Origin of the sequence: Sphingomonas rubra (assembly GCF_900115745.1) — a bacterium.
Classification (GTDB): domain Bacteria; phylum Pseudomonadota; class Alphaproteobacteria; order Sphingomonadales; family Sphingomonadaceae; genus Sphingomonas; species Sphingomonas rubra.
Window position 1 is genome coordinate 112,119 of record NZ_FOXP01000010.1, and the last position, 55,421, is coordinate 167,539.

At 70.2% G+C, this 55,421-nt stretch carries 57 protein-coding genes (1 of these 57 only partly in view); 23 read left to right on the forward strand and 34 right to left on the reverse strand.

From position 1 onward, the window contains the following. Window positions 1-17: 17 nt before the first annotated feature. Complete coding sequence (locus BM145_RS12965; RefSeq protein ID WP_093334075.1) at window positions 18-212, reverse strand: DUF1192 domain-containing protein; 195 nt, start codon at window positions 210-212, stop codon at window positions 18-20. Between the two features lie 74 nt (window positions 213-286). Between BM145_RS12965 and BM145_RS12970 the strand changes: the two genes are divergently transcribed. Next, entirely contained in the window at window positions 287-1,288 is a 1,002-nt protein-coding gene (locus tag BM145_RS12970; protein WP_093334076.1) for an NAD(P)H-quinone oxidoreductase, read from the forward strand. Window positions 1,289-1,449: 161 nt separating this feature from the next. Here the strand turns inward: BM145_RS12970 and BM145_RS12975 are convergent, their stop codons facing one another. After that, window positions 1,450-1,704: a hypothetical protein gene (locus tag BM145_RS12975; protein WP_093334077.1), complete on the reverse strand. Its 255-nt coding sequence runs from the start codon at window positions 1,702-1,704 to the stop codon at window positions 1,450-1,452. A 251-nt stretch (window positions 1,705-1,955) separates the two neighbouring features. Between BM145_RS12975 and BM145_RS12980 the strand changes: the two genes are divergently transcribed. From BM145_RS12980 to ctrA, 6 genes are all read left to right on the forward strand, one after another. After that, a complete protein-coding gene (locus tag BM145_RS12980) occupies window positions 1,956-2,642 on the forward strand; it encodes a DUF1013 domain-containing protein (RefSeq protein WP_093334078.1) in 687 nt (228 codons plus the stop codon). A gap of 148 nt (window positions 2,643-2,790) precedes the next feature. Next, window positions 2,791-3,660, forward strand: a complete 870-nt coding sequence (locus tag BM145_RS12985; protein WP_093334079.1) for a dienelactone hydrolase family protein — start codon at window positions 2,791-2,793, stop codon at window positions 3,658-3,660. Continuing rightward, window positions 3,657-4,274, forward strand: coding sequence for a glutathione S-transferase family protein (locus BM145_RS12990; RefSeq protein ID WP_093334080.1), 618 nt, complete (start codon window positions 3,657-3,659; stop codon window positions 4,272-4,274). The genes BM145_RS12985 and BM145_RS12990 overlap by 4 nt, the downstream gene beginning before the upstream one ends. 73 nt (window positions 4,275-4,347) lie before the next feature. After that, window positions 4,348-5,262 (forward strand): LysR family transcriptional regulator, encoded by a 915-nt coding sequence (locus BM145_RS12995; protein WP_093334081.1) that lies wholly within the window; start codon window positions 4,348-4,350, stop codon window positions 5,260-5,262. Then, a complete protein-coding gene (locus BM145_RS13000) occupies window positions 5,259-6,323 on the forward strand; it encodes an AI-2E family transporter (RefSeq protein ID WP_093334082.1) in 1,065 nt (354 codons plus the stop codon). The genes BM145_RS12995 and BM145_RS13000 overlap by 4 nt, the downstream gene beginning before the upstream one ends. Window positions 6,324-6,433: 110 nt before the next feature. Beyond that, window positions 6,434-7,135 (forward strand): response regulator transcription factor CtrA, encoded by a 702-nt coding sequence (ctrA, locus tag BM145_RS13005; RefSeq protein ID WP_093334083.1) that lies wholly within the window; start codon window positions 6,434-6,436, stop codon window positions 7,133-7,135. A gap of 159 nt (window positions 7,136-7,294) precedes the next feature. Here ctrA and BM145_RS13010 read toward each other — a convergent pair whose 3' ends face one another. The 3 genes from BM145_RS13010 to BM145_RS13020 are packed head-to-tail and all read right to left on the reverse strand — an operon-like array spanning window position 7,295 to window position 10,112. Then, complete coding sequence (locus tag BM145_RS13010; protein WP_093334084.1) at window positions 7,295-8,164, reverse strand: type 1 glutamine amidotransferase; 870 nt, start codon at window positions 8,162-8,164, stop codon at window positions 7,295-7,297. Then, window positions 8,161-8,349: a helix-hairpin-helix domain-containing protein gene (locus BM145_RS13015; RefSeq protein WP_093334085.1), complete on the reverse strand. Its 189-nt coding sequence runs from the start codon at window positions 8,347-8,349 to the stop codon at window positions 8,161-8,163. Before BM145_RS13015 ends, BM145_RS13010 begins: the two co-directional genes overlap by 4 nt. Window positions 8,350-8,405: 56 nt before the next feature. Beyond that, window positions 8,406-10,112: an amidohydrolase gene (locus tag BM145_RS13020; RefSeq protein ID WP_245739331.1), complete on the reverse strand. Its 1,707-nt coding sequence runs from the start codon at window positions 10,110-10,112 to the stop codon at window positions 8,406-8,408. Window positions 10,113-10,169: 57 nt separating this feature from the next. Between BM145_RS13020 and BM145_RS13025 the strand changes: the two genes are divergently transcribed. Continuing rightward, window positions 10,170-11,426, forward strand: a complete 1,257-nt coding sequence (locus BM145_RS13025) for a threonine ammonia-lyase (RefSeq protein ID WP_093334087.1) — start codon at window positions 10,170-10,172, stop codon at window positions 11,424-11,426. A 192-nt stretch (window positions 11,427-11,618) separates the two neighbouring features. Here the strand turns inward: BM145_RS13025 and BM145_RS13030 are convergent, their stop codons facing one another. Then, the gene (locus tag BM145_RS13030) at window positions 11,619-11,867 is read right to left on the reverse strand and encodes a hypothetical protein (RefSeq protein ID WP_342741815.1); all 249 of its coding nucleotides are present in this window, start codon (window positions 11,865-11,867) and stop codon (window positions 11,619-11,621) included. Window positions 11,868-12,027: 160 nt separating this feature from the next. Between BM145_RS13030 and BM145_RS13035 the strand changes: the two genes are divergently transcribed. Further along, window positions 12,028-12,807: an arginyltransferase gene (locus BM145_RS13035; protein ID WP_093334088.1), complete on the forward strand. Its 780-nt coding sequence runs from the start codon at window positions 12,028-12,030 to the stop codon at window positions 12,805-12,807. Window positions 12,808-12,810: 3 nt separating this feature from the next. Here the strand turns inward: BM145_RS13035 and BM145_RS13040 are convergent, their stop codons facing one another. The 4 genes from BM145_RS13040 to BM145_RS13055 are packed head-to-tail and all read right to left on the reverse strand — an operon-like array spanning window position 12,811 to window position 18,120. Further along, complete coding sequence (locus BM145_RS13040; protein ID WP_093334089.1) at window positions 12,811-13,602, reverse strand: transglutaminase family protein; 792 nt, start codon at window positions 13,600-13,602, stop codon at window positions 12,811-12,813. 27 nt (window positions 13,603-13,629) lie between these two features. Next, entirely contained in the window at window positions 13,630-14,565 is a 936-nt protein-coding gene (locus BM145_RS13045; RefSeq protein ID WP_093334090.1) for an alpha-E domain-containing protein, read from the reverse strand. Next, complete coding sequence (locus tag BM145_RS13050) at window positions 14,565-16,073, reverse strand: circularly permuted type 2 ATP-grasp protein (protein WP_425441099.1); 1,509 nt, start codon at window positions 16,071-16,073, stop codon at window positions 14,565-14,567. Before BM145_RS13050 ends, BM145_RS13045 begins: the two co-directional genes overlap by 1 nt. A 37-nt stretch (window positions 16,074-16,110) precedes the next feature. Beyond that, complete coding sequence (locus BM145_RS13055) at window positions 16,111-18,120, reverse strand: protein-disulfide reductase DsbD family protein (RefSeq protein WP_093334092.1); 2,010 nt, start codon at window positions 18,118-18,120, stop codon at window positions 16,111-16,113. A gap of 297 nt (window positions 18,121-18,417) precedes the next feature. On the opposite strand from BM145_RS13055, the gene BM145_RS13060 reads away from it, so the two are divergent. Then, window positions 18,418-20,058: an alkaline phosphatase family protein gene (locus BM145_RS13060; RefSeq protein WP_177200208.1), complete on the forward strand. Its 1,641-nt coding sequence runs from the start codon at window positions 18,418-18,420 to the stop codon at window positions 20,056-20,058. Between the two features lie 288 nt (window positions 20,059-20,346). After that, window positions 20,347-20,505, forward strand: coding sequence for a LysM peptidoglycan-binding domain-containing protein (locus BM145_RS16100; protein ID WP_177200209.1), 159 nt, complete (start codon window positions 20,347-20,349; stop codon window positions 20,503-20,505). Between the two features lie 53 nt (window positions 20,506-20,558). Here BM145_RS16100 and BM145_RS13065 read toward each other — a convergent pair whose 3' ends face one another. Beyond that, window positions 20,559-22,646 (reverse strand): TonB-dependent siderophore receptor, encoded by a 2,088-nt coding sequence (locus BM145_RS13065; RefSeq protein ID WP_245739332.1) that lies wholly within the window; start codon window positions 22,644-22,646, stop codon window positions 20,559-20,561. A gap of 134 nt (window positions 22,647-22,780) precedes the next feature. Between BM145_RS13065 and BM145_RS13070 the strand changes: the two genes are divergently transcribed. Beyond that, on the forward strand, window positions 22,781-23,887 hold the full coding sequence (locus BM145_RS13070; protein WP_342741816.1) for an acetyltransferase domain-containing protein: 1,107 nt from the start codon (window positions 22,781-22,783) through the stop codon (window positions 23,885-23,887). Between the two features lie 2 nt (window positions 23,888-23,889). Here BM145_RS13070 and metH read toward each other — a convergent pair whose 3' ends face one another. The 4 genes from metH to BM145_RS13090 form a co-directional block, all read right to left on the reverse strand. Next, window positions 23,890-26,562 carry a methionine synthase gene (metH, locus tag BM145_RS13075; protein ID WP_093334150.1) on the reverse strand — a complete coding sequence of 891 codons (2,673 nt, stop codon included), beginning with the start codon at window positions 26,560-26,562 and terminating at the stop codon, window positions 23,890-23,892. A 154-nt stretch (window positions 26,563-26,716) separates the two neighbouring features. Further along, a complete protein-coding gene (locus BM145_RS13080) occupies window positions 26,717-27,763 on the reverse strand; it encodes a homocysteine S-methyltransferase family protein (protein WP_093334094.1) in 1,047 nt (348 codons plus the stop codon). Window positions 27,764-27,908: 145 nt separating this feature from the next. Beyond that, entirely contained in the window at window positions 27,909-28,850 is a 942-nt protein-coding gene (metF, locus tag BM145_RS13085; RefSeq protein WP_093334095.1) for a methylenetetrahydrofolate reductase [NAD(P)H], read from the reverse strand. Next, the gene (locus BM145_RS13090; RefSeq protein WP_093334096.1) at window positions 28,847-29,800 is read right to left on the reverse strand and encodes an ArsR/SmtB family transcription factor; all 954 of its coding nucleotides are present in this window, start codon (window positions 29,798-29,800) and stop codon (window positions 28,847-28,849) included. Before BM145_RS13090 ends, metF begins: the two co-directional genes overlap by 4 nt. A 105-nt stretch (window positions 29,801-29,905) precedes the next feature. On the opposite strand from BM145_RS13090, the gene BM145_RS13095 reads away from it, so the two are divergent. Genes BM145_RS13095 through BM145_RS13110 form a run of 5 tightly spaced genes read left to right on the forward strand, consistent with a single transcriptional unit; the run spans window position 29,906 to window position 32,864 of the window. After that, window positions 29,906-30,220: a hypothetical protein gene (locus tag BM145_RS13095; RefSeq protein ID WP_093334097.1), complete on the forward strand. Its 315-nt coding sequence runs from the start codon at window positions 29,906-29,908 to the stop codon at window positions 30,218-30,220. Then, window positions 30,220-30,378: a hypothetical protein gene (locus tag BM145_RS16105; RefSeq protein ID WP_177200210.1), complete on the forward strand. Its 159-nt coding sequence runs from the start codon at window positions 30,220-30,222 to the stop codon at window positions 30,376-30,378. Before BM145_RS13095 ends, BM145_RS16105 begins: the two co-directional genes overlap by 1 nt. After that, on the forward strand, window positions 30,375-31,322 hold the full coding sequence (locus BM145_RS13100; RefSeq protein ID WP_093334098.1) for an aldo/keto reductase: 948 nt from the start codon (window positions 30,375-30,377) through the stop codon (window positions 31,320-31,322). The genes BM145_RS16105 and BM145_RS13100 overlap by 4 nt, the downstream gene beginning before the upstream one ends. Beyond that, entirely contained in the window at window positions 31,319-32,272 is a 954-nt protein-coding gene (locus BM145_RS13105; protein WP_093334099.1) for a cation diffusion facilitator family transporter, read from the forward strand. Before BM145_RS13100 ends, BM145_RS13105 begins: the two co-directional genes overlap by 4 nt. Before the next feature lie 22 nt (window positions 32,273-32,294). Continuing rightward, complete coding sequence (locus BM145_RS13110; protein WP_093334100.1) at window positions 32,295-32,864, forward strand: hypothetical protein; 570 nt, start codon at window positions 32,295-32,297, stop codon at window positions 32,862-32,864. Window positions 32,865-33,169: 305 nt separating this feature from the next. Here the strand turns inward: BM145_RS13110 and nudC are convergent, their stop codons facing one another. Genes nudC through BM145_RS13120 form a run of 3 tightly spaced genes read right to left on the reverse strand, consistent with a single transcriptional unit; the run spans window position 33,170 to window position 36,383 of the window. Then, window positions 33,170-34,057 carry an NAD(+) diphosphatase gene (nudC, locus tag BM145_RS16415; protein ID WP_245739334.1) on the reverse strand — a complete coding sequence of 296 codons (888 nt, stop codon included), beginning with the start codon at window positions 34,055-34,057 and terminating at the stop codon, window positions 33,170-33,172. Next, window positions 34,054-35,334 (reverse strand): serine hydrolase domain-containing protein, encoded by a 1,281-nt coding sequence (locus tag BM145_RS16420; protein ID WP_245739335.1) that lies wholly within the window; start codon window positions 35,332-35,334, stop codon window positions 34,054-34,056. Before BM145_RS16420 ends, nudC begins: the two co-directional genes overlap by 4 nt. Further along, entirely contained in the window at window positions 35,331-36,383 is a 1,053-nt protein-coding gene (locus BM145_RS13120) for an A/G-specific adenine glycosylase (protein ID WP_093334101.1), read from the reverse strand. Before BM145_RS13120 ends, BM145_RS16420 begins: the two co-directional genes overlap by 4 nt. A 26-nt stretch (window positions 36,384-36,409) precedes the next feature. Here BM145_RS13120 and BM145_RS13125 point away from each other — a divergent pair, with 26 nt between their 5' ends. Genes BM145_RS13125 through BM145_RS13135 form a run of 3 tightly spaced genes read left to right on the forward strand, consistent with a single transcriptional unit; the run spans window position 36,410 to window position 38,331 of the window. Further along, entirely contained in the window at window positions 36,410-36,928 is a 519-nt protein-coding gene (locus BM145_RS13125; protein WP_245739336.1) for a DUF721 domain-containing protein, read from the forward strand. After that, window positions 36,928-37,593: a DsbA family protein gene (locus tag BM145_RS13130; RefSeq protein WP_093334103.1), complete on the forward strand. Its 666-nt coding sequence runs from the start codon at window positions 36,928-36,930 to the stop codon at window positions 37,591-37,593. Before BM145_RS13125 ends, BM145_RS13130 begins: the two co-directional genes overlap by 1 nt. A gap of 12 nt (window positions 37,594-37,605) precedes the next feature. Further along, a complete protein-coding gene (locus BM145_RS13135; RefSeq protein WP_093334104.1) occupies window positions 37,606-38,331 on the forward strand; it encodes a DsbA family protein in 726 nt (241 codons plus the stop codon). 203 nt (window positions 38,332-38,534) lie between these two features. Here the strand turns inward: BM145_RS13135 and BM145_RS13140 are convergent, their stop codons facing one another. Then, window positions 38,535-39,263 (reverse strand): outer membrane beta-barrel protein, encoded by a 729-nt coding sequence (locus tag BM145_RS13140; RefSeq protein WP_093334105.1) that lies wholly within the window; start codon window positions 39,261-39,263, stop codon window positions 38,535-38,537. Window positions 39,264-39,358: 95 nt separating this feature from the next. Between BM145_RS13140 and BM145_RS13145 the strand changes: the two genes are divergently transcribed. Further along, window positions 39,359-40,606, forward strand: coding sequence for a putative DNA modification/repair radical SAM protein (locus BM145_RS13145; protein WP_093334152.1), 1,248 nt, complete (start codon window positions 39,359-39,361; stop codon window positions 40,604-40,606). Between the two features lie 37 nt (window positions 40,607-40,643). Continuing rightward, window positions 40,644-42,044 (forward strand): UdgX family uracil-DNA binding protein, encoded by a 1,401-nt coding sequence (locus BM145_RS13150; protein WP_093334106.1) that lies wholly within the window; start codon window positions 40,644-40,646, stop codon window positions 42,042-42,044. Window positions 42,045-42,182: 138 nt separating this feature from the next. Here BM145_RS13150 and BM145_RS13155 read toward each other — a convergent pair whose 3' ends face one another. Next, complete coding sequence (locus tag BM145_RS13155) at window positions 42,183-42,980, reverse strand: aldo/keto reductase (RefSeq protein ID WP_093334107.1); 798 nt, start codon at window positions 42,978-42,980, stop codon at window positions 42,183-42,185. A 73-nt stretch (window positions 42,981-43,053) separates the two neighbouring features. Between BM145_RS13155 and BM145_RS13160 the strand changes: the two genes are divergently transcribed. After that, the gene (locus BM145_RS13160) at window positions 43,054-43,689 is read left to right on the forward strand and encodes a DedA family protein (protein WP_093334108.1); all 636 of its coding nucleotides are present in this window, start codon (window positions 43,054-43,056) and stop codon (window positions 43,687-43,689) included. 9 nt (window positions 43,690-43,698) lie between these two features. Here the strand turns inward: BM145_RS13160 and BM145_RS13165 are convergent, their stop codons facing one another. The 14 genes from BM145_RS13165 to ftsH form a co-directional block, all read right to left on the reverse strand. Next, window positions 43,699-45,108, reverse strand: coding sequence for a hypothetical protein (locus BM145_RS13165; protein WP_093334109.1), 1,410 nt, complete (start codon window positions 45,106-45,108; stop codon window positions 43,699-43,701). A gap of 378 nt (window positions 45,109-45,486) precedes the next feature. Further along, window positions 45,487-45,990 carry a hypothetical protein gene (locus BM145_RS13170; RefSeq protein ID WP_143090189.1) on the reverse strand — a complete coding sequence of 168 codons (504 nt, stop codon included), beginning with the start codon at window positions 45,988-45,990 and terminating at the stop codon, window positions 45,487-45,489. 24 nt (window positions 45,991-46,014) lie between these two features. After that, entirely contained in the window at window positions 46,015-46,548 is a 534-nt protein-coding gene (locus BM145_RS13175; RefSeq protein WP_093334111.1) for a demethoxyubiquinone hydroxylase family protein, read from the reverse strand. Then, complete coding sequence (locus BM145_RS13180) at window positions 46,545-47,018, reverse strand: disulfide bond formation protein B (RefSeq protein WP_093334112.1); 474 nt, start codon at window positions 47,016-47,018, stop codon at window positions 46,545-46,547. The genes BM145_RS13175 and BM145_RS13180 overlap by 4 nt, the downstream gene beginning before the upstream one ends. Next, on the reverse strand, window positions 47,015-48,361 hold the full coding sequence (locus BM145_RS13185) for a S41 family peptidase (RefSeq protein ID WP_093334113.1): 1,347 nt from the start codon (window positions 48,359-48,361) through the stop codon (window positions 47,015-47,017). Before BM145_RS13185 ends, BM145_RS13180 begins: the two co-directional genes overlap by 4 nt. A 117-nt stretch (window positions 48,362-48,478) precedes the next feature. Further along, window positions 48,479-49,651, reverse strand: coding sequence for a murein hydrolase activator EnvC family protein (locus BM145_RS13190; RefSeq protein WP_093334114.1), 1,173 nt, complete (start codon window positions 49,649-49,651; stop codon window positions 48,479-48,481). A 32-nt stretch (window positions 49,652-49,683) separates the two neighbouring features. Then, window positions 49,684-50,106: a 23S rRNA (pseudouridine(1915)-N(3))-methyltransferase RlmH gene (locus BM145_RS13195; RefSeq protein WP_093334115.1), complete on the reverse strand. Its 423-nt coding sequence runs from the start codon at window positions 50,104-50,106 to the stop codon at window positions 49,684-49,686. Window position 50,107: 1 nt separating this feature from the next. Then, window positions 50,108-50,500, reverse strand: a complete 393-nt coding sequence (gene rsfS, locus BM145_RS13200) for a ribosome silencing factor (protein ID WP_093334116.1) — start codon at window positions 50,498-50,500, stop codon at window positions 50,108-50,110. Window positions 50,501-50,541: 41 nt separating this feature from the next. Beyond that, entirely contained in the window at window positions 50,542-51,147 is a 606-nt protein-coding gene (locus BM145_RS13205; RefSeq protein WP_093334117.1) for a nicotinate-nucleotide adenylyltransferase, read from the reverse strand. Then, window positions 51,144-51,431, reverse strand: a complete 288-nt coding sequence (locus BM145_RS16630; protein ID WP_093334118.1) for a type II toxin-antitoxin system RelE/ParE family toxin — start codon at window positions 51,429-51,431, stop codon at window positions 51,144-51,146. Before BM145_RS16630 ends, BM145_RS13205 begins: the two co-directional genes overlap by 4 nt. Further along, window positions 51,419-51,682, reverse strand: a complete 264-nt coding sequence (locus BM145_RS13215) for a hypothetical protein (protein ID WP_093334119.1) — start codon at window positions 51,680-51,682, stop codon at window positions 51,419-51,421. Before BM145_RS13215 ends, BM145_RS16630 begins: the two co-directional genes overlap by 13 nt. Window positions 51,683-51,713: 31 nt before the next feature. Next, window positions 51,714-52,964 carry a glutamate-5-semialdehyde dehydrogenase gene (locus BM145_RS13220; protein WP_093334120.1) on the reverse strand — a complete coding sequence of 417 codons (1,251 nt, stop codon included), beginning with the start codon at window positions 52,962-52,964 and terminating at the stop codon, window positions 51,714-51,716. A gap of 45 nt (window positions 52,965-53,009) precedes the next feature. Beyond that, window positions 53,010-53,375 (reverse strand): hypothetical protein, encoded by a 366-nt coding sequence (locus BM145_RS13225; protein ID WP_245739337.1) that lies wholly within the window; start codon window positions 53,373-53,375, stop codon window positions 53,010-53,012. 73 nt (window positions 53,376-53,448) lie between these two features. Further along, window positions 53,449-55,421: the 3' portion of an ATP-dependent zinc metalloprotease FtsH gene (gene ftsH / locus BM145_RS13230; protein ID WP_093334121.1), read on the reverse strand. 13 nt of this gene lie beyond the right edge of the window; only the last 1,973 of its 1,986 coding nucleotides appear in the window; its start codon lies beyond the right edge, outside the window — the gene reads right to left on this strand; it ends in the stop codon at window positions 53,449-53,451.

The following is a 55,421-nucleotide window of genomic DNA, read 5'->3' on the forward strand; positions in this document are numbered from 1 at the left end:
GGCAGGCAACCTCACCCTCACGACCGGAACAGCGAGTCGGCGCTGGCACGATGATCGATCGCGGCGGCCATCTTGTCGCGCACGCGCGCGATCTCGCCCTCCAGCGCAGCGATCCGCGCCTCCAGCTCGGACACCGACAGCGGGTCGAGGTCCTGGCGGACGAGCTGCATCAAAACGTCGTCGCGGCGGGCGGGGGCGTCGTCCAGATCCATGGACGACAGCGTTGACCCGCGGCTTCCCGCTGTCAATAAGCGGCGGGCGCAGGCCACCGCGCAGGGGGAACAGCATGACCTCGATCCCGGACACGATGAAGGCGATCGACCCGGCCGAACCGGGTGGTCCGGAGGTGCTGGTCACCATCGAGCGGCCGGTGCCGAAGCCGAGCGCGGGCGAGCTGCTGATCCGCGTCGCCGCCGCGGGCGTCAACCGGCCGGACGCGATGCAGCGGCAGGGAAAATATCCCCCGCCGCCCGGCGCGCCGTCGATCCTCGGACTGGAGATCGCGGGCGAGGTAGTCGCGCTGGGTGACGGCGTGGCGCCCGAGCTGCTCGGCCAGCCGGTGTGCGCGCTCATCGCGGGTGGCGGATACGCGGAATACGCGGTCGCGCCCGCCGACCAGTGCCTGCCGGTGCCGGACGGCCTGTCGATGGTGGAGGCCGCGGCGATGCCGGAGACGCTGTTCACCGTGTGGACCAATCTGTTCGAGCGCGCCTACGCGACCGAGGGCGACACCGTGCTGGTCCATGGGGCCACCTCGGGCATCGGCACCATGGCGATCGCGCTGGGACGGGTGTTCGGGCTGACCGTGATCGTGACGGCGGGCAGCGACGAGAAGTGCGCGGCGGCGCTGGCGCTGGGGGCGGCGCACGCGATCAACTACAAGACGGCGGACTTCGTCGCGGAGGTGAAGGCGATCACCAGCGGCCGCGGCGTGGAGGCGGTGCTCGACATGGTCGGGGGCGACTACCTGCCGCGCAATCTCGCCTGCCTGGCGGACGACGGGCGCCACGTGTCGATCGCGGTGCAGCGCGGCGCGGTGGCGGAGGTGCCGATCTGGGAGGTGATGCGCCGCCGGCTGACGCTGACCGGATCGACGCTGCGCGCGCGCGACGCGGGCTTCAAGGCGCTGGTCGCCGACGAATTGTCGCGCACGGTGTGGCCGCACGTCGCGGCCGGGCGGCTGCGGCCGGCGATCGACCGGGCCTATCCGCTGGCGGACGCGGCGGCGGCGCACGCCCGGATGGAGGCGGGCGACCATGTCGGCAAGATCGTGCTGACGATGGGGTGAAAGGAGGATGTAGCGATAGCCTTCGATAAACGATGCTCGCCACCATCCTCTGGTAAGCACTTGTACCCCGGCGAAGGCCGGGGCCCAGTTGGAAAGGTCGGCGTGAGTGTCGCGGAGGTCCGCCCAACTGGGCCCCGGCCTTCGCCGGGGTGCCGATTACCTCAGTTGCTGTCCGAATCGTCGCCGTCGTCGTCGGCGACGACCAGCAGCACCACGGCGGCGAGCGCGGCGAGGATGCCGATGTTGACGATGGTGGCGGTGCTGCCCTCGGCGATCTTCTCGCCGGCCTTCGGGGGCGCGGCGGCACGGGCGTGGGCGACCGACAGCGACTGTGCCGAGTTGCCGGCGGCGAGCGCGGGCGTGGCGACCAGCGCGGAAGCGGCGGCGGCCGCGATCAGGCTCTTGAAACGGAACATGGAAAAACCCCTTTCGAACGACGTGAACCGGTGCGCGACGCTCCTGGTCGGGACACGGGCTGTCAACGGGCGGTTGGCGGCGAAAGGTTGCAAGTCGATGACGGCCGCGGTTTTCCTGCGCCGGCGTGGCGCGCGGGCAACAGGCGCGGCGTGGCGGCGAACCTTGCTCCCGCGGCGCTTCCGCACTAAGTCCTCACCATGGCGTGGCCGCTCCGGCAAGGGGCGGCCCTTTTCGTATCCGGAGTTCCCCCGTGGCCCAGCCGCTCATGCCCCACGCGACCGCTTCCTGGCTGGTCGACAACACCTCGCTCTCCTTCGAGCAGATCGCCGATTTCTGCGGCCTGCACATCCTGGAGGTGCAGGCGATCGCGGACGATACCGCCGCGACCAAGCTGACGGGCCGCGATCCGGTGCGCGCGCACGAGGTGACGCAGGACCAGATCGATCGCGGTCAGGCGGACCCCAGCTACCGCCTGCAGATGACCAAGGGCCCCGAGCAGGTCCGCCGCACCAAGGGCCCGCGCTACACCCCCGTCTCCAAGCGGCAGGACAAGCCCGACGGCATCGCCTGGATCATCCGCAACCATCCGGAGATCACCGACGGCGCGATCGGCAACCTGATCGGCACCACGCGCACGACGATTGCCGCGATCCGCGACCGCAGCCACTGGAACATCCAGAACATCACGCCCAAGGACCCCGTGACGCTGGGCCTGACCACGCAGCGCGAATTGGACGCCGCGGTGGCCAAGGCCGCCAAGTCGACGGGCGAGGACGCGGCGCCGACCGACACGCGCCTTCAGGGCGACCGCGAGGCGCTGATCGCGCAGCTCCACGCCGAACGCGAGCAGCAGGCGCGCGACGCCGACGCGGTGCTGCACGGCGACGATCCGGCCAGCCGCGCGCAGGCGCTGTTCGACGACCCGTTCCGGCGCTGATTCCCGCATATTGCGTCACCCCGGGCTTGTTCCGGGGTCTAGGGCCCGGCAGCGCCGCACTCGTGGCTCTGGATGCCGGCACGAGCCCGGCATGACGGTTGAGAGACGGCGACTTCGGGCCTAGACTCTCCCGCAAAGGAGAGCGCCGATGTGCGACGAACATACCGCCGAGGACAACGACCGCGCCGGTCTGTCTCGTCGCGACCTGGGCGTCGCGCTGGGAGCGGCGGGGATCGCTGCGCTGCTCCCCTCCCCTGCCGATGCGGTGGCCGTCGCCGGCCGCGCCGTATCGATCGCCACGCCCGACGGCGCCGCCGACGCCTTCTTCGTGGCGCCGACCCGCGGCAAGCATCCGGGCGTGCTGATCTGGCCCGACATCATGGGCCTGCGCCCCGCGTTCGAGCAGATGGCGCGGCGGCTGGCCGAGTCGGGTTACGCGGTGCTGGTGGTTAACCAGTTCTACCGCTCGACCAGGGCGCCGTTCCTGGCGGCGGGCGAGAGTTTCGACCAGCCGGCGGTGCGCGCGCGGATCATGCCGTGGCGTGCTGCGCTCACTCCCGCCGCGACCACGCAAGATGGCAACGCCTTCGTCTCCTGGCTCGACCGGCAGACGGAGGTGGACACCAGGCGCGGCCTCGCCGTCACGGGCTACTGCATGGGCGGGCCGATGATGGTGCGCACCGCCGCCGCGCGCGCCGACCGGGTGCGCGCGGGCGCGTCGTTCCACGGCGGCGGGCTGGTCGGGCCGGAGGCGGACAGCCCCGACAAGCTGGTCCCCCAGCTGAAGGGCGGCTACCTGTTCGCGGTGGCGCAGAACGACGACGCGCGGGCGCCCGGCGACAAGGAGGTGCTGCGCGCCGCCTTCGCCGCCGCCGGCACCCCCGCCGAGATCGAGGTCTATCCCGCCGATCACGGCTGGTGCCCGCCCGACGGTCGCGCCTATGATCGGGTGCAGGCGGAGCGGGCCTGGAACCGCCAGCTCGCCTTGTTCGCCAAGCAACTGGGAGATCGTGCGTGACCCTGACCTTCTACACCAACCCGCAATCGCGCGGCCGCATCGTGCGCTGGATGCTGGAGGAGACGGGCGCCAGCTACGACATCGTCGTGCTCGGTTACGCCGACAGCATGAAGAGCGACGATTACCGCGCGATCAACCCGATGATGAAGGTGCCCGCGATCGTCCATGACGGCCGCGTCGTTACCGAGACGGCGGCGATCTGCGCCTATCTGGCCGATGCCTTTCCGCAAGCGGGGCTGGCACCGCGCACGGACGAGGAGCGCGCGGCCTATTACCGCTGGATGTTCTTCGCGGCGGGGCCGATGGAGACGGCGATCATCAACAAGTCGATGGGGGTCGAGCCCGACGCCGATCAGCAGCGCATGGCAGGATACGGCAATTTCGCGCTGGCGGCGGGCGTGCTGGAGCAGGCGGTGGCGACGACGCGGTTCGTCGCGGGCGATCGCTTCACCGCGGCGGACGTGTATGTCGGGTCGGGTATCGGCTGGTACACGCGGTTCGGGCTGCTGCCGCAGAACGGGGTGTTCGACGCCTATCTGGAACGGATCGAGTCGCGCGACGCGTTCAAGCGCGCGGGCGAGCTGGACGACGCGGCGGCGGCAGCGGCGAGCTGATCCATCACCCGCACTTTCTCGCGCCCGTTAAGTTGTCGCGATAAGAAGATCGCGGCGTCATAGGGAGATGAGGATGCGACTGCCCGACCTGGAAGCCTGGGCGATCTTCGCCGCGGTGGCCGAGGCGCGCTCGTTCACGGGCGCGGCGGACGTGCTCGGCTTGTCCAAGGCGAGCGTGTCCAAGGCGGTGAGCCGGTTGGAGGCACATCTCGGCCAGTCGCTGTTCCACCGCACCTCGCGGCGCCTGGCGCTGACCGAGGCCGGACGGCCGCTCGCCGACCATGCCGCCCGCATCGTCGCGGAGGCGCACGCCGCCGAGGAAGCGGCGCGCGACGCCGCCACCGCGCCCACCGGCCGGGTCCGCCTGGCCGCGCCGATGAGCTTCGGGGTGACGCACGTGGCGCCGCTGGTGGCCGAGTTTCTCGGCCAGCACCCGGGCATCGATATCGAGCTGCACCTGTCGGACGCGCGCGTCGACATCGTCGCGGAAGGGTATGACGTGGCGCTGCGGATCGGCGACCTGGCCGACAGTTCGCTGCGCGCGCGCACGCTGTGTCCGGTCTCCACCTTCATCGTCGCCGCGCCCGCCTATCTCGCCGCGCACGGCACGCCGGACGGCCCCGCCGCGCTCGGCCAGCACCGGGTGATGACCTATTCCAACGTGTCCGGCCCGTGGCGGCTGCGGCGCCACGGGGAAGCGGAGGTGTCGTTCCGGCCGAGCGGGCCGCTCGCCGCCAATTCGGGCGACGCACTGGTGCCGGCGCTGCTCGCCGGCCTCGGCATCGCGCGGCTGCCCGATTTCATCATCGGCCCGCATCTGGCCAGCGGCGCACTGGTCGCCATCCTGCCGGACTGGACGCCGGCGCCTACCGCGCTGCACCTGCTCACCCCACCCAGCCCGCTGCGCCCGACCCGCGTCGAGGCGCTGATCGCCTTCCTGGTCGAGCGGCTGCGCGAGCCCATGCCCGAACAGGAAGGCGCCGCGTGAGGCGTCTCGCCCCAGACGAGCTCGATGCCCGTTTCCTGCGCCGCGCCGTGCTGCTGGTGCTGCTGGCCGCGGTGGTGCTGGCGATCTGGCGGGCGAGCGACCTGCTGATCCTGGTGTTCGGCGCGATCCTGGGCGCGACGGTGATCCACGCGCTGGCCGACCTCTACGCCCGGCGCTTCGGCGCGCGGCCCCGGCTGGCGCTCGGGCTCGGCATGGCGACGGTGCTCGCCGCAATCGGATTCCTGGTATGGCTGTTCGGCGTCGCGTTCCGCCAGCAGGTCAATGCGCTGGTCACCGCGCTGCCCGGCCTGATCGACCAGCTCGCCGCCTGGGCGGGCCAGTCGCCGGTCGGCGCCAAGGTGGTGGACGCCGTTCGCGCCGCCTATGCCGGCAGCCGCGTCGCGCAGGACATCGGCGGCCTGGCGGAGGGCGCGGGCGAGATGCTGCTCAACGCCATCCTGCTGCTGGTCGGCGCGCTGTTCCTGGCCGGTGACCCGGACGTGTACCGGCGCGGCCTGCTGCTGCTGGTGCCGCCGACCTATCGCCCCGCCGTCGCCGACGCGTTGGAGGACGTCGGCACGGTGCTGCGCCTGTGGCTGCGTTCGTCGTTGATCCTGATGACGTCGATGGGCGTGCTGGTCGGCGTCGGCCTGTGGCTGTCGGGCGTGCCGTCGGCGGCGGCGCTGGGGCTTCTCGCCGGCCTGTCGGAGTTCATCCCCTATGTGGGGCCCACCGCCGCGATGATCCCGGCGCTCGGCCTGGCCGCGATCCAGGGCACGGGGCCGGTGGTCGGCACGCTCGCCACCTACGCGGTGATGCGGCTGATCCAGACCAATTTCATCACCCCCTATGTCCAGCAGCGCGTGATCTCCATCCCGCCGGCGATCACCGTGTTCGCGATCATCGGCATCGGCGTGGTATTCGGCATCTTCGGCCTGTTCTTCTCGGCGGCACTGCTGGTGGTGTTCTTCACGCTGGTCCGCAGCCTCTACCTGCGCGAGACGCTGGGCGAGGACATCCCCCGCCCCGAGCATCCCCACCTGGGCGAGGACGCATCCTGATCGCGGCGTTAAATCCGAATTAACCTTTTGCGTTCAGAGATGTGATGGTTAATGAATCAGGGTCGGCCGCGCAGCGACATGCCGTGGCCCCGCCGCTGGGGGACTGACTGATGCGCGTGCTGCTGATCGAAGACGAGCCGACCACTGCCAAGGCGATCGAGCTGATGCTCGCCGCCGAGGGGTTCAACGTCTACACCACCGATCTGGGCGAAGAGGGCTTGGATCTCGGCAAGCTGTACGATTACGACATCATCCTGCTTGACCTGAACCTGCCCGACATGCACGGGTACGACGTGCTGAAGAAGCTGCGCGTCGCGCGCGTGTCGACGCCGGTGCTGATCCTGTCTGGCATCAACGAGATGGACTCCAAGGTCCGCTCGTTCGGCTTCGGCGCCGACGATTACGTCACCAAGCCGTTCCATCGCGAGGAGCTGGTGGCGCGCATCCAGGCCGTCGTCCGCCGTTCCAAGGGCCATTCGCAGTCGGTGATCCGCACCGGCAAGCTCGCGGTCAACCTGGACGCCAAGACGGTGGAAGTCGACAGCGCCCGCGTGCACCTGACCGGCAAGGAATACGCGATGCTGGAGCTGCTGTCGCTCCGCAAGGGTACGACCCTGACCAAGGAGATGTTCCTCAACCATCTCTACGGCGGCATGGACGAGCCCGAGCTGAAGATCATCGACGTGTTCATCTGCAAGCTGCGCAAGAAGCTCAGCCTGGCTTGCGACGGCGAGAACTACATCGAGACGGTGTGGGGCCGCGGCTACGTGCTGCGCGAGCCTGACGAGGTTGCCGTCGACGCGGTGGCGTGAGAATCAGGTAACCCGTCATTATCGCGGCAGCGAAGGCCGGGTTTCCCCGTCATAACCTCTCATCTGTCCAAGTACGTCATGCCGGGCTCGTCCCGGCATCCAGGGTTACCAACGCCACGCTGCTTGGCCCTGGATGCCGGGACGAGCCCGGCATGACGCTTATGGGCGATCCTCGTCACGCCCCCGCCGTGCCCGTGTCGGCACCACCAGATGCTCGATGAAGTTGGCGAGCTCCACCCGCCGCCGATCCTCCAGCGCCGCCTCCGCGGTTACCCCCAGCCGCCACAGCACCGACCGATCGTGCGGATCGCGGTGCAACCGGTCGAACAGCGCCGCCTGCTCCTCCACCTCGTCGAGCGACCCCGCCGTACCGTCCTCCACCAGGCTGTCGGCCTGCCGCCGCAGTGCCGCGGCGACCTCGCCGGGTGCGAGTTCGGGATGGTATTGCACACCCCAGAACACGCCGTCGCCGACGCGGATCTCCGCCGCCTGCACGCGCGCGGCGTGATTGCCGGCGAGCAGCGTCGCGCCGCCCGGCAGTTCCGCCACCTCGTCACTGTGAATGGCGAGCGCATCCCAGGCCGGGGGCCGACCGGCGAGCAGCGGGTGGCTGCGCCCCGCCTCCGTCGCGGTGATGCCGCGCGCGATGCCGGTCTCGTCGCGGTGCGGCATCGCGCGCACCGTGCCCCCCGCGGCCGCGCACGCGACCTGCAGCCCCGCGCACGATCCGAAGCTCGGCGTGCCGCTCGCGAACACGCGGCGCATGAACTCGGTCTGCCGCACCGTCTCCGGCGTCTCGCAATAGACATGGAGCGGCGAGCCCGACAGGAACACCGCATCGAAGCCGGCGAGCTCGTCCACCGTCATCATCTGGTGATGCCCGTCGGAGGGGGTCGCCAGCTTCACGGTGCAGTCGGGCGACAACTGCTCGAGCGTCGCGGCGTAGGTTTCCCCCGAACTCTTGCCCGCACTGGCGCGGCGCGCGTCGCGTTCCTCGTCCGTCTCGCTCTCGACGATCAGGAACCTCATATGGCTAGCGCCGCGCGGGTGGCGTCGTCCGCCTTGCCGGACAGGCCCGGCACTTCGTCGAGCTGGCGCAGGTCGGTGAAGCGCCCGCGCTCTTCGCGATAACGGACGATCTCGGGCCCGTGGCCGCGCAGGCCGGGCACGGCGTCGAGCGCCCCTGCGGAGGCGGTGTTGAGGTCGATCGGCAAGAATAGTCTCCGGCAGAAGGGTCGCCGGTCAACGCCCTGTCCGTTCCGCGGGTCCGCTACTTGCGGGTCCAGACCTTCTCGCCGTTCACCCAGGTTTCCTCCACCCGCGTCTGGCGCAGCAGATCGGGCGTGGCGGTGGTCGGATCGCGGTCGACGACGATGAAGTCGGCGCGCTGCCCGGGGGCGAGCCGGCCGAACTTGTCCTCCGCGAAGCCGGCATAGGCGCCGCCGCTGGTGAACGCCGCCCAGGCCTGTTCCTTGCTGAGGACCTCCTGCGGCTGCCAGCCGCCCGCGGGCTGTCCGTCGGCGCCGATCCGGGTATAGGCGGCGGCCCAGCCGACGAACGGATCGGGGCTCTCGACCGGGTAGTCGGACCCGAAGGCTAGCCTGGCGCCGGTGCGCAGCATCGACGCCCAGGCATAGGCGCCCGCCAGCCGCGCCGGGCCCAGCCGCGCCTCCGCCATCACCCGGTCGCTGGTCTCGTGCACCGGCTGCATCGAGGCGATGATGCCGTGCTTGCCGAACCGCGGCAGGTCGGCCGGATCGACCACCTGCGCGTGCTCGATCCGCCAGCGCCGGTCACCGCCATAGGTGTCGGCGATCTCCTCGATCGCGCCCAGCACCTGCGCGTTGGCGGCGTCGCCGATCGCGTGCACCGCCACCTGGTAGCCGTCCATCGACGCGCGGACCATCAGGTTGCGCAGCGTCGAATCGGTCATGAAGGCCAGACCGCGCTCGCCGGCCGCGTCGGCGTAGGGCGCCTTCAGCCACGCACCGCGCGAGCCCAGCGCGCCGTCGCCGTAGAGCTTGACGCCGACCAGCTTCAGCCGGTCGTTGTACAGCCACGGCGTCGGCCCCGCGCCGCCGATCCGGATCGTGTCCTCGATCCCGCTGCCGTAGCTCATCAGCCGGACGCGCAGTGCACCGCGATCGCCGACCCGGCGATAGGTCAGCCAGTCGTCGATGCTGGTGCCCATGTCGGCCGTGGCGGTGATGCCGTGCGAGAGCAGTTGTTCCTGCGCCTTGATGAAGGCGGTGTCGCGCTCCTTCGGCAGCGGCTGCGGCACCACGCGGCCGACCAGCGCCTGCGCGCCGTCGACGAACACGCCCGACGGCTGGCCCCCGGCCTTCTCGATCCGCCCGCCCGGCGGGGCGAGCGTCTTCGCCGTCACCCCCGCCTCGCGCATCGCGGCCGAATTGGCCCAGCTGGCATGACCGTCGGCACGGGCGAGATAGACCGGCCGGTCGGCCACCGCCGCGTCCAGATCGGCCGCGGTTGGGAACCGGCCCAGGCCCCAGCTCTCCTGGTTCCAGCCGCCGCCGACGATCCACTTGCGATCCGGATTGGCCGCCGCATAGGCCCTGATTTTGGCCTGCGCCTCGGCAAGCGAGCGGGTGCCCGACAGGTCGAGTTCCAGCTGGCGGAAACCGAGCTCGATCACGTGGCCGTGCGCGTCGACGAAGCCCGGCATCACCACCCGGCCGCCCAGGTCGGCGCGCCACGTGTAGCGCGGCTGCGGCGGCGGATCGTTCTTGCGACGCTTGACGCGGGGCGGCTCCGGCTCCTTCTCGTCAGGCTTGACCAAACGCACGACCTTGCCGTCCTTGTCGAGCACGATTGCGCGGAACCGCACCACGCGTCCGTCCGCGTCGAGCGTGACGCCGCGAACGTTGTCGACGATCGCGTCGGCGACCGCAGGGGCCGGCGACAGCGCGAGCAGGGTCGCCGCGGCGGCGGACAAGCAGTGAACCGTTCTTGCCATGCCGGCGCGCATAGGGGGTGTTCCCCCCTCACGCCAGACGGTCTATCGCGGCACGCTATGGCAACGCAGATCAAACCCGCCGCCTCCGCGCTCCCGGCCACACTTCCGGTCAGCATCGACGACGTGCGCGCCGCGCACGCGCGGATCAGCGACCAGATCGTTCGCACGCCGACGCTGGTCAGCCGGACGTTGAGCGACCTGACCGGCGCCACCGTGTTCCTGAAGTTCGAGAACCTGCAGTTCACCGCTGCCTACAAGGAGCGCGGCGCGCTCAACACGCTGCTCCAGCTGTCGGACGCGGCGCGCGCCAAGGGCGTGATCGCCGCGTCGGCCGGCAACCACGCGCAGGGGCTGGCGTTTCACGCGACGCGACTCGGCATCCCCTCCACTATCGTGATGCCGCGCAACACGCCGACGGTGAAGGTCGTGCAGACCGAAGGGCATGGTGCGAACGTGGTGCTGGAAGGCGACACGTTCGACGCCGCCTACGCCCATGCGCGCGTGCTGGAGGCCGAGCGCGGGCTGACCTTCGTGCACCCGTTCGACGATTCGCGCATCATCGCGGGTGCGGGCACCACCGCGCTGGAGATGCTGGAGGACGTGCCCGCGATCGACACCTTCGTGACGCCGATCGGCGGCGGCGGCCTGATCTCCGGCATGGCGACGGTGGCGCGCGCCTGGCCCACGCCGGTCGAGGTCGTCGGCGTCGAGGCGGAGCTGTTCCCGTCAATGTACAACCGCGTCAACGGCACCCACATGCCGTGCGCGGGCGACACGCTGGCCGAGGGCATCGCGGTCAAGGAGCCGGGCGGCATCACCTCGACCATGGTGCGCGCGCTGGTCGACGACATCCTGCTGGTGTCCGAACGCAGCCTGGAAGAGGCGGTGTCGCTGCTGCTCCAGATCGAGAAGACGGTGGTGGAGGGCGCGGGTGCCGCGGGCATGGCGGCGCTGCTCGCGCATCCCGGCCGGTTCGCGGGCCGGACCGTGGGCGTGGTGCTGTGCGGCGGCAACATCGACACGCGGCTGCTCGCCAACGTGCTGCTGCGCGACCTCGCCCGGTCGGGGCGGCTGGCGCGGCTGCGCATCCGCTTGCAGGACCAGCCGGGCGCGCTGTTCAACGTCGCGCGCATCTTCGACGCGCAGCGGATCAACATCATCGAGGTGTATCACCAGCGCGTCTTCACCACGCTCCCGGCCAAGGGCCTCATCACCGACATCGAGTGCGAGGCGCGTGACCGTGCGCATCTCGACCGGCTGGTCGCGGCGCTGCGCGAGGCGGGGTACGAGACGACCACGGTGGAACTGGCGTAGCTCGGGTCGGCGTTGCGGCCTGCGCTGTCGGTAAGCGTAATCTTGCCCGGTTGTAGCGGCGTTCAACTTCGCTAGGCCGGATCACCCTTCTACGCCGAACGTCGGTATCGCTCAGCCTCACCCACGAAAAAGGGGTCGGCACCGCGTGGCGCCGACCCCTCGTCGATCCGACCGGATCAACCGATCAGAAGATCAGTTGCTGTCCGAATCGTCGTTCTGCACCGCCGCGATGATCGCGATGGCAGCGACGCCGGCGGCGATCGCCAGACCCAGGATGGCGCCGCCACCGCCGCCCAGCTTCTCGCCCTTGGCGGTCGGGGCCGAGGCGCGCGCCTTGGCGACCGACAGCGACGAGGCAGCGTTGGTGGGGGCGGCCATCGCGGGGGCCGCGACGAGCGAGGTGGCCGCGAGCGCGGCGGCAATGGTGGACATACGCTTCATGAATTTTCTCCCTTTCTTACGCAATACTGCAACGCGGCAATATCACGATTGTATCCGCAGACCAACGTCTGCCTGATTCGAGTTTCGTGGTAAAGACGCTTTGCAGCCGCAACGCAACACATCATAGAGACACACCACTTCTTCAGAGGACCTGCCCGCGGTGACCGCGCCTTTCCGATTTCCGCGCTTCTTCGTCACCAGTCCCTCGCCCTGTCCCTATCTGCCCGGGCGGCAGGAGCGGAAGGTATTCACCGAGCTGACCGGCCCGCACGCGGCCGAACTGAACGACGCGCTGGGGCGGATCGGCTTTCGCCGCAGCCAGGGCGTCGCCTATCGCCCGTCATGCGCGGGCTGCACCGCCTGCGTGTCCGTGCGGGTGGTGACGCACGAGTTCGTCGCCAACGCCACCCAGCGCAAGCTGATGCGCCGCCAGGGCGACCTGGAGGTCACCGCGTGCCGCGCCTGGGCGACCGACGAGCAGTTTCAGCTGCTGCGCCGCTATCTCGCCGCCCGCCATCCGGGCGGCGGCATGGCCGGAATGGACGAGGACGATTACGCCGACATGATCGAGCATTCGCCGGTCAACTCGCTGATCGTCGAATATCGCGAACCGTCCACGAACGGCCGCCGCGGCCGGCTGGTCGGTGCCTGCCTGACCGACCGGCAGGCGGACGGGCTGTCGATGATCTACAGCTTCTTCGAGCCGGAGGAGGATGGCGGTCGGGCGGGCCTGGGCAATTTCATCATCCTCGATCACATCACGCGGGCGCGCGATGCCAAGCTGGCCTTCGTCTATTTGGGATATTGGGTGAAGGGATCGGCGCGCATGGCGTACAAGACGCGCTATCGCCCGATCGAGGTGCTGGGCCCGGCGGGCTGGCGCCGCCTGGCCGCCGAGGAGATCGCTCCCACGCCCCCGACCCGGATCGACGCCGCCTGAACCTCAGGCCGCCGAAGCGTCTATCGTCAGCACCTCCACCGCGGGGCCGAGCCGCGATCCCGCGATCGGCGCGGCACCCGCCGCGTCGAGCGCCACCGCGACGCGGACGTGTCGATCCTGCGGCGACAGGCGGGTGACAGGATCGAAGCCGATCCAGCCGATGCCGTCGACATGCGCCTCCGCCCAGCCGTGCGGTTGCGGGGCACGCTCGCCCCCGATCAGGCCGTAGCCGGAGACGTAGCGCGCCGGCGTGCCGAGCGAGCGGGCCGCCGCGACGAAAAGCTGCGCGATCTCGCCCGCCGTCGCCCGCTCCTGCTGCCACGCCTCGCCGGCAGCCAGCTCCACGCCGGCGCGGTGCGGGTCGATCGCGATGCGCTCACCCAGTGCGGCGTTGAGACGGTGCAGGTCGGCCAACCGGTCCGCGCCGCGCGCGACCTCGCCTGCCCAGAGCGCGATCGCCGGATCGCGCGCGGTCGCGGTTGTGTCGCGCAGGAACAGCGTGGGCGGGAATCGCTCGCGTACGCCGTGCAGGACGCCACCGGACTCGCTCGTCACCACCTCGCCCGAGACGGCGATCTCGATGCCGTCGAGCGGCCCGTCGACGTACAACATGGTCACCGCGTTGCCCCAACCGTCGCAATCCTCGCGCATGCGGACGTCGCGATCGACGTCGATCCGCCAGGCGACGACCGTCTGGTCGTGGTTGTTCTGCGGCGTCACGCGCAGCATCTGGATGAGGCGCGGCTGCGGTTCGGGGAAGCGAAACGTCGTGCGGTGCTCGATCAACAGTCGCATCGTCGATCCCTCTCCCCCGGTCGAACCCTATCCGAACTTGAACTGTCGCCCGATCGCGCCGTGGAGCAGCGCATTCTCGTCGATGAACGAGCGCAGGAACTCGTGCAGGCCGGACGCGATCACCTCGCCCGACCGGGTCTTGGCCATGCGGTTGGCGCGATTGCGTGCCATGCGGTCGGCCTCGCCGTGCTGGCCCGTCCGCCGCGCGAGCAGCGCCAGCACGTCCACCGTCTCCTGCGCCGACGCGACCAGGCTGCGCGGCAGTTCACTCCGCGCGATCAGGAGGTCGATGACGTTGGCCGGCGTCAGCCCGTCCGAGTAGAGCCAGCGATAGGCGGTGACCGCAGACACCGTCTGCAGGATCGTCGTCCACTGGTCGCGATCGACGACGCCGCCGACCCGCTCGTGCTCGGGCAGCAGCAGATGGTATTTAACGTCGAGCAGCCGCGCCGTGTTGTCCGACCGCTCCACCGCCTGGCCGAGCCGCACGAACCACGTCGTCTGGTTGCGCAGCATCCGGTGCACCGCGCCTTCGAAACCGCGCGCCTCGTTCTGTACCGCCTCGACGATGCCCAGCACCGCGCCCGCGTCGCTCGCGGCGGGGCGTCCCTCGAACAACAGCCAGGCGCGATTGATCGCGGTCCACGCCTCGCGCGTCAGCGCGGTGCGGACAGCGCGCGCGTTGCTGCGCGCCATGCCGATGCAGCGGACGATCGATCCGGGGTGGCCGGCATCGACGGTGAGGAAGCGGGCGACCTCGCGCCGGTGGAACTTGGTTCCCTCGGCGGCGAAGGCGGCGTCGGTCTCGGTGACGGTCAGCGCGCTGGTCCAGGCCGCCTCGCCGGCCGGGCGCGGCGATAGCACGTCGAGGCGCACGGTGGCCTCGACCAGCCTAGCGATGAAGTCGGCCCGCTCGAAATAGCGACCCAGCCAGTAGAGCGACGAGGCGGTGCGGCTGAGCATCAGGACCGCGTCTCCTGCGTCATCGCGCCCAGCGTCTGCGTCATCACGTCCGTCCGCATCTGCTGCGCGGCGCCGGGCTGATCGTCCATCAGCACGAAACTGTCCTTGGTGCCGCCGCCCTGGCTGGAGTTCACGACCAGCGATCCTTCCTTCAGCGCGACGCGGGTCAGGCCGCCGGGCACCACCTGCACCCCGCGCCGGCCCGACAGGACGAACGGCCGGAAATCGACGTGGCGCGGCGCCAGCCCCTGGTCCGCCATGGTCGGCACCGTTGACAAAGCGAGCGTGGGCTGGGCGATGTAGCGGTGAGGCTCGGCGATCAGCGCGGCGCGGAACGCCTCGATCTCCGCCTTGCTGGCGGTGGGACCGACCAGCATGCCGTAGCCGCCGGACCCGTCGACCAGCTTCACCACCAGTTCGTCCAGATGGTCGAGCGTGTAGGCGAGCGCCTGCGGCTCGCGGCAGCGCCACGTCTCGACGTTGGGCAGCTTGGCATCGCCGCCGGAGTAGAAGCGGACGATCTCGGGCATGTAGCTGTAGATCGCCTTGTCGTCGGCGATGCCGTTGCCCGGCGCGTTGAGGATGGCGACGTTGCCCGCGGCATAGGCGGCGATCAGGCCAGGCACCCCCAGCGCCGAGTCGGGCCGGAACACGAGCGGGTCGAGGAAATCGTCGTCGATGCGGCGGTAGATCACGTCCACCTTCACGCGGCCGGCGATCGTCCGCATCCAGACGATGTCGTCGTCGACGACCAGGTCGGCTCCCTCGACCAATTCAATCCCCATCGAATCGGCTAGGAAGCTGTGCTCGTAATAAGCGGAATTGTAATGGCCGGGCGTCAGCAGCACGCACACCGGCTGCGACACGCCGTGCGGCGCGACCGACTTCATCGTCTCCAGCAGGCGATCGGGATAGCTGTCGACGGCGGCGACGCGGAAGCGGCGGAACAGCTCCGGGCACAGCCGCAGCATCGCCTCGCGATTCTCCAGCATGTAGCTGACGCCCGAGGGCGTGCGGGCATTGTCCTCCAGTACGAAGAAATCGTCGGGGCCGGTGCGGACCAGGTCGATGCCGCAGATATGCGCCCAGATGTCGTGCGGCGGCCGCATCCCCGCGATCTCCGGCCGGAACTGCGGATTGCCGAGGACGAGGTCGGCGGGCAGCACGCCCTCGGCCAGGATGCGGCGCTCGCCGTAGATGTCGTGCAGAAAGGCGTTGATCGCCTCCACCCGCTGCACCAGCCCTTCGGACAGGCGCGCCCACTCGCCGGGCAGGAACACGCGCGGCACGATGTCGAAGGGGATGATCCGCTCCGCCGCGTCGCTCTCGCCATAGACGGCGAAGGTGATGCCGAGCTGGCGGAACGTCGCCTCCGCGGCCTGCTGGCGCCGGCGCAGCTCGTCGGCGGGCGTGGTTTCGATCCAGCGGGAGAGTGCGGCGAGTTCCGCGCGGGGAGGCCCGCCCTCGCCTGCCCCCATGATCTCGTCGAACGCTTGCCGCATGGGCATGAGGCTAACCGATCCGCTGCACCGCACAAGCGGCAAATCAGCGCGCCAGCGCCTCCAGCATCCCCGGCGTCAGCACTTGCGGCAACACGCGCGGCGTCGAGGCGCCCGGCGCGTAGTAGAGGTAGAGCGGCACCCCGGCCCGGTTGTGCGCCTCGATGAAACGGCCGAGCACCGGATCGCCGTCGGTCCAGTCGCCGACCAGCACCGCCACCTTGTTCCTCGCCCAGGCCTCGCGCACGCTCGCGCGCTCGATCGCCGCCTTCTCGTTGACCTTGCACGACAGGCACCAGTCGGCGGTGAAATAAGCGAACACCGGCCGTCCCTCCACGCGCAGGGCGGCGAGGCGCGCCTCGCTGAACGGCTCGCCGTTCGCCGCCGGCAGCGTTGCAGGGGCTTGCCGGCCCACCAGCCCCGCGCCGCTTAGGCTCGCCAGCAGCAGCAGCGCGGTCCATCCCAGGCCCAGGCCCGAGCGCTGGCGCCGTCCACCGATCCACAGCGCGAACCCGGCGACCAGCGCGGCGGCCAGGCCGACCGTCATCCCCTCCACCCCCGCCTGTCGCCCGAGCAGCCAGGCGAGGCCGAGCGCCGTCAGCCACATCGGCACCGCCAGCACGCGGCGCACGCGGTCCATCCACGCGCCCGGCCGGGGCAGGCGCCGCCGCAGTGCGGGCACGAAGCCGAGCAGCAGGAACGGCAGCGCCAGGCCGAGGCCGAGCCCCGCGAACACCGCCAGCGCCGCGGGCCAGGGCAGGACCAGCGCCGCACCCAGCGCCGCGCCCATGAACGGGCCGGAGCACGGCGTCGCGACGAAGGCGGCCAGCGCGCCCGTCGCGAAGGCGCCGCCCGCGCCGCCGCTGCCGGCGAAGCGCGGCATCGGCACCTCGAACAGGCCCGACAGGTTCAGCGAGATCGCGACCGACAGCACCAGCAGCACTAGGATCATGCGCGGGTCCTGCAACTGGAATGCCCAGCCGACCGCCGATCCGCCCGCGCGCAACGTCAGGATAGCACCGCCGAGCGCGAGGCACACCGCCACCACGCCGCCGGTATAGGCCAGTGCCTCGACCCGCGCCTCGCGCTCGCCCCCCGGACCGTCGGCGCCCGACCGCGCCAGGCTGAGCGCCTTGAGGCTGAGGATCGGGAAAACGCAGGGCATGACGTTGAGGATCAGGCCGCCGAGCACCGCGCCGGCGAAGGCGACCAGCGCCGCGATCGCCCAGCCCTCCCCGCCCCGCGTGCCCGCGACCGCGCCGGGCGCCGCGCGGATCGCCAGTCCCTGGTCCGGGCCGATCCGCAGCACCGCGGCGAACGGCCCGGCGGGGGCGCCACGGGTCTGCACCACCAGCCGGTCGCCGTCGCGGGTCACCGCCTGCGGCGCCGCCGGCTCGATCGAGCCGGTCGCGGCGGGGAACAGGTAGGGCTCGGCCAGCGCGGCGTCGGCGGGATAGGGGATGCTCACCCGCAGCACGCCGCCGTCGCCGCGCGCGAAGGTGGCGGGCGAGCCGAGCGGCCGGGGGATCGCGCGCCGCCAGCGATCGAACGCGGCCTTGGTCTCCGGCCGCACGCTGCCGTCGCCGACGACGAGCTCGGTCGTCAGCACCTGCTCCTCCGGCACGCAGATCTCGCGCGTGCAGACCAGATAGGCGAGCTTGACCCGCACCGGCAGCCGCGTGCCCGCCGCCAGCCCTGCCGGCACCCGCAAGTCGACGATCGGCGCGTAGGGCCGCTCGTACACGTAGTTCATCAGCCCGGCGACGATCAGCGTCTCCGGCACCGGCCAGTCGGGCGTACCCGCCGTCATGCCCGACGGCAGCGTCCAGCCTAACTGCGCCGGGAAACCGGCATCGCCCGGATTGGACCAATAGCCGTGCCACCCCGCCGCCGGCCGCGTGTCGATCGCCACCGACACGGTCGATCCGGCACGGGGGGCGCTGCTCTCCGCCACCAGCCGCATGGCGAGATGCGGCGCGGCCTGGGCGGTCGCGGGGGCGAGCGTGGTGAACAAGAATAACAGGAGGAGCCGCACCAACGCCGTGAGCTGTGCCATTCCCCTTGTTCGTACCCCGGCGAAGGCCGGGGCCCAGGTGGGATGCATGTCGTGATCGCTCGCCACCGTTGCCCAACTGGGCCCCGGCCTTCGCCGGGGTACGAAAAGGAATGTAGCACCCATCACGCCCCACTCGTCCCCAAAAGCGCCGCGAAAGGCCTCCGCGCCGACCCTCGCGGATGGGTGAACCCCGGAACGGATCAGGGATAACGGCCGAGAGGTGAAGGGCCGTCCCGCCTGCGTTGAGTCTGTCACAATGGCGGCGCATAGCAGCCGCACTCGCCCCATGCATCAAGGATGCCCGTGAAAGCTCTGTTCCTCGCCGCGGCCGCACTGATCGCCTCGCCCACGCTCGCGCAGACGGCCGCCCCGGCGACCACCCGCGCGCCGACCAGCCGCCCGACGCTGATCGTCGCCATCTCGGTCGACCAGTTCTCCGCCGACCTGTTCGCGCAGTATCGCGCGCATTTCACCGGCGGCCTGGCCCGGCTGCAGACCGGGGCGGTGTTCCCCAGCGGCTACCAGAGCCACGCGGCGACCGAGACCTGCCCCGGCCACTCGACCATCCTGACCGGCTATCGCCCCGCGCGCACCGGCATCGTCGCCAACAACTGGATCGACCAGCGCGCCGGCCGGCCCGACAAGATCGTCTACTGCGCGGAGGACGAGAGCGTCCCCGGATCGCTGCACGACAGCTACACCGTGTCGGACAAGCATCTCAAGGTGCCGACGCTGGGCGAGCGGATGAAGGCCGCCGACCCGCGCACCCGCGTCGTCTCCGTCGCCGGCAAGGATCGCGCCGCGGTGATGATGGGCGGCCACAAGGTCGACGAGCTGTGGTGGTGGGACGGCAAGACCTACGTCTCCTATGCCGGCCGCGCCGTGCCGCCGGTGGTGCAGCGCACGCGCGACGCGGTGGCGGCGCTGGTCGCCCGCCCGCAGCAGGCGCTGCCGCTGCCCGGCTGGTGCAGACCCGCCGACCGCCCGACCCGGATCGCCGACGGCCTGGTGGTCGGCCAGGGCCGCTTCGCGCGGGCGGCCGGCGACCTGAAGGCGTTCCGCGCCTCGCCGGCCGCCGACGCGGCGGTGCTGGCGATGGCGGCGGGGCTGATCGGGGACATGAAGCTGGGGCAAGGCCCGCAGACCGACCTGATCGCAGTGGGGCTATCCGCGACCGATTACGTCGGCCATTCGCTCGGCACGCAAGGGGCCGAGATGTGCAGCCAGATGAGCGAGCTGGACCAGGCGCTCGCCGGCTTCTTCGACGTGCTCGACCGATCGGGGATCGACTATGAGGTGATGCTGACCGCCGACCACGGCGCCCATGACGCGACCGAGCGGCAGCAGCAGCGCGCGATGCCGATGGAGGCGCACGTCGCGCCCGAGCTGCAGACCAAGGCAATCGGCGCCGCCATCGGCCGCGACCTGGGGGTGAAGGGTCCGGTGCTGTTGGGCGCGGAGAGCGACATCTACGTCGACCGCGACCTGCCCGCGCCCGTCCGCGCCCGCGTGCTGGCGGAGGCGCAGCGCCGTTACCGCGCGATGCCGCAGGTCGCCGCGGCCCTCACCGCCGCCGAGATCCGCGCCACGCCGATGCCGACCACCCCGCCGGAGACGTGGACGCTGCTGGAGCGCGCGCGCGCCAGCCACGATCCCGACCGGTCGGGCGACCTGCTGGTGCTGCTGAAACCGCGCGTCAGCACGATCGAGGCGCCCGGCCCTGGCTATGTCGAGACGCACGGCTCGCCCTGGGACTATGATCGCCGCGTGCCGATCCTGTTCTGGCGCAAGGGAATGCCGGGGTTCGAGCAGCCGCTGTCAGTGGAAACGGTGGACATCATGCCGACCCTCGCCGCGACGATCGGACTGCCGGTCTCCGGCCAGGACGGCCGCTGCCTCGATCTCGACCCGAGTCCGGGCGATACATGCCGGCGGTGACGGGCTTCTTACGAATCGCTTGCCCGGCAGATGCCCGGGTCCAGGTAGGAAGGGCGTTGTAAGTAACTCGGAAGGTTATCCAACGAGGGCCCCGGCCTCCGCCGGGTTGAATAAAGGCGAGGAGCTTAGGCGAAAGCGCTACCGTGCCGACCGCGCATAGCGCCCCCCGCCATCGCTCGACAGACGGACATTCCGCCGTCGGCAGTAGACGCATCCGCAGCGATCGTATCCCGCTCGCCCACGCCACGTCCGACTTGTTCGGTCGCGGCAATTGAGGCGCAAAGAAACGTGTTCGTGCCCGTCGAGACCAAATCGGCAGACGCATCCACTCACATGGTGCTACCGGGCGAGTCGCTGTGGCCGATCACGCGCAGCCGGCTGGGTGACAAAACCCGCGCGGACGACATCTTCGCGATCAGACGAAAGGGCCTGGGTCAGCACGACTGATACGGCGATCGCTGCGCAGCAGCTCCTACCGGAAACGTACCGCACGACGGCCTTCAATAGGTAAGGCGCAGCGACGCGCGGATCGTGCGCGGCTGACCGGGATAGATCCACACCGGACTGTATGAGCTCTGCGCGTAGCGCGCATCGAGCAGGTTATCCGCCTCCAGCCGCGCGCTCACGCGCGGCGAGAAGGCGTATTCGGCCGCCGCCTTCACCTTGACATAGTCGGGCAGCACCAGCCCGCTGGCGTCCACCGCCCCCGCCCGGTCGCCGACATAGGCCACGCCGCCGCTGATCGACGGACCCCGGCCTGCGTCGTCGAGGAAGCGGCCGAGGACGAACAGCGTGCCGCTGTGCGCGGGCACGTCGAGCACGCGGGAGGTGACGAAGGTGCGGTCGTCGGTGCGCGCGTGCGTCCAGCTGTAATTGCCGACCAATTGCCAGTGCGAGGCGAGCCGCACCGACGCGTCCGCCTCGATCCCGCGGCTGCGCAACCGGCCGACGGGGGCCAGGAAGTTCGGATCGACCGGATCGTTGGTCAGGATGCCGCGCTTGCGGATGTCGAACCAGGTGACCGCCACATCGATCCCCGGCCAGCGGCCCGCGACCCCGACCTCATAGCCCTTGCCCGTCTCCGGCGCGAAGCCCTCCCCCGCCCGGTCAGTGCCCGAGTTGAGCACGAGGTTCTCGCCCCAATTCGCGTGCAGCGCGATCGCGTCGGTCGCCTGGTATCGGCCACCGACGCGGAAGGTCACCGGCTCGTCGATCGTGCGGCTGGTCAGCCCCGTGCGGTTGTTGCGGATGCGCTGGCGATAGGCATCGAGCCGCGCGCCGCCCGACAGCGTCAGCCGCTCGGTCACGTCCCACATATCCTGGACGTAGATCGTCCCAGACCAGCGCCGCTCGTCATTGTTGGTGAAGGGCAGCAGCACGGGCGGCGTCTGGCCGTAGACGGGAGCGAACACGTCGATCGCGTAGGGCGCGGCGGCGGTCGGATTGCGCCGCAGCCACCGCTCCCCGTAATCGAGACGATAGCCCTTCACGCCGATGCTGGGCCGGTGCGCGCCGATCCGGCCGGACAGTTCAAGCCGCGCCGACAGGTCGTCGACCGCGAAGTCGCGCGAGCGGCGCTGACGCCACAGCGTGCGCCCGCCGACCAGCCGCGCGGCATCGGACGAGAAGCCCTTCAGCGTCCCCGTCCGCCACGCGATCCCGCCGTTCAGCGTCCAGCCGCCACCCAGTTCGGCGAGGCCGGTCAGCTGATGCCGCTCGTTGCGGAAGCGGGTGACGCCGTCGTTCGGCTCGCCGTAGAAGGCGCGGCGCGGGGCACCGTTGGCGTCGCCGTCGATCGCCGGCACGCCGCGGTCGAACGGCGCGTCGAAGCGGCTGAACTCGGCCAGATAGGTCAGTTGCACGCCCTCGCGCGGTCGCCAGCGAAGGGAGGGCGAGACGGTGCGCCGCTTCAGCCCCACGAAGTCGCGCCACCCGTCGGAGTCCTCCGCCGCGACGACGATCCTTCCCGCCAACGTGTCCGACAGCGGCCCGGTCGCGTCCAGCTCTACCCGGCGCGTGTCGAAACTGCCGTAGGTGAAGGTCGCGCTCGCCGCGGGGGCGAAGTCGGGCGTCTTCGACACGATGTTGACCCGGCCGGCGGGGTCGATGTCGCCGAACAGCGCCCCCGCGGGCCCTTTCAGCAGCTCGATCCGCTCCGCCGTTGCCGGATCGCGCGGCGGCGCCATGCCGCGGTTGGCGAGAAAGCCGTCGACGTAATATTCCGCGCCGCCGTCGGGCGTGCCGAGGAAGCCGCGAATCGCGAAATTGTCCATCACGCCGCCGCGATTGTTCTGGTTGCTGACGCCCGAGACCAGTTCCAGCGCGTCGGCCAGCCGATAGGTGCCCGCCGCCGTCAGCAGGTCGCGCTCGATCGAGCGGCTCGACTGCGACATCTGCTCCGTCACCGGATCGGACGAGATCGTCGCGTCGGCATCCGTGCGGCGGGTGCCGAGGACGACGATCTCGCCCGCCGCCTCGCTATCGGCGTCGACGACGGGCGCCGGGCCGTCAGGAACGGTCCTGGCGACGGCCGGGCAGACGAGAAGGATCGCGGACGACAAGGCCGCCGTCAGAACGCAGATACGCACGAGGTTGCAATTCCTGATACAATGTAACATCGCCTTGCGAAAGGAGATCACTGCTGTCAACCCTCTCGTCTGCCCCGCCCCTGCCCTCTACGCGTCCGCGCGCCGCGACACCCGCTTCGTCCCGCATCGTCTCGATCGACGGTCTGCGCGGGCTGGTCATGCTGCTGATGCTGGTCGATCACACGCGCGAATTGTTCTTCTACCACGCGCAGGTAGCCGACCCGATGGATCTGGACGTGACCGGTCCCGCGCTGTTCTTCACGCGCCTGACGTCGCACCTGTGCGCACCGGTGTTCGTGGCGCTCACCGGCCTGTCGGCCTGGCTGTACGGCACGGCCCATGGCGGCACGGCCGCGGCGTCCGCGTTCCTGTTCAAGCGCGGGCTGTTCCTGGTCGTACTGGAACTGACATTGGTCAGCTTCGCCTGGTCGTTCGATCCGACGCCGGACATCGTCTATCTCCAGGTGATCTGGGCCATCGGGGTGTCGATGATCGTCCTGGCCGCACTGGTGCATCTGCCCCGGTCGGTCCTGATCGCGGTCGGATCGGCGATCATGCTGGGCCACAACCTGCTCGACCCGGTGGCGTTCGCCCCCGGCGACGCCGGCTACGTGCCCTGGGCGATCTTGCATGATCGCACCATGATGGACCTGCCCTGGGGCGGGCGGTTGCGCACCTCCTATCCGCTGCTGCCATGGATCGGAGTCATCGCGCTCGGTTACGCGATCGGCCCCTGGTTCGCGCGCACCGTGGAGCCCGCGCGCCGCGAGCGCCTGCTGGTCGCGACCGGACTGGTCTCACTGCTGGGGTTCGTCGTGCTGCGCAGCATCAACGGCTACGGCGAGCCGCGGGCGTGGCAGATCGGCGACACGCCGCTGGCGACGGCGATGAGCGTGCTGAACCTGACCAAATATCCGCCGTCGGCCGATTTCCTGCTGGCGACGCTGGGTCTCGGCGCGCTGCTGCTGGCGGGCATGGAGCGCGGCCAACGGCGTCTCGTGACGACGCTCGCAGTGTTCGGCGGCGCCCCCCTCTTCTTCTACCTGCTCCACATCTACCTGCTGCACGGCATCAACCGCTTGGTCGGCGCGTTCAGCGGCACCAGCGGGTGGGTCAGCGTGCCCGGCGTATGGGCGATCTGGCTATTGGCCGCGGCGGTCGCGGTCCCCTGCTGGTTCGCCTGCCGCCGCTTCGCCGCGCTGAAGCGGACGAGCGACCAACGGTGGCTGCGCTACTTCTGATCTCAGTCGAGATTGGGGCGCAGCCACCGCTCGGCCTGACGCACGTCGACGCCGCGCCGGGTGGCGTACTCCTCCATCTGGTCGGTGCCGATGCGCGCCACGCCGAAATATTCCGCCTGCGCATGGCCGAAATAGAAGCCGGACACCGCCGCCGTCGGCAGCATCGCGAAGCTGTCGGTCAGCGTCAGGCCGGTGTTCGCCTCGGCATCCAGCATCGCGAACAACGGCAGCTTGAGCGAATGCTCCGGACACGCGGGGTAGCCCGGCGCGGGGCGGATGCCGCGATACTGCTCGCGGATCAACGCCTCGTTGGTCAGCTGCTCGTCGGGCGAATAGCCCCACAACTCGCGGCGGACATGCCGGTGCAGCGCCTCGGCGAACGCCTCCGCCAGCCGGTCGGCCAGCGCCTTCAGCAGGATGTCGTTGTAATCGTCGTGGTTCGCCTTGAAGCGCGCGATGTGCGGGTCGATGCCGTGGATGCCGACCGCGAAGCCGCCCATCCAGTCGCCGGCGGGATCGATGAAATCGGCCAGGCACATGTTCGCCCGCCCCTCGCGCTTGGCGATCTGCTGGCGTAGGAACGGCAGGCGGACGCTGCCTTCGTTGGTGCGGTCGAGGTCGGGGACGCTGATCCCCTCGGGCACCGATGCGCCGTCAGGACTGCGATGATCGGCCGAATGCGCGGTCGTCACGAACACGTCGTCGCCGCTGCGATGGCATGGCCACAGGCCGGCGACGCCGCGCGCCGTCAGCCATTTCTCCGCGACGATCGTGTCGAGCATCGCTTGCGCGTCGGCGTAGAGGCCGCTCGCGCTCTCGCCCACCACCTCGTCGGTCAGGATGGCGGGAAAATTGCCCGCCAGCTCCCAGGCGCGGAAGAAGGGCGTCCAGTCGATATACTGGCGCAGGTCGTTCAGATCCCAATCGTCGAACACGTGGACGCCGGGCTTCGCGGGCGCGGGCGCCTTGAACGCCATGTCCGCCACGAACCCACGCTCGCGTGCGGTCGCCAGCGGCAGGAGATTGTTCTGCCCCTTGCCCTCGCGCGCGATTCGCACCGCCTCGTAATCGGCGGCGACGCCCGCCACGTACGCGTCGCGCCCCGTGTCGGAAACCAGCGTCGTCGCCACGCCGACCGCGCGGGATGCGTCGAGCACGTGGACGATCGGGCCGTCATAAGCGGGCGAGATGCGCAGCGCCGTATGGACCTTCGAGGTGGTCGCGCCGCCAATCAGCAGCGGCATGGTCATGCCGGCCCGCTTCATCTCCTCCGCCACCGTCACCATCTCGTCGAGCGAGGGCGTGATGAGGCCCGACAGACCGATCATGTCGGCGTCGTTCTCGTTCGCCGCTTTCAGGATTTTCGACCACGGCACCATGACGCCGAGATCGACCACGTCGAAGCCGTTGCACTGGAGCACGACGCCGACGATGTTCTTGCCGATATCGTGCACGTCGCCCTTCACGGTCGCCATCACGATCTTGCCCTTGCCCTTGGCGCCGGGCTCCTTGGCCGCCTCGATGAAGGGCAGCAGGTGGGCGACCGCCTTCTTCATCACCCGCGCCGACTTCACCACCTGCGGCAGGAACATCTTGCCCGATCCGAACAGGTCGCCGACGACGTTCATGCCGTCCATCAGCGGTCCCTCGATCACCTCGATCGGGCGGTCCATCGCCAGGCGCATCTCCTCGGTGTCCTCGACGACGTGCATGTCGATGCCTTTGACGAGGGCGTATTCGAGCCGCTTGCGCACCTCGAACCCGCGCCACTCCGCCGCCGCCTTCTCCGCCACCGCGTCCGTCCCGCGGAACTTCTCGGCCAGCGCCACCAGCCGCTCGCCGGCCTGGGGATCGCGGTTGAGGATCACGTCCTCGCACGCGGTCCGCAGCTCGGGATCGATCTGGTCGTACACGTCGAGCTGGCCGGCGTTGACGATCCCCATGTCCATGCCCGCCGGAATGGCATGGTACAGGAACACCGAGTGCATCGCGCGCCGCACTGGCTCGTTGCCGCGGAACGAGAAGGAGAGGTTCGACAGCCCGCCCGAGATATGCACGTGCGGGCAGCGCGCCTTGATCTCGCGGCATGCCTCGATGAAGTCGACGCCGTAATTGTCGTGCTCCTCGATCCCGGTCGCGACCGCGAACACGTTGGGATCGAAGATGATGTCCTCCGGCGGGAAGCCGATCTCCATCAGCAGATCGTAGGCACGCGCGCAGATCTCGACCTTGCGGTCCTTGGTGTCCGCCTGCCCCGTCTCGTCGAACGCCATCACCACGACGGCCGCGCCGTAGTTCATGCACTTGCGCGCGTGATGGAGGAACTGGTCGACGCCTTCCTTCATGCTGATCGAATTGACGATCGGCTTGCCGCTGACGCACTTCAGCCCCGCCTCGATCACGTCCCATTTGGACGAGTCGATCATGATCGGTACGCGCGCGATGTCGGGCTCGGCGGCGATCAGCTTCAGGAACGTCGTCATGGCGTGGTGCGCGTCGAGCAGCCCCTCGTCCATGTTGACGTCGACCACCTGCGCGCCGTTCTCCACCTGGCTGCGCGCGACCTCGACCGCCTTCGCGTAATCGCCCGCCATCACCATCTTCTTGAAGGCGGCCGAGCCGGTGACGTTGGTGCGCTCGCCGATATTGACGAACTGGGCGGAGGAGTTGGTCATCTTGCTTTCTTCCATACCTCCCCGGAACGGGGAGGGGGACCAGCCGACAGGCTGGTGGAGGGGCAGTCACGAGGGGCGCCGCCGGTGGCTGCCCCTCCACCACTCGGCTTTGCCGAGCGGTCCCCCTCCCCGTTCCGGGGAGGTCTGCGCGTCGTCACGCCGCCATGGTGAACGGCTCCAACCCGGCGAGCCGCGTTCGCACCGCCGACACCGGCACCGCGCGCGGCGTCAGCCCCCGCACCCCATCCGCGATCGCCTTGATATGCGCCGGCGTCGAGCCGCAGCAGCCGCCCAGTACGTTGACCTGCCCCGCCTGCGCCCACTCGCCGACCAGCCCGGCGGTCGTCGCCGGCGCCTCGTCATACGCGCCCAACTCGTTGGGCAGGCCGGCGTTCGGGTACACCATGATAAGCGTGTCGCAGATGTCGCTCAGCACCTTCACGTGCGGCCGCAGCTGTTCCGCCCCGAACGAGCAGTTGAGCCCGATCGTCACCGGCCGCGCGTGCCGCACCGCATGCCAGAACGCCTCCACTGTATGGCCGGACAGGTTGCGCCCGGAAAGGTCGGTCAGCGTCATCGACAACATGATCGGCACGTCGCGCCCCAAGTCGTGCGCGGCGTCGAGCACCGCCATCACGCCCGCCTTGGCGTTCAGCGTGTCGAACACCGTCTCGATTAGGATGAAGTCGGCGCCCCCTTCCAGCAGCGCGTCGGTCTGCTGCCGGTACACGCCCTTCAGGTAATCGAAGTCGATCTCGCGGTAGCCGGGATCGTTGACGTCCGGCGACAGCGACAGCGTCTTGTTGGTCGGCCCGATCGCCCCCGCCACGAAACGCGGGCGGCCGTCCTTCGCCTCATATTCGTCCGCCAGCGCCCGCGCGATCCGCGCGCTCTCGACGTTGATCTCGCGCACTAGGCTCTCCGCGCCGTAATCGGCCTGGCTGATCGTGTTGGCGGAGAAGGTGTTGGTCGACACGATGTCCGACCCCGCATCCAGGTACGCGCGCGTGATCGTCTCCGGCACCTCCGGCTTGGTGATCGCCAGGATGTCGTTGTTGCCCTTCTGGTCGTGCCCGAGCGTCAGCGTGCCGGCATAGTCGCCTTCCGACAGCTTCCAGTTCTGGATCTCCGTCCCGAACGCGCCGTCGGTGATGAGGATGCGCTTCGCCGCCTCGGCATTCAGTCGTTCACGTGCCGTCATGTCACTACCTCGATCCTCCCCGTTTCACGGGGAGGGGACCGCCACGAGGCGGTGGTGGAGGGGGCTCTCCCCGAACGTGATCGCCGGTGGAGAGCCCCCTCCACCAGCCTGCGGCCGGTCCTCCTCCCCGCGAACGGGGAGGATCTCAGGCTGCCGCCACCGCCGCCGGCACCTTCGCCCGCACCCCCAGCAGATGGCAGATCGCATAGGCGAGCTCCGCCCGATTTAGCGTGTAGAAATGCAGCTGCTTCACGCCGCCCGCGTACAACCGCCGCGACAGTTCCGCCGCCACCGTCGCCGCCACCAGCTGGCGCGCGGCCGGATGGTCGTCCAGCCCCTCGAACAGCCGCGCCATCCACGGCGGCACCGCGGTGCCGCACATCGCGCTCATCCGCTGGACGCTGGCGAAGTTCATCACCGGCATGATGCCCGGCACGATCTCCGCATCGATCCCCGCCGCGGCCAGCTGGTCGCGGTAGCGGAAAAAGGTTTCCGGCTCGAAGAAGAACTGCGTGATCGCCCGGTTGGCGCCCGCGTCCAGCTTGCGCTTCAGATTGTCGAGATCGGCCGCGGCGTCGCCCGAATCGGGGTGGCATTCCGGATAGGCCGACACCGACACCTCGAACGGGTGCAGCCGCTTCAGGCCGGCGACCAGGTCGGCCGCGTTCTCGTACCCGCCGGGGTGCGACGCGTATTTCGCGCCGGCGGTCGGCGGATCGCCGCGCAGCGCGACGATGTGGCGCACGCCGGCTGCCCAATATTCCTCGGCGATCGCGTCGATCTCGGCCTTGGTGGCCTCGACGCAGGTGAGGTGCGCCGCCGCCGCCATCGACGTCTCGCGCTGGATACGCGCCACCGTCGCGTGCGTCCGCTCGCGCGTCGATCCGCCGGCGCCGTAGGTGACCGACACGAAACGCGGGCCGAGCGGCTCCAGCGTCCTCACCGCGTCCCACAATTGCGCGTCCATCTTCTCGTTCTTGGGCGGGAAGAACTCGAACGAGACCTCCAGATCGCCGCCCACGTCCGCGTAGAGCGGCGATTCGAGCGCGCAACGCGCCTCCGCCAGCTGATCCACCGAGATCGTCATGCCGCTTTCACCTCTCGCAGGCTCGCGCCGGCTTTCCGCGCGAGCCACAATTTCACCGTCAATTCGCCGCCGCCGAGCGTCTCGACCCGCGCGATCATCAGCCCCGCCGCCTGCGCCCACGCCGCCACCTGCTCGTCGGCGAAACCTAGCCGCACGTGCGCGTCCCGCTCGCGCAGATCCTCGCGGTCGTGCGCGGCGAAATCGGCGATCAGCAGCCGCCCGCCCGGCGCCAGCACCCGCGCCGCCTCGGCGATCGCCGCGCCCGGCTGCTGCGCGAAATGAAGCACGTGGTGGAGGATCGCCAGGTCCGCCCCGCCGTCGGCCATGGGCAGCGCGTAGAGATCGGCCTGGCGCAGCTCGGTGTTCGCCGCGCCGGCCAGCTTGGCGCGCGCCAGCCGCAGCATCTCCGACGAGCGGTCGATGCCCAGCGCCTTGTCCGCCCGCCCGCCGAACAGCTCCAGCATCCGCCCGGTCCCCGTGCCGATGTCGATCAGCGTGCCGATCGGCGCCTGGCCCAGCACCGCGTCCATCGCCGCCTCGACCTGCTCCTCGGCGACGTGGAGCGAGCGGATCGCGTCCCACTCGCCGGCATGCGCCTCGAACCAGGCGGCCGCGCTCGCCGCGCGGTCGGCGCGCACCGCCGCCAGCCGCGCCGCGTCCGCCACCGTCCAGTGATCGCCCTCGCCCCCGCGCCACGCATCGAGCGCGGCGGCGACCGGGCCGATCACCTCGGGCGCCCCTTGCGCGACGAACACCCAGCTGCCTTCCTTGCGCCGCTCGGCCAGCCCCGCGTCGACCAGGATCTTGACGTGCCGCGATACGCGCGGCTGGCTCTGCCCCAGTACCTGCGCCAGCTCGCCCACCGACAATTCCATCGCGCGCAGCAGCGCCAGCACGCGCAGCCGCGTACCGTCGGCGAGAGCGGAGAAGATGGCGAGCGGATCGATCACGGGATCAAGATATAAAGATATCTTTATATGCGGTCAATCGAGTGAGGGGCGGGAGCCTAATGCTTTCGCTCGCGTTCCGATCCCCCAGTAACATGGGAGTATGACATGAAGAAGCTGATCGTCCCGACCCTCGCCGCCATTGCCCTGGCCGCGTGCAGCCAGAATGCCCAGAACGAGACGGCCGAGGCAGGCAACGCCATCGCTGCCGACACCGAGGCCACCACGGAGAACGCGGTCGGCGATGTCGACGCGGCGAGCGACCGCGCGCTCGGCTCGGCCGAGCGGAGCCTCGACAATGCCGGCGCGGCGATCGACAACGGTCTCGACCGCACCGGTGCCGCGATCGAGAACGGCACCGACGATGCCGCGGACGCGACCGGCAACGCGCTGATGCGCGCCGGCAAGGCACTGAAGGACTGATGTACCGGCCGCGTCGGGCCATCACGCTCGCCGCGGCCCCTCGCCTGCTCGCGCGTCGGCGACAGCGGGCGGGTCTCGTCATCGCCGACGACGCGGGCCAGCTGAACGACGTGGCCGACATGCCCGACGCCGTTCTCCACCACCGGGACCAGCCATGACGAACATCCGCCGCCTCGGCTCGACCGATCTCAAGATCGCGCCCCTCGTGCTCGGGGGCAACGTGTTCGGCTGGACCGCGGACAAGGCGGAAAGCTTCGCCGTGCTCGACGCGTTCATTGACGCCGGCGGCACGATGATCGACACCGCCGACGTCTACTCGGCCTGGGTTGATGGGCACCGTGGCGGCGAGTCCGAGACGGTGATCGGCGAGTGGCTGAAGACCTCGAACAGGCGCGACGACGTGCTGATCGCAACCAAGGTCGGCATGCTGCCCGTCGATGGCGAGAAGCTGGCGCCGTCGAACATCGCCGCCGCGTGCGAGGCCTCGTTGCGCCGGCTCGGTACGGACCGGATCGACCTCTACTACGCGCACCAGGACGACGATGCCGTTCCCCAGGAGGAGATACTGGCCGCCTTCGGCAAGCTGATCGACGCGGGCAAGATACGCGTGCTCGGCGCATCCAACTTCACCGCGGCACGGCTGAAATCGGCGGTCGACCTGTCGCGCGACGGCTCGCTGCCGCGCATCCACGTGCTGCAACCCGAGTACAATCTCGTCAGCCGCAAGAGCTTCGAGGGCGAGCTGCAGGATTTCTGCGCGGTCGAGAACATCGCCGCGCTGCCCTATTATGGGCTCGCCGCCGGGTTCCTGACCGGCAAATACCGTTCCGCCGACGATCTGGGCAAAAGCGTCCGCAGCCGCAGCGCCAGGGAGCAGCTCGAGGGCAAGGGCCCCGCCGTCCTCGCCGCGATGGACCAGGTCGCGATGGAAACCGGCGCGCCGCTAGCGGCGATCGCGCTCGCCTGGCTGATCGCGCAATCGGCCGTGTCGGCGCCGATCGCCAGCGCGCGCACGGTCGAGCAGCTGCCCGACCTGCTCGCGGCCATGACGCTGACGCTCACCGAGGACCAGCTCGCCCGCCTGACCAACGCCGGGGCGTGAGCCGCCTCCTCTCCCGCCTCGGAGAGGACATCGTCCTCTACGGCGCGCTCGCCGCCAATCTCGGCATCGGCGTGGCGAAGTTCGTCGCGGCGGGCCTCACCGGCTCCTCGTCGATGCTGACCGAGGGGGTGCATAGCTGCGTCGACAGCCTCAATCAGGTGCTGCTGCTCTACGGGCAGAAGCGCAGCCGCCGCGCCCCCGATCATATTCACCCGTTCGGCTACGGACGCGAGCTGTATTTCTGGGCGTTCGTCGTCGCCATCCTGATCTTCGCGATCGGTGCGGGCGTGTCGATCTGGGAGGGATGGCGCCACATCGCGGCGCCCGAGCCGCTGGAAAGCCCGACGATCAACTACGTCGTGATCGGCATCGCCGTGCTGCTGGAGGGAGGGTCGTGGACGCTGGCGATGCGCGAGTTCGCGCGCGCCAAGGGCGATCTCGGCTGGTGGCGCGCGGTTCGGCAGTCCAAGGACCCGGCGACGTTCGTCGTACTGTTCGAGGATTCGGCCGCGCTCGCCGGGCTCGCCGTCGCCGCGCTCGGCGTCTGGTCCAGTCACGCGTTCGCCGACGCGCGGCTGGACGGTGTCGCTTCCATCGTCATCGGCCTGATCCTGGTCGCCGTTGCGGCGCTGCTCGCGCGCGAGGCCAAGGGGCTGCTGATCGGCGAGCGTGCCGATCCCGCGACGATCGAGCGTATCCGCACCCTGGTCGCGGCGCACCGGCAGGTCACCGCCGTCAACCATGTCCGCACCATCCACACCGCGCCCGACAGCGTATTCGTCGCGATCAGCGCCGATTTCGACGACGCGCTGACCATGGGCGAGGGCGAGACGCTGATCGAGCGGATGGAGGCCGAGTTGCGCGAGGCGGTGCCGATGCTCGCCTCCATCTACATCCGGCCGGAGAAGGCAGCGGACGCGCCGTCGATATCGCCGCTTGCCACTTCATGAGCGAAATCCGTATCTTGTCGGCATGACCCGCCTGCTCCACGCCTGTCTGGCGCTGTTCCTGCTGATCGGCCTTGCCCCTGCGGCGCAAGCGGCGGTGACGATCACCTTCTGGAGCCACGAATTCGGCAACAGCTTCCCCCACGCCTTCTTCACCCTGCGCGGCACGCCGGACGCGGGCGGTGCGCCGGTCGACGTCAATTACGGCTTCACCGCCAAGACGATCAGCCCCGCGATCCTGATGGGCACCGTGGCGGGGCGGCTGGACGTGTCCAAGCCCGCCTATATCGCGGGCAGCGACGCGCAGTTCTCGGTCACCCTCACCGACGCGCAATATGCCAGCGTACTGGCCCTGACGCGCGAGTGGGGCGAGCAGGGCAATCACCGCTACAACCTCAACAAGCGCAACTGCGTCCATTTCGTGCAGGAAGCGGCGCGGCGCTCGGGCATCGTGGCCGTCGACTTTCCCGCCTTGATGAAGAAGCCCCGCTCCTATCTCCTGGCGGTCGCCGCCGCCAATGCGGGGCAGGTCAAGGTGATCGGCCAGCCCGGCGCCGCCTATCTCGCCACGCTCGGGCCCGCCGCCGGCAAGTAGGGGTTCACACGGAGGCGCGGAGAGTGGCGCCTGCCGCACGGACCCGCCCGAAGCGCGGCCCAGCGCGAGGGTCGATCGGTCACGCGGAACGGCTGCGCCGGGCGGACTAGAGCATCGAGCGCGAAATCCGACCTACTGCCGTTCGCCCTGAGGAGAGGCTGAGCTTGTCGAAGCCTCGTCTCGAAGGGGGCATGTGCCCTTCGGCTGGCCGGCACGGCCGGCCGCTCAGGACAGGCTTCGAGACGGCATTTCGACGGGCTCAATGCCTCCTCAACACGAACGGGTCAGGTATAAGGCTCGATGCTCTAGCTCCGCGTCTCCGCGCCTCCACGTGAATCATCGTCGGCCCACGTCGTCAGCAGCGTATGGGCGATGGCGTAGGGCGGCGGCGGCAGGAACGGCCCCGGCTCGCCTGCCAGCACCGCGCGCACCGTCGCCCGCGACACCCAGATCGCGTCCTCCAGCTCGTTCTCGTCCAGCGTGATCGCGTCGCTCTCCGCCATGGCGACGCAGGCGATCATCAGCGACGAGGCGAACGGCCAGGGCTGGCTGGCGACGTAGCGCACGTCGCGCACGACGATGCCCGCCTCCTCGCGTACCTCTCGTGCGACCGCCTCCTCGATCGACTCGCCCGGCTCCAGGAAGCCGGCGAGCGCCGAGTAGCGTCCGGCCGGAAACGCCGGCTGCCGGCCGAGCAGCACCCGGTCGTCGTGCTCGGCCAGCATGATGACGACGGGGTCGACGCGCGGGAAATGCTCGGTGCCGCAGGTCGCGCAGGCGCGGCCCCATCCGGCGCGGAACGGTGCCGTCGGCGTGCCGCACGTGGCGCAGAAACCGTTGCGCGCGTGCCAGTCGAGCACCGACCGCGCCGCCGCGTAGGTCGCCGCCTCGCCCGGTCGCAGCCGGTCGAGGGCGGCGAACAGCGCCGGCGAGCGGCCCGTCGCGCGGTCGCCCGGCATCGCGGCGGCGAAGCGGGGACGATCGCCGTCCATCCCCAGCAGCACCAGCGTCGCCTCGTCCGGCGCCTCGGCCAGGCCGCCCCAGCCGAGCAGCCCCTCCTCGGTCACCTCGGGCCGGTACGCGTCGAGCCGCAGCAGCCGCGCGCGCGGGTCGGCGAGGGCGGCGGCGAACAGTGCCGGATCGTGGCGGAGAGCGTCACCCCGATCGAGCGTGCCGCCGGTGAAGCCGATCACCGCGTCGCGTCCTTCAGCAGCGCCGCCCCGACCTCGTCGCCGACCGGGTAGCGTGGCGGCAGCGTGTTGACCATGATCGTGCCGCGCACCCGCCTGACCGGATCGACCCAGGCGAGCGTTCCCGCGGCGCCGCCCCAGCCATAGGTGCCGCGCGACGGCCCGCCGGGCTGGTCGGTCAGCCGCACCGACCCGCCCGCGCCGTACCCCTCGCGCTCCGGCTTTCCTCCCATCGTCGCCGCGCCGGGGAAGAACACGCCCGCGGGCAGCAGGTTGGACATGCCCAGCCGCACCGTCTCCGGCTTCATCACGCGCACGCCGTCCAGCGTACCGCCGTTCAGCAGCATGTGGAGGAACCGGTCGTAATCGCGCGCCGACGACACCAGCCCCGCACCGCCGTAGGGAAAGCTCGGCGGCCGCAGGAACACCGAGGTCGCCGCCGGGTCGAGCGGCACCAGTTGGTCGCCGAGATAGCTGTAGTTCGTCGCCAGCCGCCCCGCCTGCGCGGCGGGCACGGTGAAGAAGGTCGACGTCATGCCGAGCGGCGTGAAGAACCGCGTCTGGAGGAACCGGTTGAAGGGCATCCCGCTCGCCACCTCGATCACCCGGCCGAGCACGTCGAGCGACACCGAATAGGCCCATTTCGTCCCCGGCTGCGCGACCAGCGGCAGCGTCGCGACCCGGTCGGCGAAGGCGGCGAGCGTCGCCGGTCGCGCCGCCCGCGCCTTGGCCTCGACAGTGGCGTTCACCGCGATCGGCAGGATGCCGAGCCGCTCATATTCGCGCAGCAGCGGCCCCTTGGCGGTGATCGAGTAGCTGAGACCCGCCGTGTGCGTCAGCAGGTGACGGATCGTGATCGGCCGCGTCGCGGGCACCGAGGCGAGGCTGGTGTCCGGGCTGGTCGCGACGCGCATGCGGGCAAAGGCCGGGATGTATTTCGACACCGGATCGTCGAGGCCGATCTTGCCTTCCTCGACCAGCAGCATCGCCGCCATGCCGGTGATCGGCTTGGTCATCGAGTAGATGCGCCACAGCGAGTCGCCGGTCGCGGCGGGCGATCCGGGGCCGCCGATCCGCCCCGCCGCCACCACCGCCGGCGGCCGATCGCCCGCGCCCACCGCGACGACGATGCCCGCCAGCTTGCCGTCGCGGACATAACCGTCGAGCAGCGCCTGCGTCGTCGGCAGGCGGGCGGCGGTCGGCGCGGGCCGGGGCGGCGCCACCTGCGCGGACGCGGCGGCCCCCGCCAGCAACAGGGACAGGAGCAGGCGACTAGTCATGCAACACCCTCTTTCCGAACCGCCACAACCGCCTTGGCGAACAGCGTCGGCAGCCCCGCACCGTCGAGCTCCGCGATCGGCCACCATTCGCCCTCCCCCTGCGCGTCCCCGCGGGCGACCGCAAGCGCCAGGTCGATCTCGAAATGCGTGAAGCCGTGACGCACCCTCGTCTCCAGCATCCGCCACTCGGCAGCCGCGGGCGCATCGGCGAGCGCGGGCGGCTCGTAGTTCCACGGCCCGGTCGGCAGCGCGCGCATGCCACCGAGCAGCCCTTTCTCCGGTCGCCTGACCAGCCACACCGCGCCGTCCCGCTCCAGCCAGAAGATCGTGCCGTACCGCGTCGGCCGCGCGCGCTTGGCCGCCTTCGTCGGCAACCGCTCGGGCGCGCCCTCCGCCAGGGCGCGACAGGCCCCGCGGATCGGGCAGAGCAAGCAGCGCGGCGCCCGCACCGTGCAGATCGACGAGCCCAGATCCATCATGGCCTGTGCGAAGTCGCCCGCCCGCGCGTCCGGCGTGATCGTGTCCGCCGCCGCCCGGATCGCCGGCCGCGCGCCGGGCAGGGGCTGGTGGATCGCGAACAGCCGCGCCACCACCCGCTCGACATTGGTGTCGACCACCACCGCCCGCTCCCCGAACGCGATCGCCGCCACCGCCGCGGCGGTATAGGCGCCGAGCCCCGGCAGCGCGCGCAGCCCCGCCTCGCTGGACGGGAACGCGCCGCCATGGTTCGCCACCACCATGCGCGCCGCCTTCACCAGGTTGCGCGCGCGGGCATAGTAGCCGAGGCCCGCCCAGGCGGCCATCACCGCCGCCTCGTCCGCCGCCGCCAGGCTCGCCACGTCCGGCCAGCGGGCGATCCAGGCGGCGAATCGCGGCCGCACCGTGGCGACGGTGGTCTGTTGCAGCATCACCTCCGACAGCCAGACGCGGTACGGGTCGGCAGCCTCGCCCGGCCGCGCGCGCCACGGGAGGTCGCGCCGGTGCGCGTCGTACCAGCGCAGCAGGTCATCGGCGATCGCGGGCCATACGGAAGAGCGCTTGGCGTCCACCCGGCTGCTATGGCATGGGAACGGCCATGAGCAAGCGCGTCCGCGCCCCCCAAGCCGAAGGCCCCCGTTCCAACCGGTCGCGCCAGCTCTCCGAGCTGCTGCCGGCGGTGGGCGGCGCCGCGTTCCGCCGCTTCGGCTTCGTCCAGTCGTCGATCGTCAGCCGCTGGCCGGAGATCGTCGGCGAGCGGCTGGCGCGCGCCTCCGCCCCAGAATCGATCCGCTTCCCCGTTGGCAAGAAGCAGGACGGCACGCTGACGCTGACCGTTCACGGGGCCCATGCGGTGATGATCCAGCACGTCCAGCCGGAGATCATGGAACGGGTGAACCGCTTCTTCGGCTATCCCGCCGTCTCGCGCGTGGCGATCCGCCAGGGCGAACTGCCCGTCCCCGCGCCCAGATCGGGCCGCCCACCGCCCTCGCTCAAGCCCGTGCCGATCGAGATGGGCGAGGGATTGCAGACGATCGCCGACCCAGAGCTGCGCGCCGTGCTCGAATCGCTCGCGGCGGGCGTTGCCGCCAGCCGCGGCCTGCCCAAGGTGTCCTGATGCGCCTACCCCTGCTGCTCGCCACCGTGTTCCTGCTCGCTGGCGCCGCGCCGGCACGCGACTGGACGCAGACCGTCAAGCCCGCGCCCAGCGGCTTCTTCGTCGTCGGCAACCCGGCGGCAAAGGTGAAGCTGGCCGAATGGGCCAGCTACACCTGCTCGCACTGCGGCGATTTTGCGACGCAGTCCGCGCCCGTGCTGAAGGACCGCATGATCCGAAAGGGCTCGGTCAGCCTGGAGGTGCGCCACCTGATTCGCGACCCGCTCGACCTCGCCGCCGTGGTCGTCGCGCGTTGCGGGGCGCCGCGCGGGTTCCTGGCGCGCCACACCGCCATCTTCGCGGGCCAGGAAGCGTGGATGCAGAAGGGAGCCGCCTTCGTACAGGCCAACGCCGCCTCGCTGGGCAAGCTGCCGCCGCCCGCCGCCTTCCGCCGCATCGCCGACGCCGCCGGTCTGACCGCGATCGGCCGGGCGAACGGGTTGAGCGAGCCGCAGGTCGCCGCCTGCTTCGCCGACAAGGCCGCGCTCGACCGTGTCACCGCACTCGACCGGCAGGTGCCCGCCGACGTCCAGGGCACCCCCACCTTCTTCGTCAACGGCACGCTCGTCCCCAATGTGGACTGGGCGGCGCTCGAACCCATCCTGCGCGCCCGCGGCGCCCAGTAACCAGGAGCCAGCATGAAACTCGCCCCCCTCCTCCTCTCCGTCGTCGCGCTCGCCGCCTGCTCGGGTGAGAATGGCAATTCGTCCAGTCCCGCCGCGCCCGTCGCCGCGGTAGCCGCGCCCGCCGGCACCGACTGGACGACCACCACGGCCAAGACCGAGGAAGGCTATCTGCTCGGCAACCCGAACGCGCCCGTGAAGCTGGTCGAGTACGGCTCACGTCTCTGCCCCGCCTGCCGCGGCCTGGCGGAGTCGGCGTATCGCCCGTTGATCGACAATTACGTCAAGTCGGGCAAGGTCAGCTTCGAGTTCCGCGAGTTCCTGATCCACGGCGCCGCCGACCTGCCACCGGCGCTGCTCGGACAATGCGCGGGTGCCGAGCCGTTCTTCCCGATCCTGGAGCAGATGTACGCCGCGCAGACGGGTTTCAACGACAAGCTCCAGGCGCTCACCCCCGCGCAACAGCAGCAGTTGCAGACGGCCAAGCCGACGGACGCAGTGCGGATGTTGGCCCAGCAGATGGGCCTGATCGACTTCATGAAGCAGCGCGGCCTGCCCGAGGCGCGCGTCAACCAGTGCCTGGCCGACACCGCGCTGATCGACAAGCTGACCAAGCAGACGCAGGATCGCGGCGCCGACGGCACCGTGACGGGTACGCCGACGGTGCTGGTCAACGGCACCAAGATCGACGGCATCGCCTGGACCGACGTGGAGAAGGCATTGAAGGCGGCGGGCGCGTAAGCGCCGCCCGCCGGCCTGGGTCCTCCGTTGCGAGAATTGTAGCAGACCTTCACCCCGGCGGAGGCCGGGGCCCAGGTTGGAATGGCCGTCGTAAGCGACGGCGACCGCCGCCCAGCTGGACCCGGCTTCCGCCGGGGTGGGTTAAGAGCGGGCGATCACCTTTGGGGGAGCGTCGGCATCGCCGCCCGTACGATCCGCCCCCCTCAGAACGCGAAGCTGACCCCGCCTACGGCACTATGGTTGCGCAGCGTCGCGTCGACGCGGATGTCGCCGGTGGTGCCGGTCACGCCGCGTGCCTCGCCGCCGACGCGGCCCGCCACCGCGCTCGCCGCGACACGCGTGTAGCGATATTCGCCGAACAGCGCGACGCGGCGGCCGATCGGCAGCTTGGCGCCGCCGCCTGCGCGTACGCCCCAGTCGCCGGAAATATCCGAATCCGTGACCAGGTAGACTGGCCCGGCAAACGCGTACGGCTCCACCCCGCCGCGCGGCACCCGCACCATCGCCAGCGCGGCGAAGGTCGCGGTAGTTGGGATGGTCACGCGCGGGATGTCGACCGCAACCGAGCGGCCGGGATCGATCACCACCTCCTCCCCGAACACTTCCTCGTCGAAGCGGACGTTGGCGGTGGCGCGGATCGTCTGCCGCTTCACGTCGGGGTCCAGCGTCGACGCGTCCGCCGCGATCCCGAACCAGTCGAACCAATGGCCGACGCGCGCGCCGAAGATGGTTGAGTTGCTGAGGCGCAGTCGCTCGACGTCCACGCGCACCTCGGCGGGTATCACCGTGTCGTTGATCCGCGCTTCCGCGGCGGTCAGCGTCGTCGCGCTACGCTGCGGGAACGACTTTCCCGCGAACAGGTCGACGAACGTCTGCGCCTGCGCCGGCATCGCCGTGCCCACCGCGACCAGGGTCGCCCCGATCCACCGCATGACTTTATTTCTCCCGTTACCGCAGGTTAATCGTCTAGGGCTTCGGCGCGTTCCGTCCCTTGTTCCCGGGGAGAGTAGAACGTATCTCGAACATGATGGCGCAACTCGATACCCGCGAGAAACTGGCGATCCTCGCCGACGCGGCGAAATACGATGCGTCCTGCGCGTCGTCGGGCACCGACAAGCGCAATTCGAAGGACGGCAAGGGTCTCGGCTCGACCGAGGGGATGGGCATCTGCCACGCCTATGCACCCGACGGCCGCTGCATCAGCCTGCTCAAGATCCTGCTGACGAACAGCTGCATCTTCGACTGCCATTATTGCATCAATCGCAAAAGTTCGAACGTCCGTCGTGCTCGCTTTACAGCCAAGGAGGTCGTCGACCTGACGATCGCCTTCTACAAGCGCAATTATATCGAGGGGCTGTTCCTCTCCTCCGGGATCATCCGCTCCTCCAACTATACGATGGAGCAGATGGTCGAGGTGGCGCGATCCTTGCGTGAGGATCATCATTTCCGCGGCTACATTCACCTCAAGACCATCCCCGACGCCGATCCCGAGCTGGTTCACCAGGCCGGGCTCTACGCCGACCGCGTGTCGATCAACATCGAACTGCCGACCGTCGGCGGGCTGAAGCGCCTCGCGCCCGAGAAGGATGGCGCGCGCATCGAGACCGCGATGACCGAGGTGAAGGCGTCGATCGCCGACACAGCCGATGCGCGCGCGAAGTACAAGTCCGCCCCACGCTTCGCCCCCGCCGGCCAGTCGACGCAGATGATCGTCGGTGCCGATGCCGCAACGGATGGCGACATCGTCCGGAAGGCGTCGACGCTCTACGACCGCTTCGGCCTGCGCCGCGTCTATTATTCCGCCTTCAGCCCCATCCCCGACGCATCGGCCGTGCTGCCGCTCCAGCGCCCGCCGCTGATGCGCGAGCATCGCCTCTACCAGTCCGATTGGTTGATGCGCTTCTACGAATTTCAGCCGCACGAGGTGGTCGCCGCCGCCGACGACGCGACGGGGATGCTGCCGCTCGATATCGATCCCAAGCTCGCCTGGGCGCTCAAGTTCCGCGACCGCTTCCCCGTCGACATCAACCGCGCGCCGCGCGAGATGTTGTTGCGCGTGCCCGGCCTCGGCGTGAAGGCGGTGAACGGCATCCTCGCCAGCCGCCGCTGGCGCCGCCTTCACCTCGCCGACGTCGCCCGCCTGACGGTCTCGATCGCCAAGCTGTGCCCCTTCATCGTCGCCGAGGATTGGCGCCCCGTCGTGCTCAGCGACCGGGCCGACCTCCGCCCCGTCGTCGCCCCCAAGAAGCAGCAACTGGAACTGTTCGCGGCGTGAGCCGGGAAACAAGTGCCCGTCAACGAATTGAAGGCGGATGCGCGTCGTGACCCTCTCCGCCCCCGACGACTTCGACGCCTGGCGCGACGCCGCCCGCGGCCTCGCCGCCGACGGCACGCCCTCCGATGATGTCGTGTGGCAGGTCGGCGACGTGCCCACCGACCTGTTCGCCGGCGAGGCGGAGAGCCGCGCCGCGCCCGCCCCCTCGCCCGGCTTCGCGGTGCCGCGCGCGTTCCTCGATCTCGCCCGCAACGTCGTGCTGGCGAGTGACCCCGAACGGTTCGCGCTGCTCTACACCGCGCTCACCCGCCTGCGTCGCGAGCCAAAGCTGATGGAGGATCAGGCCGATCCGCTGATCCGCCGGGTGGAGCGGATCGCCAAGGACGTGCGCCGCGACATCCACAAGATGCGCGCCTTTCTTCGCTTCCGCGAGGCGGCCGATGCGGATGGCCCGCGCTACGTCGCCTGGTTCGAGCCCGACCACCACATCGTCCGCGCCAACGCCGCCTTCTTCGTCAACCGCTTCGCCAGCATGCGCTGGTCGATCCTGACGCCGGAGGTGTCGATCCACTGGAACGGCACCGCACTGTCCGAAGGGCCGGGCGCGGCCCGGACCGACGCGCCCGACGGCGATCCGACGGAGGAGGTGTGGAAAACCTACTACGCCAACATCTTCAATCCCGCCCGCGTCAAGGTCGGCGCGATGCTGAAGGAGATGCCGCGCAAATACTGGAAGAACATGCCGGAAACCGCGCTGGTGCCGCAACTGCTCGCCGACGCGCAGGCCAGGGAGGCGACGATGATCGAGACCGCACAGGCCAAGGATCATGCCGGCATCGGCGGCAACAGCCTGGCCGCGTGGGAGGCGCTGCGCGACGAGGCGGCCGGCTGCACACGCTGCCCGCTCTACAAGCCCGCCACCCAGACCGTGTTCGGTGAGGGTCCGGTCGACGCGGCGCTGATGTTCGTCGGCGAGCAGCCCGGCGACCAGGAGGACCTAGCCGGCCGCCCCTTTGTCGGTCCCGCCGGCCAGGTCTTCAACCGCGCGCTGGGCGAAGCGGGCGTCGACCGCACCCGCGTCTACGTCACCAACGCGGTCAAGCATTTCAAATACGAGCAACGCGGCAAGCGCCGCGTCCATTCCTCGCCGGGCGCGGGCGAGATCAAGGCGTGCCACTGGTGGATCGATCAGGAACGCATGCTGATCCGCCCGCAGGTGACGGTCGCCCTCGGCGCCACCGCCGCCCGCTCGCTGTTCGGCAAGCCGATGACCATCTCGCGCGAGCGGGGCCGCGTGCTGGAGCTACCCGGCGGCGGCGCGGCGTGGATCACCGTCCACCCGAGCTACCTGCTGCGCCTGCCCGACGAGGCGAAGAAGGCGGAGGAATATGCGCGCTTCGTCGAGGATCTGCGGACGGCCCACGCGTCGCTGGGGTAGGGAACGCTCCTTAATCGTCACCCCGGACTTGATCCGGCGTCCATCGTGCCGCGAACTCTCAGGCCGTTGGTCACGCGGAACCATGGATGCCGGGTCAAGCCCGGCATGACGACGGTTTTTAGCGCTGGCCTGATCGTTCTACATCGAGTTCGGCTCCGGTCCCAACCGACCGTCCTCCCGGTCCATCGCGTCGATCGCCGCCACATCCTCGTCGTCGAGCGTCAGGTCCTCCGCGGCCAGATTGTCGCTCAGATGCTCGGCGCTAGATGCCTTGGGGATCACCGAATAGCCCTTCGTCAGATGCCAGGCAATCACCACCTGCGCCGCCGAGCGGCCGTGCTTGTCGGCGATCCGCACGATGTCGGCGTCGTCGAGCAGCCCCTTGCCCTGCCCGATCGGGCTCCAGCTCTGCGTGACGATGCCGTGCGCCTGGTGATAGGCAACATTCTCCCGCTGCTGAAAGGTCGGATGCAGCTCGATCTGGTTGACTGCCGGCGTCACCCCTGTCGCCTCTCGGATCGCGTCGAGATGCTCGGGCAGGAAGTTCGACACGCCGATCGACCGGGTCTTGCCCGCATCGCGCAGGCCCACCATCGCCCGCCACGCGTCGACGTACCGCCCCTGTGCCGGCGACGGCCAGTGCATCAGATACAGGTCAACCGCGTCGACGCCGAGCAGCGCCAGGCTCTCGTCCAGCGCGGCCTCCGCATCGCCCTGGCGATCGTTCCACAGCTTGGTGGTCAGGAACACGGCCGTGCCTTTCAGCCCCTCGCCGACCCCGCGCTCGTTGTTGTAGATCGCGGCGGTGTCGACCAGCCGGAAGCCGAGGTCGATCCCCTTGCGCACCACGGCCGCGGCCTGACTGTCGGGGATTTGCCACGTGCCCATGCCCAGCTGGGGCATGGTGCGGCCGTCGTTCAGGGTAAGGTCTGTCATCCGCCCCCAACCACCCGTCCGTGATCGTGGTTCCGATTGACGCTTCGCCGCCGATCGACCAACGCAAGGCCCCATGTTCGAAACGATCCTGTCCGCGCTCGCCTCGTTCGTCATCGCGGTGATCTCCTGGGGCGGTTACCTCGGCATCGCCCTCCTCATGGCGATCGAGAGCGCCTGCGTGCCGCTGCCGTCCGAACTCATCATGCCGTTCGCGGGCTATCTCGTCTCCACGGGGCAGTTCGACCTATTTCTGGCGGCCACCGCCGGCGCGCTCGGCTGCAATCTCGGCTCGATCGTCGCCTACGAGGTCGGCAAGCGCGGCGGCCGCCCGGTGGCGGAGCGCTGGGGCAAGTACCTGCTGATCGGCGCGGACGAGCTCGACGCGGCCGATCGCTTCTTCGCGCGCTGGGGCAATCTCGCGGTGCTGGTCGGCCGGCTGCTGCCCGTCATCCGCACCTTTATCGCCTTTCCCGCGGGCGTCGCACGAATGCCGCTGGTGCCGTTCCACCTCTACACCTTTATCGGCTCCTGGCCGTTCTGCCTGGGTCTCGCCTGGGTGGGGATGAAGCTGGGCGACCAGTGGAACAGCGACCCGCGCCTGAAGGCCGCCTTCCACCAAGCCGACCTCGCCATCGGCCTGGTGCTGGTCGCACTGGTCGCCCTTTACGTCTGGCACCGCATCCGCGGCATCAGGAAAAACCGCGCCTAGTCGGCTGGTCTAGTATCGCGCCACCCGCCTGACCAACCACATCCCCAGTGGCACCGCCACCGCGAGATACAGCGCGAAGCCGTGCCACGCGGTCCAGCCCAGCCACTCGCTCGGCCAGGTGCGCAAGTCGCCGCGCAGGAACCATTGTTTCATCACGTAGCGCCAGAAGGGATAGCGGTACTCGGGCGGCGCAAAGACGTCGGCCGCCGCGATCGCCGCGTTGATCGCCACCGACAGCGCGAGCAGCGCCGCCACGCCCCACCGCTCCCACGCCGTGCGCAGGCCTGCCCACCAAGGCGCCAGGCCGATGCCGAGCAGCGCCGCCGCCGGCATGGCGTGGCGCGGACCGGTCGAGTTGCCGCCGTCCCAGTAGACATAGGCCGCGTTGACCAGCAGCACCGCCGCCGCGGCCAGTGCCGCCATCACCGCCAGCGACCGGGTCCGCGGCCGGTCTCCGAGCGACGCCAGGCCGAGCGGCGCGACGAGCAGCACCGGTGCCACCCAGAACAGCCCGCGCCGGTCGCCGACCAGGATCTCGACCAGCACGGCGATGCGTGGCCAGCCCAGCCCGAACAGGCCCTGCTTCATGCCGTCGAACCCTTCGACGCCCGAATAGCCGATGCGGAACGGCGTGCCGAAGGCGAGCAGATTGTAGCTGAGCAGCGGCATCAGCCCGGCGAGGCCCGCCGCCGCGGCGAGGGCGATCGCGCGTCGCCCCTCCGCCGTGTCGCGCCAGCGCCACGCGGCCCAGCCGGCGATCACCGATCCGGCGATCACCGCCTGATACTCGACCACCGCCGCCAGCCCCAGCGCCACGCCGCCGAGCAGTGCCGCGCGCGTGCCGGGCGGACTGAGGAAGTTCCGGATCGCCACCAAGTACAGGGCGGCGACCGCCGCGTGCCCCGTCACCGTGGTCGACCAGCCCCATAAGGGCGTGCCCAGCATCGTGCCGACCGCGCCGAACAGCGCGGCGCCGCGCACGCCGGTGCTCGCCAGGCCGATGTCGTAGAGCAGCACCGCCGCCAGCCCTGCGAGCAGCGCCGGCCCCAGCGCCACCGCCATTCGCTGTCGCAGCCGCAGGAAGCGCGCGAAGCCGGGATCGTACGGCGATAGGCCGTGGTCGGCGGAGGTCGTGCCCGTCGCCCAGGTCGCCAGCGCGACCGCCGGCACCGCGAGCAGCGTCATGCCCGGCGCCTTGTCGGAATAAGTGTGGGCGCCGAACGTCGCCTTGTCGATCGTCAGGCCGGCGAACTCGTCGATCGTGGCGTCGCCCTGCTCGACCAGGCTGACCGCCGCGAACATCCGCACCGCGTTGTTGGGGTTGAGCTCCCAGGAGCCGAACCACGCCACCGACAGCCAGACGAGCAGGAACAGCATCGCCCGCACCCCGCGATCCGGCCGCACTGCCTCCGTCTCCATCACGATCACCCCACCCGGCCTACACTGGACCGACATTCAGCGTAGACAGGTTTTCGCCCTTCCAGCCACCCCGGCGAAGGCCGGGGCCCAGATGGGGGACAGGCATGTCGAGTCCTGGCACCTCTTCAAGAACCTTCCCTACCGGACCCCGGCCTTCTCCGCGGTGGGAAGATACTGGATATCGATCCGCTCCATACCGGCGCCCGACCGGATCAGATCACCGGCACGAAGGTAATGCGGATTCGGGGAGGGTCCAAGGACGGAGCGATGCCCGATTTATCGTGCCCGAGGAGCAATGCCGCAGCCGATCGACAGCACCCCGCCGGGTGAGCGGTCGTCCACAGGGCGATGACGGTATCCAAGCCCGATCGCGATCTCTTACTGCCCTTCGCGCTGCGCCCGGCGGCGTTCGGCGTTGGCGGTGCGATTGGCGGCGGCCGCCTGTCCCCAGCAACCGGTGGCGCCACCGGCGCCCACCGCCGAGCAGCTGCCGATCGAGTTGACGCCCGCGCCCGCGCTCAGCGTATCCTGCGCGCGCGCCGCCCAGCTGCGGTTCTCCGGGGTGATGACCATGTTGCGCAGCTCCTTGGGCACGCGGAACTGCTCGTCCGCGCCGCGCCGCTCGCACACCACGATCTCGTCACCGTCGTTGTTGGTCGGGCATTTCTCGTTGCCGTAGAGGACCAGCACGCCGTTGACCGGCGCGCCGCGGCCGACCGCCGCGGGGGCGGAGACGGGCCTGGCGCGATCGATCCCGGGCAGCGCCGCCTGCGCGGGCGTCAGCTTGCCCGTCGGCGGCGCTGGCGGCCCCGCCTGCTGCGCGGCGGCGGGCATCGCCGCCAGGGCGACGGGCGCCAGCGCCGCCAGGATGATCGTCTTCATGTCACTCTCCCGGAACATGGATGCTCAGATTCGCTTGGCCGCCGCGATCGCGACCTTGCAGCCCAGCCGGATGAAGCCGGACAGGATCGGGTAGCCGAACGCGTTCTCCGCCCCCGCCGCCAGCGCGTGGTCGCGGTGTTCCAGCTCCTCGGCCTGGAAATCGGCGATCGCCGCGGACAGCTCCGGGTCGCTGTCGCCCAGTTCCTCCAGCTGCTCGGCGTAATGCTTGTCGATCTCGGTCTCGACCGCGGCGGTGCAGGCCATCGCCGCGTCCGGCCCCAGTGCCGCCGTCGCCGCGCCCAGCGCGAAGCCCGCGACGTTCCAGAACGGCTGGAACAGCGTCGGCCGCACACCGCGTTCCACGATCATCCGGTCGAAAAAGGCGCGGTGCCGCTCCTCCTGCGCCGCCATGTGGTGGATCGCGCGGCTCGACGGGTGCCGGTCGCCCAGCACCGCCAGCTGCCCGGCATAGATGCGCGTCGCGCCATACTCGCCCGCCTGGTCGACGCGGATCATCGCGTCGGTCACCTCGCGGCGGTCACCCGGTTTCCAGCTCATCTCGCGTTCCTCAACATCGCCAGGATCACCAACGCACCGCCGAGCGATAGGATCGCGTTGAACCCCGCCAGCGACACGCCCGCGAACGTCCACTGCGCCTGGTCGCAGCGCACCAGCGGCGCCGCCAGGATCGCCTTCAGCCGCGCCGCCGCGTCCAGTCCGCCCATGTCGACGGTCGAGGTGCAGGCGGTGAACCCGTTCCACCAGTGATATTCCACGCCGGCGTGCAGCACGCCGATCACCCCCGACGCGGCGATCGCCAGCGCGGCGAGCACCACCAGCGGCCGCCTCGCGCCGGGCATGACCAGGCCGAGCGCCGCCAGCGCCACCGCCGCGTAATGCGGCCAGCGCTGCCAATGGCACATCTCGCACGGGTAGAGCCCGCCGATCAGCTGCGATCCCCACGCCCCCGCGAGCAGCCCCGCGGGCAGCAGCAACGCCAGGATGTTGGCGGTGCGCAGCGACCTCACTTGGGCGTCGTCTTCACCGGCGACCTAGTCGCCGCCGCGACTTGCGTCGCCCCGCCTAGCCGCGCCACCGTCTTCAGCGCGTAGTAGAGCTGGAAATCCTCGATCCCCTGCTTCTTCAGCTGGTCCGCCGTGGCGGCGAAGCGCGGATCGGTCTTGGTATCCTCCTCCAGGATCGCGTTGTCCGCCTTGACCTCGTTGATGAGGTGGCGGCGCAGGTCCGCCTCGCGGAACACGGGGCGTGTCTTGTAATCGGGATCGCTGATCTGCGGCACGCGGATGTCGGGCTCGATCCCGCCCTCCTGCACCGACCGGCCGGACGGGGTGAAGTAGCGTGCCGTGGTCAGCCGCAGCGCCGTCTCCGGTCCCAGCGGCAGCAGCGTCTGCACCGATCCCTTGCCGAACGACCGCTCGCCCATGATGAGCGCGCGGTGATGATCCTGCAGCGCACCCGCCACGATCTCGGACGCGGAGGCGCTGCCCGGATTGGTCAGCACCACCACCGGCAGGCCGTGCGCGTCGTCACCGGGCTTGGCGAAATAGCGTTCGATGTCGGTCTTCTCGCGCCCGCGCTGCGACACGATCTCGCCGCGGTCGAGGAACGCGTCGCTGACCGCGATCGCCTGCGTCAGCAGCCCGCCGCCATTGTCGCGCAGGTCGACGACGTAGCCGAGCGGCCGGTGCCCCAGCGCCTTGTCGATCGCCATGATCGCCCCGCGCGTGTCGGCGCCCGTCGCCTCGGAGAAGGTGTTAATGTTGATATAGCCGACGTCGCCACGCACCTCCCACTTGACCGGCTTCTGGGTGATGACCTGACGTACCAGGGTGACGTCGATCGGCTTGGTGGTGCCGGGCCTGACCAGCGTCAGCGCGATCTTGGTGCCCGGTTTTCCGCGCATCGCGTTCACCGCCTCGTCCAGCGTCCCGCCGTAGAGCAGCTTGCCATCAATATGGGTGATATAGTCCCCGGACTTCACCCCGGCATTGGCAGCGGGCGTATCCTCCTGCGGCGCCACCACCTTGACCGCGCCGTCCTCCATCTGGACGGTCAGGCCGAGGCCGCCGTAATTCCCCTCCGTCATGATCCGCATGTTCTGGAAATCGAGCGCGTCGACGTAGCTCGAATGCGGGTCGAGCGAGGTCAGCATCCCCTGAATCGCGCCCTTGATGAGCGTCTTGTCGTCGACCTTGTCGACGTAATCCGCCTTGATCCGGTTGAACACGTCCAGGAACTGATCGAACTCGCGGTAGGTATCGGTATCGGCCGCCGCCATCGCCGCGGTGGCAAGCGGGATCGCCGACAGCGCGGCGGCGATCGCAGTGGCAGTAAGGAGCGGACGGCGCATGAAGGTTCCGTGGTCGGGAGGAAGTGCGTGCTTTCTAGCGGAAAAGCGCACCGCATCAAAGCGCCCGGATGGCTGAACCGCCGCTGACCGTCCGCACGGGGCGGACAGCACCGGACCTCAGCCGATCAGCGCCGCGGCGTCGATCGGGCGGCCGCGCCGGCGCAGTTCCACCGTCACCCGCGGTTGCTCGTCGCGACCGGCGCTGCCGATCCGCTGGCCGGCCGCCACCCGGTCGCCGGGCCGGACGCTGGCCTGTTCCAGGCCGGTGAGCAGGCTGACCCAGCCCTCGCCATGGTCGATCACGACGATGCCGCGATAACCGCGAAAGCGCCGGGCATAGCGCACCACCCCCGCCGCCGGTGCCGTCACCGGCGCGCCCGCGAGTACCGCCAGCGTCAGCCCGCGCGCGCGATAGCCACCGTCCGCCAACTCGCCGAAGCCTGTCACCACGCGCCCCTGCACTGGCAATCGGTACAGGCCGCGCGGCGCGGGCGGCACCACGCTGCCGGGCGCCAGCGGCCGGCCGATCGGGCCGGGTAGTTGCGCGAGTTCGCCCGCGGTTGCCACCTCGGCATCGTCGTCCGCCATCAGGTCGACCAAGTCGCGCGCGCGCTCGCCCATCGCCAGCGCGCGATCCCCGGCCGACAGCGCGTCGCGGCCGAGTGCCGCTGCCCGGTCGCGGTGGCGCGCCTCCACCGCGGCGAGCGCGACGCGGTCCGCTTCCAGTCGCGCGCGCCCTTCTTGCAGCGCGCGCGCGGCCAGCGAGGCGCGCCAGCGCAGTTGCCGCGTTCGTGCCAGGTCGGCGCGCACTTCCGCCGTCCGTGCCTCGATCACCGGCAGCGCGCTGCCCAGCACCGCGCGCAGGTGGACGAGGTCGTCGACCGATCCCGGCTGCACCGCCGCGACGATCGCCGGCCGCGCGGCCAGCGATTGCAGCGCCGCGAGCAGTTGCGCGACCGGCGCTCGCTGCTCGGCCAGCCGCGCGCGCTGCTCGGCGAGCAACCGGTCGATCAGCGCCGCCCGCGCGCCCGCCGCCGCCAACTCGGCCACCGAGGCCGCGACGCGCGCGGCGAGCGCCCGCTCGTCGGCGGCGGCGCGCGCGGCCGCGGCGCGCTCGCGTTCCGCCGCCACCAGCAACTGCTCCGCCCGCGCCGACGCGATCGCCGCCGCCCGCTCCGTCTCGTCGAGACTGGCGCGCCGCTCGGCCAGGGTCGGCACCTGGCCAGCCGACTGTCCGGCCGCCTGCCCGACCAGCACGAACAGCGACAGGATGGTTAGCGCACGCTTCACGCGGCCGGTGCTAATCCACCCTCGATGATCCGTCACCCTTCGCGATGATAGGGATGCCCCGCCAGGATGCTGGTCGCCCGGAACAGCTGTTCCGCCAGCATCGCGCGCGCCAGCAGGTGCGGCCAGGTCGCGCGGCCGAACGACAGCAGCAGGTCCGCCTCGCCCCGTGCCGCGTCGTCGAACCCGTCGGCCGCGCCGAGCAGGAACCGCGCCTCGCGCACCCCGTCGTCCCGCCATCGCCCCAGTCGCTCGGCGAAAGCGGCGGAGCCCAGCACCTCGCCCTTCTCGTCCAGCAGCACGCGGCGTACCTGCCCCGTCACCGCCGGCTCGCGCCCGCCGACGTCGGGCAGCTCGCTGACCCTGGTCGGCCAGCTGATCCGCTTCAGGTAACGGTCGACCAGGTCCGCCTCGGGCGACCGCCCGATCCGCCCGCGCGCGACGATGTGGAGCAGCACGTCAGTGCGTGGGAGCCTCGGGCGCTCCGACACTCGGCGCCTCGGGGGCAGGCGGCGCGTCGCCGAACGACCACATCCGCTCCAGATTGTAGAAGGATCGCACCTCGGGCCGGAACAGGTGGACGATCACGTCGCCCGCGTCGATCAGCACCCAGTCGGCGGTGGGCAGCCCTTCGATGCGAGGGCTGCGGCCGACCTCGGCCTTGATCTTCTCCGACAGCTTCTGCGCCATCGACGCGACCTGCCGGGTCGAGCGGCCGCTGGCGATCACCATATGATCGGCGATGGTGGACTTGCCGGCGAGCGGGATCGTCACCGTCTCCACCGCCTGGTCGTCCTCCAGCGACTGGAGCACCAGCCGGTGCAGCGCCTCGATCTCGGCGGCGTCGGACATGCGGGGGGTGGAACGCGAAGGGGAAGTGGCCAAGGGAGCTCCTAGGAGGACCGGCCGGCGCCGGGATGGCGACGGTGCCAGTCGGGATCGACGGCGCGGAGGGCCGTCGCGGACGTCGGATCGGGGCGGAAGCGCAGCAGCACGATGGCCGGCAAACTCCACGTCGTCCAAGTCTTCGCCGCCGACCGCGGATGCTGGAACCGCCGCAGCCAGGCCATCGCGGGGGCCGCGAGAGCATCATCGTCATACCCCGGACGCGCGATCACCGCAATCGGCATCATCCGCGCGATCCCGCGCCAGTCGCGCCATCGGTGGAACTGCGCCAGATTGTCCGCCCCCATCAGCCAGACGAAGCGTTTCCTAGGATAGCGTCGCCGGAGTTGTCGCAGCGTGTCCGCGGTGTAGCGCGTCCCCAGCCGCGCCTCGATGTCGCTCGCCCGGATCGGCGTTCGCCGCGCCATCGCCCGCGCCGAGGCGAGCCGCACCGCCAGCGGCGCCATGCCCGCGGCGGGTTTCAACGGATTGCCCGGTGACACCAGCCACCATGCCTCGTCCAGCCCCAACGCGTCGATCGCCGCCAGTGTCACCCGCCGATGCCCCCGATGCGCCGGATTGAAACTGCCGCCGAGCAGGCCGATGCGGGTCAAGGCGCCACGTGCCAGTTCTCCCGCTCGTGATGCACGCGTAACACTTCGACCCGATCGTCGGTGACGATGTAGCGGATCAGGTACGGCGTACCGTAGATGCGCAGAACACGAGCCCCATCCCGGTGGGGGCGACCGCCTCGTGGGAAATCGACAAGCCACGCCGCACAACGCCGAACGGCCTCCAGCGCTTGCACGGCATGTTCGGGATCGGCGTTCCTCGTCAGCCAGTCATCGATGCCTCGCAGATCGTCGACGGCGGGCGCAGACCAGACTATCCGTCGCATCGCGCCCGATGCTTGGCGATCATCGCATCGAGTTCGGCCATCACCTCGTCATGCGGCACGGCGTCGCCGCGTCCGAGGGCATCAATGCCTGCCTGGAGAAAGGCACGGTAATCGGCATCGCTCTCGGCCACACGCCGGATCGACTCCGCCGCATATTCGGCGGCGGTGATCCCGCGCTGCTCGGCGGCTTGCGCCACCATCGACGAGGTTTCCTGATCGATGCTGGCGGTGATCGACACCATCCTGTTCATACGCACAACCTATGCTCAACACCGACACCGTTCAACCGCGCACCTGCCCCGCGCCGCGACCGACCCACTTGTACGTCGTCAGCCCCTCCACCGCGACCGGCCCGCGCGCGTGGAGGCGGCCGGTGGCGATGCCGATCTCCGCGCCCAGTCCGAACTCGCCGCCGTCGGCGAACTGGGTGGAGGCGTTCCACAGCACGATCGCCGAGTCGACCTCCGCCAGGAATCGCTCGGCCACGCGCTCGTCGGCGGCGATGATCGCGTCGGTGTGGCGCGACCCGTGTCGCGAGATATGCGCGATCGCCTGCTCGACGCCCGCGACGATCGCCACCGAGCAGACCGCGTCGAGATATTCGGTATCCCAATCCTCCTCGCCCGCCGGCACCATCGGCCCGGGCGCGAGCGTCATCGCGGCGGCATCGCCACGCAGGGCACAGCCCGCCGCCGCCAGCTTCCCCAACAACGCCGGGGAGGCCGGATAGGCGGAATCGACCAGCAGCGTCTCCATCGCGCCGCACACCCCCGTGCGCCGCATCTTGGCGTCGACCACCACCGCCTCCGCCATCGCCGGGTCGGCGGATCGGTCGACATAGACGTGGTTGATCCCGTCGAGATGCGCCAGCACCGGCACCCGCGCCTCCGCCTGGACGCGCGCGACCAGCCCCTTGCCGCCGCGCGGCACGACCAAGTCGATGATCCCCGCAGCGCCGAGCATCGCGCCGACGGCGGCACGATCGGCGGTCGGCACCAGTTGCACCGCGTCCACCGGCAGTCCTGCCGCCGCCAGTCCGCGCACGAAGGCGGCGTGCAGCGCCCGGCTGCTCGCCCCCGCCTCGCTGCCGCCGCGCAGGATCGCGGCGTTGCCGCTCATCACGCATAGCGCGGCGGCATCGACGGTGACGTTGGGTCGGCTTTCGTAGACGATGCCGATCACCCCGATCGGCACCCGCACGCGCGCCAGCACCAGCCCGTTGGGCCGTACGCGCCGGTCGATCTCGGCACCGACCGGATCGTCGAGCGCCGCCACCGTCTCCACCGCCGCGACGATCGCCGCCAGCCGCGCCGGATCGAGCCGCAGGCGGTCGAGCATCGCCGCGCCCAGCCCGGCTCCGCGGGCGAGATCGTCGGCGTTGGCGGCGAGGATCGCCGCTTCATCCTCCCGGATCGCGGCGGCGGCGGCACGCAGCCCATCGCTCTTGCGCTCGCTGCCGAGCCGCGCGAGGGTTATCGCCGCGCGACGAGCACGCGCGCCCATCTCGGCGATCAGCACGGCAGGATCGGTCATGCGGGCGGCGCTAGCACGCGCGCGCGCCCTCGCGCCAGACGCGGCTCAGCAGGGAAAGCGGCGCGCGATCACCTTGGCATAGCCGTCCTTCAGCGGCCGGCGCTGGTCGGCGGCGGGCAAGGCGGCGAGCCCGTCGATCATCTCCTCGATGCCGATCGTCTCGCCCTCCGGCACGCAGGCGATCGGCTTCTTGCCGGCCCGCTGCCGCGCGGCACTCTCCGCGCGCACCTGCTGCTTGGCGACGCGCGCCTCCTCCTTCAGCACCTGGAAATCGGGCGCGAGCATCGCCGCGAAACCCATGTCGCGCAGGGCGTTGGCGCGCTGCACGAAGGTGCCGACCGTCATAGCCGCCGACGCCGGGGCGGCCAGCGCGATCAGCGGGAGAAGAGCGTAGCGAGCCAGACGCGACATGGGCCGATCCTTCAGAGAGGAACGGCCCATGCCACCATCCAGCTTGCGGGATGCTGAACCCGCGGGTGCCCGATCAGGCGCCCAGCGGGGTGGGATTGCCGAACGGCCCGGTCGGCCGCCGCGTCTTGGGGATCGAGGTGCCCGCGGCGGGCACCACGCTCGCCTTGGCGCCCGGATCGGGACGGCCGAGATCCTCGCCAGCGATCAGCTTCTTGATCTCGTCGCCCGACAGCGTCTCATATTCGAGCAGCGCGCCGGCGAGCAGGTGGAGCTGGTCGATATGCTCGCTCAGCACATGCTTGGCACGCGCCAGCCCGCCCTCGACGATGCCCTTGATCTCGTCGTCGATCAGCTGCGCGGTCGCGTTCGACATCCGCACCGGCTGCGACGAGGAATAGCCCAGGAACGACTCGCCTTCCGGCTGCGCATATTCCACCGGCCCGACCTTGTCCGACATGCCCCATTTGGTGACCATGTCGCGGGCCAGCCCGGTCGCGTACTGGATGTCGCCCGACGCGCCCGACGACACCTTGTCGTAGCCGAAGATCAGCTCCTCCGCGATGCGTCCGCCCATCGAGACGGACAGGTTCGCGTACATCTTGTCGCGGTGATAGCTGTACGAGTCGCGCTCCGGCAGGCGCATCACCATGCCCAGCGCCCGGCCGCGCGGAATGATCGTCGCCTTGTGGATCGGATCGGACGCCGGCTCGTGGATGGAGACGATCGCGTGACCCGCCTCGTGATAGGCGGTCATCCGCTTCTCGTCCTCGGTCATCACCATGGACCGCCGCTCGGCGCCCATCATCACCTTGTCCTTGGCTTCCTCGAACTCGGCCATCGCGACCAGCCGCTTCGACTTGCGCGCCGCCATCAGCGCCGCCTCGTTGACCAGGTTGGCGAGATCGGCGCCCGAGAAGCCCGGCGTACCGCGCGCGATGGTGCGCGCGTCGACGTCGGGCGCCAGCGGGATCTTCTTCATATGGACTTCGAGGATCTTGATCCGCCCCTCGATGTCGGGCCGCGGCACCACGACCTGACGGTCGAAACGACCGGGACGCAGCAGCGCAGGGTCGAGCACGTCGGGGCGGTTGGTCGCCGCCACGATGATGATCCCCTCGTTCGCCTCGAACCCGTCCATCTCGACCAGCAGCTGGTTCAGCGTCTGCTCGCGCTCGTCATTGCCGTTGCCCAGCCCGGCGCCGCGATGGCGGCCGACTGCGTCGATCTCGTCGATGAAGACGATGCACGGTGCCGACTTCTTGGCCTGCTCGAACATGTCGCGGACGCGGCTGGCGCCGACGCCGACGAACATCTCCACGAAGTCGGAGCCGGAGATGGTGAAGAACGGCACCCCCGCCTCCCCCGCGATCGCGCGGGCAAGCAGCGTCTTGCCGGTGCCGGGCGAGCCGACCAGCAGCGCGCCCTTGGGGATCTTGCCGCCCAGCCGCGCGAACTTGGTCGGGTCCTTCAGGAACTCGACGATCTCGGTCAGCTCCTCGCGCGCCTCGTCGATGCCGGCGACGTCGTCGAAGGTGACCTTGCCTTCCTTCTGCGTCAGCAGCTTGGCGCGGCTCTTGCCGAAGCCCATCGCGCCGTTCGCCCCGCCGCCCTTCTGCATCTGGCGCAGCACGAAGAAAGCGATGCCGAGGAAGAGCAGGAACGGCAGCGATTGATACAACAGCACCATCCAGATCGACGGCCCATCCTCCGGCTTGGCGGAGATGGTTACGCCCTTCTCGCGCAGCTTGGGCACCAATGTCGCGTCGGCGATCGGATAGGCGCGGAACTTCTCGCCCGCCGTCGTCGTGCCGGTGATGATGTCGCGGCTGATGTTGACGTCGCGGACCGATCCCTCGTCGACCTTGTCGAGGAAGGTCGAATAGGCGATCTGGTCGGCGCCCGCGCCTGCCTGGCGTCCGTCGACCATGGTCACGAAGATCGCCAGGCCGAGCAGGATCGCCACCCAGATCAGCAGGCTCTTCATCCACGGATTGGGGCCGTTGCCGCCGCCCCCGTTGTCGCCGTTGCCGGGCCCGCGCTGCTTAA

Bases quoted from the DNA above. Each gene is read 5' to 3' on its own strand.
- BM145_RS12965 (WP_093334075.1), bottom strand. From the start codon at position 212: ATGGATCTGGACGACGCCCCCGCCCGCCGCGACGACGTTTTGATGCAG.
- BM145_RS12970 (WP_093334076.1), top strand. From the start codon at position 287: ATGACCTCGATCCCGGACACGATGAAGGCGATCGACCCGGCCGAACCG.
- BM145_RS12975 (WP_093334077.1), bottom strand. From the start codon at position 1,704: ATGTTCCGTTTCAAGAGCCTGATCGCGGCCGCCGCCGCTTCCGCGCTG.
- BM145_RS12985 (WP_093334079.1), top strand. From the start codon at position 2,791: ATGTGCGACGAACATACCGCCGAGGACAACGACCGCGCCGGTCTGTCT.
- BM145_RS12995 (WP_093334081.1), top strand. From the start codon at position 4,348: ATGCGACTGCCCGACCTGGAAGCCTGGGCGATCTTCGCCGCGGTGGCC.
- ctrA (WP_093334083.1), top strand. From the start codon at position 6,434: ATGCGCGTGCTGCTGATCGAAGACGAGCCGACCACTGCCAAGGCGATC.
- BM145_RS13010 (WP_093334084.1), bottom strand. From the start codon at position 8,164: ATGAGGTTCCTGATCGTCGAGAGCGAGACGGACGAGGAACGCGACGCG.
- BM145_RS13020 (WP_245739331.1), bottom strand. From the start codon at position 10,112: ATGGCAAGAACGGTTCACTGCTTGTCCGCCGCCGCGGCGACCCTGCTC.
- BM145_RS13025 (WP_093334087.1), top strand. From the start codon at position 10,170: ATGGCAACGCAGATCAAACCCGCCGCCTCCGCGCTCCCGGCCACACTT.
- BM145_RS13030 (WP_342741815.1), bottom strand. From the start codon at position 11,867: ATGAAGCGTATGTCCACCATTGCCGCCGCGCTCGCGGCCACCTCGCTC.
- BM145_RS13040 (WP_093334089.1), bottom strand. From the start codon at position 13,602: ATGCGACTGTTGATCGAGCACCGCACGACGTTTCGCTTCCCCGAACCG.
- BM145_RS13045 (WP_093334090.1), bottom strand. From the start codon at position 14,565: ATGCTCAGCCGCACCGCCTCGTCGCTCTACTGGCTGGGTCGCTATTTC.
- BM145_RS13050 (WP_425441099.1), bottom strand. From the start codon at position 16,073: ATGCCCATGCGGCAAGCGTTCGACGAGATCATGGGGGCAGGCGAGGGC.
- BM145_RS13055 (WP_093334092.1), bottom strand. From the start codon at position 18,120: ATGGCACAGCTCACGGCGTTGGTGCGGCTCCTCCTGTTATTCTTGTTC.
- BM145_RS13060 (WP_177200208.1), top strand. From the start codon at position 18,418: ATGCCCGTGAAAGCTCTGTTCCTCGCCGCGGCCGCACTGATCGCCTCG.
- metH (WP_093334150.1), bottom strand. From the start codon at position 26,562: ATGACCAACTCCTCCGCCCAGTTCGTCAATATCGGCGAGCGCACCAAC.
- BM145_RS13080 (WP_093334094.1), bottom strand. From the start codon at position 27,763: ATGACGGCACGTGAACGACTGAATGCCGAGGCGGCGAAGCGCATCCTC.
- metF (WP_093334095.1), bottom strand. From the start codon at position 28,850: ATGACGATCTCGGTGGATCAGCTGGCGGAGGCGCGTTGCGCGCTCGAA.
- BM145_RS13095 (WP_093334097.1), top strand. From the start codon at position 29,906: ATGAAGAAGCTGATCGTCCCGACCCTCGCCGCCATTGCCCTGGCCGCG.
- BM145_RS16105 (WP_177200210.1), top strand. From the start codon at position 30,220: ATGTACCGGCCGCGTCGGGCCATCACGCTCGCCGCGGCCCCTCGCCTG.
- BM145_RS13100 (WP_093334098.1), top strand. From the start codon at position 30,375: ATGACGAACATCCGCCGCCTCGGCTCGACCGATCTCAAGATCGCGCCC.
- BM145_RS13110 (WP_093334100.1), top strand. From the start codon at position 32,295: ATGACCCGCCTGCTCCACGCCTGTCTGGCGCTGTTCCTGCTGATCGGC.
- BM145_RS16420 (WP_245739335.1), bottom strand. From the start codon at position 35,334: ATGACTAGTCGCCTGCTCCTGTCCCTGTTGCTGGCGGGGGCCGCCGCG.
- BM145_RS13125 (WP_245739336.1), top strand. From the start codon at position 36,410: ATGAGCAAGCGCGTCCGCGCCCCCCAAGCCGAAGGCCCCCGTTCCAAC.
- BM145_RS13130 (WP_093334103.1), top strand. From the start codon at position 36,928: ATGCGCCTACCCCTGCTGCTCGCCACCGTGTTCCTGCTCGCTGGCGCC.
- BM145_RS13135 (WP_093334104.1), top strand. From the start codon at position 37,606: ATGAAACTCGCCCCCCTCCTCCTCTCCGTCGTCGCGCTCGCCGCCTGC.
- BM145_RS13140 (WP_093334105.1), bottom strand. From the start codon at position 39,263: ATGCGGTGGATCGGGGCGACCCTGGTCGCGGTGGGCACGGCGATGCCG.
- BM145_RS13145 (WP_093334152.1), top strand. From the start codon at position 39,359: ATGGCGCAACTCGATACCCGCGAGAAACTGGCGATCCTCGCCGACGCG.
- BM145_RS13150 (WP_093334106.1), top strand. From the start codon at position 40,644: ATGCGCGTCGTGACCCTCTCCGCCCCCGACGACTTCGACGCCTGGCGC.
- BM145_RS13155 (WP_093334107.1), bottom strand. From the start codon at position 42,980: ATGACAGACCTTACCCTGAACGACGGCCGCACCATGCCCCAGCTGGGC.
- BM145_RS13160 (WP_093334108.1), top strand. From the start codon at position 43,054: ATGTTCGAAACGATCCTGTCCGCGCTCGCCTCGTTCGTCATCGCGGTG.
- BM145_RS13165 (WP_093334109.1), bottom strand. From the start codon at position 45,108: ATGGAGACGGAGGCAGTGCGGCCGGATCGCGGGGTGCGGGCGATGCTG.
- BM145_RS13170 (WP_143090189.1), bottom strand. From the start codon at position 45,990: ATGAAGACGATCATCCTGGCGGCGCTGGCGCCCGTCGCCCTGGCGGCG.
- BM145_RS13175 (WP_093334111.1), bottom strand. From the start codon at position 46,548: ATGAGCTGGAAACCGGGTGACCGCCGCGAGGTGACCGACGCGATGATC.
- BM145_RS13185 (WP_093334113.1), bottom strand. From the start codon at position 48,361: ATGCGCCGTCCGCTCCTTACTGCCACTGCGATCGCCGCCGCGCTGTCG.
- rsfS (WP_093334116.1), bottom strand. From the start codon at position 50,500: ATGTCCGACGCCGCCGAGATCGAGGCGCTGCACCGGCTGGTGCTCCAG.
- BM145_RS16630 (WP_093334118.1), bottom strand. From the start codon at position 51,431: ATGCGACGGATAGTCTGGTCTGCGCCCGCCGTCGACGATCTGCGAGGC.
- BM145_RS13215 (WP_093334119.1), bottom strand. From the start codon at position 51,682: ATGAACAGGATGGTGTCGATCACCGCCAGCATCGATCAGGAAACCTCG.
- BM145_RS13220 (WP_093334120.1), bottom strand. From the start codon at position 52,964: ATGACCGATCCTGCCGTGCTGATCGCCGAGATGGGCGCGCGTGCTCGT.
- BM145_RS13225 (WP_245739337.1), bottom strand. From the start codon at position 53,375: ATGTCGCGTCTGGCTCGCTACGCTCTTCTCCCGCTGATCGCGCTGGCC.